The sequence below is a fragment of the Sphingomonas sp. LC-1 genome, assembly GCF_025371035.1.
Lineage (GTDB): Bacteria > Pseudomonadota > Alphaproteobacteria > Sphingomonadales > Sphingomonadaceae > Sphingomonas > Sphingomonas sanguinis_E.
The window spans coordinates 1-55,642 of record NZ_JANZXB010000008.1 but is presented as its reverse complement, the minus strand read 5'-3'; the positions used below and the strand labels follow the sequence as shown (position 1 = coordinate 55,642).

At 66.0% G+C, this 55,642-nt stretch carries 57 protein-coding genes and 3 tRNA genes (1 of these 60 cut by a window edge); 31 read left to right on the top strand and 29 right to left on the bottom strand.

Annotation, left to right across the window (positions count from 1 at the left end):
• The 9 genes from NZL82_RS12440 to NZL82_RS12400 all read right to left on the bottom strand — a co-directional run.
• On the bottom strand, positions 1-38 hold the 5' portion of the coding sequence (locus NZL82_RS12440) for a 2OG-Fe(II) oxygenase (protein WP_261270073.1). The gene continues 655 nt to the left of window position 1, outside the view; the window shows 38 of its 693 coding nt (coding positions 1-38); its start codon is at positions 36-38; its stop codon lies beyond the left edge, outside the window.
• Between the two features lie 80 nt (positions 39-118).
• The gene (locus NZL82_RS12435) at positions 119-1,060 is read right to left on the bottom strand and encodes an RcnB family protein (RefSeq protein ID WP_261270072.1); all 942 of its coding nucleotides are present in this window, start codon (positions 1,058-1,060) and stop codon (positions 119-121) included.
• Positions 1,061-1,177: 117 nt separating this feature from the next.
• Positions 1,178-1,735, bottom strand: a complete 558-nt coding sequence (locus NZL82_RS12430; protein WP_261270071.1) for a (2Fe-2S)-binding protein — start codon at positions 1,733-1,735, stop codon at positions 1,178-1,180.
• Between the two features lie 34 nt (positions 1,736-1,769).
• Positions 1,770-2,924: a CaiB/BaiF CoA-transferase family protein gene (locus tag NZL82_RS12425; RefSeq protein WP_261270070.1), complete on the bottom strand. Its 1,155-nt coding sequence runs from the start codon at positions 2,922-2,924 to the stop codon at positions 1,770-1,772.
• Between the two features lie 48 nt (positions 2,925-2,972).
• On the bottom strand, positions 2,973-4,157 hold the full coding sequence (locus NZL82_RS12420) for an acyl-CoA dehydrogenase (RefSeq protein ID WP_261270069.1): 1,185 nt from the start codon (positions 4,155-4,157) through the stop codon (positions 2,973-2,975).
• Between the two features lie 65 nt (positions 4,158-4,222).
• Positions 4,223-4,774, bottom strand: a complete 552-nt coding sequence (locus NZL82_RS12415) for a YbjN domain-containing protein (RefSeq protein WP_261270068.1) — start codon at positions 4,772-4,774, stop codon at positions 4,223-4,225.
• A 109-nt stretch (positions 4,775-4,883) separates the two neighbouring features.
• The gene (locus tag NZL82_RS12410) at positions 4,884-7,013 is read right to left on the bottom strand and encodes a TonB-dependent receptor (protein WP_261270067.1); all 2,130 of its coding nucleotides are present in this window, start codon (positions 7,011-7,013) and stop codon (positions 4,884-4,886) included.
• A gap of 97 nt (positions 7,014-7,110) precedes the next feature.
• Positions 7,111-7,479, bottom strand: a complete 369-nt coding sequence (locus NZL82_RS12405; protein ID WP_261270066.1) for a hypothetical protein — start codon at positions 7,477-7,479, stop codon at positions 7,111-7,113.
• The gene (locus NZL82_RS12400; RefSeq protein WP_261270065.1) at positions 7,476-7,652 is read right to left on the bottom strand and encodes a hypothetical protein; all 177 of its coding nucleotides are present in this window, start codon (positions 7,650-7,652) and stop codon (positions 7,476-7,478) included. Before NZL82_RS12400 ends, NZL82_RS12405 begins: the two co-directional genes overlap by 4 nt.
• Before the next feature lie 77 nt (positions 7,653-7,729).
• On the opposite strand from NZL82_RS12400, the gene NZL82_RS12395 reads away from it, so the two are divergent.
• Positions 7,730-8,365, top strand: a complete 636-nt coding sequence (locus NZL82_RS12395; RefSeq protein ID WP_261270064.1) for a S24 family peptidase — start codon at positions 7,730-7,732, stop codon at positions 8,363-8,365.
• A gap of 13 nt (positions 8,366-8,378) precedes the next feature.
• On the opposite strand, the gene NZL82_RS12390 is transcribed toward NZL82_RS12395, so the two are convergent.
• Positions 8,379-8,564, bottom strand: a complete 186-nt coding sequence (locus tag NZL82_RS12390) for a hypothetical protein (RefSeq protein ID WP_261270063.1) — start codon at positions 8,562-8,564, stop codon at positions 8,379-8,381.
• Positions 8,565-8,739: 175 nt separating this feature from the next.
• Here NZL82_RS12390 and NZL82_RS12385 point away from each other — a divergent pair, with 175 nt between their 5' ends.
• The 6 genes from NZL82_RS12385 to NZL82_RS12360 all read left to right on the top strand — a co-directional run bounded on the left by NZL82_RS12385 (position 8,740) and on the right by NZL82_RS12360 (position 17,284).
• The gene (locus tag NZL82_RS12385) at positions 8,740-8,949 is read left to right on the top strand and encodes a hypothetical protein (protein ID WP_261270196.1); all 210 of its coding nucleotides are present in this window, start codon (positions 8,740-8,742) and stop codon (positions 8,947-8,949) included.
• Positions 8,950-9,066: 117 nt separating this feature from the next.
• Positions 9,067-11,103: an autotransporter assembly complex family protein gene (locus NZL82_RS12380; RefSeq protein WP_261270062.1), complete on the top strand. Its 2,037-nt coding sequence runs from the start codon at positions 9,067-9,069 to the stop codon at positions 11,101-11,103.
• The gene (locus NZL82_RS12375; protein ID WP_261270061.1) at positions 11,100-15,272 is read left to right on the top strand and encodes a translocation/assembly module TamB; all 4,173 of its coding nucleotides are present in this window, start codon (positions 11,100-11,102) and stop codon (positions 15,270-15,272) included. Before NZL82_RS12380 ends, NZL82_RS12375 begins: the two co-directional genes overlap by 4 nt.
• A 34-nt stretch (positions 15,273-15,306) precedes the next feature.
• The gene (locus tag NZL82_RS12370) at positions 15,307-16,281 is read left to right on the top strand and encodes a quinone oxidoreductase (protein ID WP_261270060.1); all 975 of its coding nucleotides are present in this window, start codon (positions 15,307-15,309) and stop codon (positions 16,279-16,281) included.
• A gap of 80 nt (positions 16,282-16,361) precedes the next feature.
• Positions 16,362-16,979: a peptidylprolyl isomerase gene (locus tag NZL82_RS12365; protein WP_261270059.1), complete on the top strand. Its 618-nt coding sequence runs from the start codon at positions 16,362-16,364 to the stop codon at positions 16,977-16,979.
• Entirely contained in the window at positions 16,976-17,284 is a 309-nt protein-coding gene (locus NZL82_RS12360; protein WP_261270058.1) for a putative quinol monooxygenase, read from the top strand. Before NZL82_RS12365 ends, NZL82_RS12360 begins: the two co-directional genes overlap by 4 nt.
• A 425-nt stretch (positions 17,285-17,709) precedes the next feature.
• Here the strand turns inward: NZL82_RS12360 and NZL82_RS12355 are convergent, their stop codons facing one another.
• The 7 genes from NZL82_RS12355 to aroQ all read right to left on the bottom strand — a co-directional run bounded on the left by NZL82_RS12355 (position 17,710) and on the right by aroQ (position 22,889).
• Positions 17,710-18,033, bottom strand: a complete 324-nt coding sequence (locus NZL82_RS12355; protein ID WP_261270057.1) for a hypothetical protein — start codon at positions 18,031-18,033, stop codon at positions 17,710-17,712.
• Between the two features lie 69 nt (positions 18,034-18,102).
• Positions 18,103-19,515, bottom strand: a complete 1,413-nt coding sequence (gene glnA / locus NZL82_RS12350; RefSeq protein ID WP_219019458.1) for a type I glutamate--ammonia ligase — start codon at positions 19,513-19,515, stop codon at positions 18,103-18,105.
• A gap of 109 nt (positions 19,516-19,624) precedes the next feature.
• Complete coding sequence (locus tag NZL82_RS12345) at positions 19,625-19,963, bottom strand: P-II family nitrogen regulator (protein ID WP_261270056.1); 339 nt, start codon at positions 19,961-19,963, stop codon at positions 19,625-19,627.
• A gap of 160 nt (positions 19,964-20,123) precedes the next feature.
• The gene (locus tag NZL82_RS12340; protein WP_261270055.1) at positions 20,124-20,459 is read right to left on the bottom strand and encodes an arsenate reductase family protein; all 336 of its coding nucleotides are present in this window, start codon (positions 20,457-20,459) and stop codon (positions 20,124-20,126) included.
• A gap of 133 nt (positions 20,460-20,592) precedes the next feature.
• Positions 20,593-21,945, bottom strand: coding sequence for an acetyl-CoA carboxylase biotin carboxylase subunit (gene accC, locus NZL82_RS12335; protein ID WP_261270054.1), 1,353 nt, complete (start codon positions 21,943-21,945; stop codon positions 20,593-20,595).
• 6 nt (positions 21,946-21,951) lie between these two features.
• Positions 21,952-22,440 (bottom strand): acetyl-CoA carboxylase biotin carboxyl carrier protein, encoded by a 489-nt coding sequence (accB, locus tag NZL82_RS12330; RefSeq protein WP_261270053.1) that lies wholly within the window; start codon positions 22,438-22,440, stop codon positions 21,952-21,954.
• A 14-nt stretch (positions 22,441-22,454) separates the two neighbouring features.
• Positions 22,455-22,889, bottom strand: coding sequence for a type II 3-dehydroquinate dehydratase (aroQ, locus tag NZL82_RS12325; RefSeq protein ID WP_261270052.1), 435 nt, complete (start codon positions 22,887-22,889; stop codon positions 22,455-22,457).
• 115 nt (positions 22,890-23,004) lie between these two features.
• On the opposite strand from aroQ, the gene thiS reads away from it, so the two are divergent.
• Both thiS and NZL82_RS12310 read left to right on the top strand, forming a co-directional pair.
• A complete protein-coding gene (thiS, locus tag NZL82_RS12315; protein WP_314732890.1) occupies positions 23,005-24,012 on the top strand; it encodes a sulfur carrier protein ThiS in 1,008 nt (335 codons plus the stop codon).
• Positions 24,013-24,102: 90 nt separating this feature from the next.
• Positions 24,103-24,285 carry a CsbD family protein gene (locus NZL82_RS12310; protein WP_261270051.1) on the top strand — a complete coding sequence of 61 codons (183 nt, stop codon included), beginning with the start codon at positions 24,103-24,105 and terminating at the stop codon, positions 24,283-24,285.
• A gap of 224 nt (positions 24,286-24,509) precedes the next feature.
• Here NZL82_RS12310 and NZL82_RS12305 read toward each other — a convergent pair whose 3' ends face one another.
• Complete coding sequence (locus NZL82_RS12305) at positions 24,510-26,159, bottom strand: thiamine pyrophosphate-binding protein (RefSeq protein WP_261270050.1); 1,650 nt, start codon at positions 26,157-26,159, stop codon at positions 24,510-24,512.
• A gap of 146 nt (positions 26,160-26,305) precedes the next feature.
• On the opposite strand from NZL82_RS12305, the gene NZL82_RS12300 reads away from it, so the two are divergent.
• The 4 genes from NZL82_RS12300 to NZL82_RS12285 are packed head-to-tail and all read left to right on the top strand — an operon-like array spanning position 26,306 to position 29,229.
• Entirely contained in the window at positions 26,306-27,013 is a 708-nt protein-coding gene (locus NZL82_RS12300) for a CoA transferase subunit A (RefSeq protein ID WP_261270049.1), read from the top strand.
• Entirely contained in the window at positions 27,010-27,897 is an 888-nt protein-coding gene (locus NZL82_RS12295) for an HAD family acid phosphatase (protein WP_261270048.1), read from the top strand. Before NZL82_RS12300 ends, NZL82_RS12295 begins: the two co-directional genes overlap by 4 nt.
• Before the next feature lie 2 nt (positions 27,898-27,899).
• Positions 27,900-28,535 (top strand): CoA transferase subunit B, encoded by a 636-nt coding sequence (locus NZL82_RS12290; RefSeq protein ID WP_261270047.1) that lies wholly within the window; start codon positions 27,900-27,902, stop codon positions 28,533-28,535.
• A gap of 4 nt (positions 28,536-28,539) precedes the next feature.
• Positions 28,540-29,229: a glutathione S-transferase family protein gene (locus tag NZL82_RS12285; RefSeq protein ID WP_261270046.1), complete on the top strand. Its 690-nt coding sequence runs from the start codon at positions 28,540-28,542 to the stop codon at positions 29,227-29,229.
• Between the two features lie 25 nt (positions 29,230-29,254).
• On the opposite strand, the gene NZL82_RS12280 is transcribed toward NZL82_RS12285, so the two are convergent.
• Complete coding sequence (locus NZL82_RS12280) at positions 29,255-30,505, bottom strand: MFS transporter (RefSeq protein WP_261270045.1); 1,251 nt, start codon at positions 30,503-30,505, stop codon at positions 29,255-29,257.
• A 154-nt stretch (positions 30,506-30,659) separates the two neighbouring features.
• Here NZL82_RS12280 and leuC point away from each other — a divergent pair, with 154 nt between their 5' ends.
• The 13 genes from leuC to NZL82_RS12215 all read left to right on the top strand — a co-directional run bounded on the left by leuC (position 30,660) and on the right by NZL82_RS12215 (position 40,957).
• The gene (gene leuC / locus NZL82_RS12275; RefSeq protein WP_261270044.1) at positions 30,660-32,114 is read left to right on the top strand and encodes a 3-isopropylmalate dehydratase large subunit; all 1,455 of its coding nucleotides are present in this window, start codon (positions 30,660-30,662) and stop codon (positions 32,112-32,114) included.
• 161 nt (positions 32,115-32,275) lie between these two features.
• Positions 32,276-32,896 (top strand): 3-isopropylmalate dehydratase small subunit, encoded by a 621-nt coding sequence (gene leuD, locus NZL82_RS12270; protein ID WP_261270043.1) that lies wholly within the window; start codon positions 32,276-32,278, stop codon positions 32,894-32,896.
• A 404-nt stretch (positions 32,897-33,300) separates the two neighbouring features.
• Entirely contained in the window at positions 33,301-33,624 is a 324-nt protein-coding gene (locus NZL82_RS12265; protein ID WP_261270042.1) for a DUF1476 domain-containing protein, read from the top strand.
• 2 nt (positions 33,625-33,626) lie between these two features.
• Positions 33,627-33,890: a BolA/IbaG family iron-sulfur metabolism protein gene (locus NZL82_RS12260; protein ID WP_261270041.1), complete on the top strand. Its 264-nt coding sequence runs from the start codon at positions 33,627-33,629 to the stop codon at positions 33,888-33,890.
• An 11-nt stretch (positions 33,891-33,901) separates the two neighbouring features.
• The gene (gene grxD / locus NZL82_RS12255; protein WP_056439494.1) at positions 33,902-34,225 is read left to right on the top strand and encodes a Grx4 family monothiol glutaredoxin; all 324 of its coding nucleotides are present in this window, start codon (positions 33,902-33,904) and stop codon (positions 34,223-34,225) included.
• 120 nt (positions 34,226-34,345) lie between these two features.
• Positions 34,346-34,714 carry a BlaI/MecI/CopY family transcriptional regulator gene (locus NZL82_RS12250; RefSeq protein WP_261270040.1) on the top strand — a complete coding sequence of 123 codons (369 nt, stop codon included), beginning with the start codon at positions 34,346-34,348 and terminating at the stop codon, positions 34,712-34,714.
• Complete coding sequence (locus NZL82_RS12245) at positions 34,711-36,282, top strand: M56 family metallopeptidase (RefSeq protein WP_261270039.1); 1,572 nt, start codon at positions 34,711-34,713, stop codon at positions 36,280-36,282. Before NZL82_RS12250 ends, NZL82_RS12245 begins: the two co-directional genes overlap by 4 nt.
• A gap of 86 nt (positions 36,283-36,368) precedes the next feature.
• Entirely contained in the window at positions 36,369-37,229 is an 861-nt protein-coding gene (locus NZL82_RS12240; protein ID WP_261270038.1) for an MBL fold metallo-hydrolase, read from the top strand.
• Positions 37,211-37,945 carry a DUF4230 domain-containing protein gene (locus NZL82_RS12235; protein ID WP_261270037.1) on the top strand — a complete coding sequence of 245 codons (735 nt, stop codon included), beginning with the start codon at positions 37,211-37,213 and terminating at the stop codon, positions 37,943-37,945. Before NZL82_RS12240 ends, NZL82_RS12235 begins: the two co-directional genes overlap by 19 nt.
• Before the next feature lie 45 nt (positions 37,946-37,990).
• On the top strand, positions 37,991-38,983 hold the full coding sequence (gene nadA / locus NZL82_RS12230) for a quinolinate synthase NadA (RefSeq protein WP_261270036.1): 993 nt from the start codon (positions 37,991-37,993) through the stop codon (positions 38,981-38,983).
• Positions 38,980-39,831: a carboxylating nicotinate-nucleotide diphosphorylase gene (gene nadC / locus NZL82_RS12225; RefSeq protein ID WP_261270035.1), complete on the top strand. Its 852-nt coding sequence runs from the start codon at positions 38,980-38,982 to the stop codon at positions 39,829-39,831. Before nadA ends, nadC begins: the two co-directional genes overlap by 4 nt.
• Positions 39,832-39,860: 29 nt before the next feature.
• The gene (locus NZL82_RS12220; RefSeq protein WP_261270034.1) at positions 39,861-40,253 is read left to right on the top strand and encodes a hypothetical protein; all 393 of its coding nucleotides are present in this window, start codon (positions 39,861-39,863) and stop codon (positions 40,251-40,253) included.
• On the top strand, positions 40,250-40,957 hold the full coding sequence (locus NZL82_RS12215; protein ID WP_261270033.1) for a ribonuclease T2 family protein: 708 nt from the start codon (positions 40,250-40,252) through the stop codon (positions 40,955-40,957). The genes NZL82_RS12220 and NZL82_RS12215 overlap by 4 nt, the downstream gene beginning before the upstream one ends.
• A 5-nt stretch (positions 40,958-40,962) precedes the next feature.
• Here NZL82_RS12215 and NZL82_RS12210 read toward each other — a convergent pair whose 3' ends face one another.
• From NZL82_RS12210 to aroA, 7 genes are all read right to left on the bottom strand, one after another.
• Positions 40,963-41,382 (bottom strand): DUF4112 domain-containing protein, encoded by a 420-nt coding sequence (locus NZL82_RS12210; RefSeq protein WP_261270032.1) that lies wholly within the window; start codon positions 41,380-41,382, stop codon positions 40,963-40,965.
• Positions 41,383-41,387: 5 nt separating this feature from the next.
• Positions 41,388-42,824: an ABC transporter substrate-binding protein gene (locus NZL82_RS12205; RefSeq protein ID WP_261270031.1), complete on the bottom strand. Its 1,437-nt coding sequence runs from the start codon at positions 42,822-42,824 to the stop codon at positions 41,388-41,390.
• A tRNA-Leu gene (locus tag NZL82_RS12200) sits at positions 42,824-42,907 on the bottom strand. Before NZL82_RS12200 ends, NZL82_RS12205 begins: the two co-directional genes overlap by 1 nt.
• Positions 42,908-43,015: 108 nt before the next feature.
• Entirely contained in the window at positions 43,016-43,303 is a 288-nt protein-coding gene (locus NZL82_RS12195; protein WP_261270030.1) for an integration host factor subunit beta, read from the bottom strand.
• Positions 43,304-43,459: 156 nt separating this feature from the next.
• The gene (rpsA, locus tag NZL82_RS12190; protein ID WP_007405816.1) at positions 43,460-45,169 is read right to left on the bottom strand and encodes a 30S ribosomal protein S1; all 1,710 of its coding nucleotides are present in this window, start codon (positions 45,167-45,169) and stop codon (positions 43,460-43,462) included.
• 382 nt (positions 45,170-45,551) lie between these two features.
• The gene (gene cmk / locus NZL82_RS12185) at positions 45,552-46,184 is read right to left on the bottom strand and encodes a (d)CMP kinase (RefSeq protein ID WP_261270029.1); all 633 of its coding nucleotides are present in this window, start codon (positions 46,182-46,184) and stop codon (positions 45,552-45,554) included.
• Entirely contained in the window at positions 46,181-47,512 is a 1,332-nt protein-coding gene (gene aroA / locus NZL82_RS12180; RefSeq protein WP_261270028.1) for a 3-phosphoshikimate 1-carboxyvinyltransferase, read from the bottom strand. The genes cmk and aroA overlap by 4 nt, the downstream gene beginning before the upstream one ends.
• Positions 47,513-47,606: 94 nt before the next feature.
• Here aroA and NZL82_RS12175 point away from each other — a divergent pair, with 94 nt between their 5' ends.
• The 3 genes from NZL82_RS12175 to NZL82_RS12165 all read left to right on the top strand — a co-directional run bounded on the left by NZL82_RS12175 (position 47,607) and on the right by NZL82_RS12165 (position 48,244).
• Positions 47,607-47,930: a TIGR02300 family protein gene (locus NZL82_RS12175; protein WP_058717749.1), complete on the top strand. Its 324-nt coding sequence runs from the start codon at positions 47,607-47,609 to the stop codon at positions 47,928-47,930.
• Between the two features lie 86 nt (positions 47,931-48,016).
• A tRNA-Ala gene (locus NZL82_RS12170) sits at positions 48,017-48,092 on the top strand.
• Between the two features lie 76 nt (positions 48,093-48,168).
• Positions 48,169-48,244 (top strand) — tRNA-Ala (locus NZL82_RS12165).
• A 274-nt stretch (positions 48,245-48,518) separates the two neighbouring features.
• Here NZL82_RS12165 and NZL82_RS12160 read toward each other — a convergent pair.
• The 3 genes from NZL82_RS12160 to NZL82_RS12150 all read right to left on the bottom strand — a co-directional run bounded on the left by NZL82_RS12160 (position 48,519) and on the right by NZL82_RS12150 (position 53,285).
• A complete protein-coding gene (locus tag NZL82_RS12160) occupies positions 48,519-49,979 on the bottom strand; it encodes a globin-coupled sensor protein (RefSeq protein ID WP_261270027.1) in 1,461 nt (486 codons plus the stop codon).
• A gap of 154 nt (positions 49,980-50,133) precedes the next feature.
• A complete protein-coding gene (locus tag NZL82_RS12155) occupies positions 50,134-52,149 on the bottom strand; it encodes a M3 family metallopeptidase (RefSeq protein ID WP_261270026.1) in 2,016 nt (671 codons plus the stop codon).
• Positions 52,146-53,285 carry a PLP-dependent cysteine synthase family protein gene (locus tag NZL82_RS12150; RefSeq protein ID WP_261270025.1) on the bottom strand — a complete coding sequence of 380 codons (1,140 nt, stop codon included), beginning with the start codon at positions 53,283-53,285 and terminating at the stop codon, positions 52,146-52,148. The genes NZL82_RS12155 and NZL82_RS12150 overlap by 4 nt, the downstream gene beginning before the upstream one ends.
• 110 nt (positions 53,286-53,395) lie before the next feature.
• Here NZL82_RS12150 and NZL82_RS12145 point away from each other — a divergent pair, with 110 nt between their 5' ends.
• Both NZL82_RS12145 and NZL82_RS12140 read left to right on the top strand, forming a co-directional pair.
• Positions 53,396-53,863, top strand: a complete 468-nt coding sequence (locus NZL82_RS12145; protein ID WP_261270024.1) for an Lrp/AsnC family transcriptional regulator — start codon at positions 53,396-53,398, stop codon at positions 53,861-53,863.
• A 466-nt stretch (positions 53,864-54,329) separates the two neighbouring features.
• A complete protein-coding gene (locus NZL82_RS12140) occupies positions 54,330-55,319 on the top strand; it encodes a bile acid:sodium symporter family protein (protein WP_261270194.1) in 990 nt (329 codons plus the stop codon).
• Positions 55,320-55,642: the final 323 nt, after the last annotated feature.

The window sequence follows — 55,642 nt, the reverse complement described above, 5'->3', positions numbered from 1 at the left end:
GCGGGATTGCCCTTCGGCTTCCTCGAGAAGAACGACATGGACGGGATGTGTGACGATCCGCGGACAAAGACAAGAGGATAGAGGGGAGGGGGGCAGCCAAGCCCCCCTCCCGCAAGCATCACCAGAAGATGTCGTAGACGACGTCGACGACCAGCCCGCTACGCAGATCGACCAATATCGCGTCGTTATAATAGCGGACCCAGCGATAGGAGCCATAAGCGGGCGGCAGGCGGTAGCTATAGGGATCGTCCAGCCAGTAGCTCTGCCCGAAAAATTCCGGGTCGATGATCACCCCGCTGGAAAAACGCTGGTAACCATAGCCGCCAAAGGGCGCGTAATAGCGGGGCAGGTGATAGGCCCCACGGTTTAGCGAACGCCATTCCAGCCAGTCATAGCGCCGGTCGCGACGCCAGCTGCGATTCCACTGGTTCGCCCAGGCGCGCCGCTCGGCAAAGCCATAGGACTGGTCGGAATGATCGCGCCAGTCATTATAGTTGCGGCCCCACCGGTTGCGATCCTCGCGCTGGCGACGCGCTTCGTCGCGCCAGCGCTGGTCCTGGCCAGGGTCGCGCCAAGCCGGGTCGCGCCAGCCTGGGCCGCGATCGTTGCGCCAGCCGCGATCGACTCGTACGCCGCCGGGCCCGCCGCGATCCGGGCGAATCTGGTCGGGCGCGGGCCCCGGCCGCGGGCCGCGGTCAATATCCCCGCGCGGGCCCCACTCGCCACGGTCGCGGGGTGCGGGAGGGGGGGGCGGTTGCTGAGGACGTGGCGCCTCGGCATGGTCGGGGCGGAAGGCGGGGCGATTCTCGGGAAACGCCGCGCGATCGTTGAAGATCGGCCGGCCTTCGCTACGTTCCAGTCGACCGGCCGGGCCGCCCGGACCGCCCCGACCGCCTGGCCCATCCGGGCCACCGCGCCCCGGACCCCCGCGCCCTGGCCCGCCTTCGGGCCGGGCGCGGGGGCCCTGGTCGATCATCTGCTGAGCGCGCGCGATGGCGGGCATCGCACCCGACACCATCGCGGTCGCCGCCAGCAAAGCCGCCATCCAATGCCTGTTCATCTCGTCCAACCCCATGTGCCGGCGCACGAGCCGACCCCTATGATGCGATGAACTCTGCCCCATGCGCGTTGAGCGGACGCTGAACCTCTTTGTCAGCTATCCGAAAGAATCGATTCCTCATGGCTCGTCGCGCGGGGTGGCTATGGCTGTCAGTGCAGGCACGACGCGCGCCGCATCGGCGGGATCGGTGCCGGGCAGCGGGGCGGCGGGGATCGTCTCCTCACCGCGAGCGGCCCGTGCGGCGCGCTGGATCGCCTCGACCAGCCGGGGGTAGATGCCGCAGCGGCAGATATTGGTGATGCCGGTGCGGATCACCTCCTCCGACGGGTCGGGATTGTGCTGGATCAGCACGGCGGCGGCCATCACCATGCCGGGGATGCAATATCCGCACTGACTGACATTGGCGGCGAAGAACGCCTGTTGTACGGGATGCGAGCGGTCGCGCGACAGCCCCTCGATGGTGGTGACGACACTTCCTTCGATCCGGCCGATCGGAACCTGGCAGCTTCGCACCGCCCGGCCATCGACATCGACCGTGCAGGCCCCGCAATCGCCCGTGCCGCAGCCATATTTGGTGCCGGTCAGGTTGGACGCATCGCGCAGCGCCCAGAGCAGAGGCGTGTCGGCGGGCAGGCGATAGCGAACGGGCTGGTTGTTGACGGTCAGGCTGGTCATCGCGGCTTTGCCCTACGCGATCCGGCCGAGCCCCTCAATCGGACCGCTCATCATGCCGCCCATCCCGGTCATTCAGCATCGGCGCGGCGCGGTCGAGGACCAGGCCCGCATCGGAAAATCGGATCGGGGTCCGCACCCCTGGCACGGTCGAGCCGTCGGGCCGCTGCGGCCGAATGGCGAGGCCGCGCGCCACGATCTGCGGATCGGCAAAGGCTTGCTCGACGCTGTTGATCGGCCCCGCTGGAATGCCTGCGGCCTCCAGCGCGGCGAGCAGGTCGTCGCGGCGCCAGCGGACGGTCGCCGCCTCGATCACCGGGGTCAGTTCGGCGCGGTGTTCGCACCGCAAGGCGTTGGTGGCATAGTGCGGATCGGCGCCGTCGATTTCGACCAGTGCGGCAAAGCGCCGGAACTGCGCATCATTGCCCACCGCCAGGATGAACCACCCATCGCTGGCCGGGAAAGCGGCATAGGGTACGATATTGGGATGCGCATTGCCCAGCCGGGTCGGGGTCACGCCCGAAGCCAGATAGTTCATCGCCTGGTTGGCGAGTACGCCCGTCATCGTGTCGAGGAGGGCCATGTCGATCTGCTGCCCCCGCCCGGTCCGCTCGCGCATGTGAAGCGCAGCCTGGATCGCGATGACGGCATACAGGCCGGTCATGATGTCGGCCAGCGCCACCCCGATCTTCTGCGGCGGGCCCGATGGCTCGCCGGTCAGGTCCATGATCCCGCTCATTCCCTGCACGATGAAGTCGTAGCCTGCGCGCGCCGTATAGGGCCCGTCTTGGCCGAAGCCGGTGATCGAGCAATAGACGAGGCGCGGATTGATCGCGGAGAGGCTGGCATAATCCAGGCCGTAGCGGGTCAGGCCGCCCAGCTTGAAATTCTCGATCACCACATCGGCGTCCGCGATCAGGTCGCGCACCATCTGCTGTCCCTCGGGGGTGGCGAAGTCGGCGACGACCGACGCCTTGCCGCGATTGGCCGCATGGAAATAGGCGGCGTCGCGGCTGCCGTCGGGATTGGTGACGAAGGGCGGTCCCCATCGGCGGGTATCGTCACCCTCGGGACTTTCGACCTTCGTCACCTCCGCACCGAGATCGGCCAGCACCTGACCCGCCCAGGGACCGGCAAGGATGCGAGCGAGTTCGACGACCTTCAACCCGGCGAGGGGGGCGGGTTTCGTCATCTCAATCCTCCCCAGGCTCGGCTGGGGAGGGAAGGATGGCGAAGGACCTCAAAACGCCGCGATCCCCGTGATCGCGCGGCCCAGGATCAGCGCGTGGACGTCGTGCGCACCTTCATAGGTGTTGACGGTCTCCAGGTTCAGCATGTGGCGCATCACCTGATACTCGCCCGAAATGCCGTTGCCGCCATGCATGTCGCGGGCGGCGCGGGCGATGTCCAAGGCCTTGCCGACATTGTTGCGCTTGACGATCGAGATCATCTCGGGCGCGAACCGCCCCTCGTCCATCAGCCGCCCGACGCGCAACGACGCCTGCAACCCCAGCGCGATTTCGGTGTCCATATCCGCCAGCTTCTTCTGGTAAAGCTGTGTCGCCGCCAAAGGCCGTCCGAACTGCTTGCGGTCGAGACCATATTGGCGCGCGGCATGGAAACAGAATTCCGCCGCCCCCATCGCACCCCAGCTGATCCCGTAGCGCGCGCGGTTGAGACAGCCGAACGGCCCCTTCAATCCCTCGACATGCGGCAGCAGCGCGTCTTCGCCGACCGCGACATCGTCCATCATCACCATGCCGGTGATCGAGGCGCGCAGGGACAGCTTGTTGTCGATCTTCGGCGCGCTCAACCCCTTCATGCCTTTTTCCAGCACGAAGCCGCGGATCGCTCCCCCATGCGCCTCCGACTTGGCCCAGACGACGAAAACATCGGCGATCGGCGAATTGGAGATCCAGGTCTTGGCGCCGGACAGGACATAGCCACCGTCGACCTTCTTCGCGGTGGTGCGCATCCCGCCTGGATCGGACCCCGCATCGGGTTCGGTCAGGCCGAAACAGCCAATCCATTCGCCGCTCGCCAATTTCGGCAGATAATGGCGCCTCTGTTCGTCCGAGCCATAGGCATGGATCGGATACATGACGAGGCTTGACTGCACGCTCATCATCGAGCGGTAGCCGCTGTCGATCCGTTCCACCTCGCGCGCGATCAGGCCGTACGCGACATAGGATGCCCCGACCCCGCCGAACTCCTCCGGGATGGTCGGGCCGAGCAGGCCGAGCGCGCCCATCTCGCGGAAGATATCGGGATCGGTATGCTCCTGCGCGAACGCCTCGATAATGCGCGGGGCCAGCCGATCGTCGGCATAGGCGCGCGCGGTATCGCGGATCATGCGCTCGTCATCGGTCAATTGGTCGTCGAGCAGGAACGGATCCGCCCAGTCGAACTTGCCCATTCGGGACATCGGTATCTCTCCTTATGCCCCGCTTCTCCCGAAGGCCGGGGGCTTTGTCCACCCCCGGCAGCGGGTCAGGAGCTTCGCTTCGCCGTCGTGCCAGCGGGAGCCGTGGCATCGGCCGGAGCCGCCGATGGATTGGCGGTCAGGAAGGCGTCGATATTGCCCAACACGCTCGACCACCATTCGACCGTATCGGAGAAATTGGCGTGGGTGACGCCGCCGATCGTCGTCATGTCATGGGTCAGCCGCAGGTCGCCGTCCTTGGTCAGCGCCATCTGGGCAAGGCGCTTCTCGCTGTTCCACTTGTTAACGAACGCCAGGTCGCGCGGCTTGGACGGGGTCACCCGCATCGAGAATTGCAGCGAGGCGCATTGCCTATGCGCTTCGCAGTCGTAGAAGAGGATGTTGAACTTATAGCCCGCGGCGGCGCTGACGATCATCGGATCGCCTTCATTGTCCGTATCGATCAGCCCCTGATAACCGGCACGGATCATCGCGCCGCCGACCGTTTCGGGCGCGCTGGCGCAGATCAGATTCTTGGGACAGGGCTCGCCATCCTTGGCCGACGCGGCGCTTGCGCATCCCACGAGCAACGCCGCACCGATCCATCGCCACCATGCCATTTTCAATCCCCCGATGATAAGGCGGCAAGGCTATCATCGATGCTTCGTGACGCAAGCCGATCGGGCATGTCGGCCCCTTCCCGCCGATGCGGGAAGGGGCGGGCACCGCTTACAGCTTGAAGCTCAGCGTGGCGCGGAGGTCGCGACCCGCCAGCGGGGCGAAGTCCTTCAGCACGCTGGCATGGCGGCGCGCATCGACGTCGAAGATGTTGTTCGCCGACAAAGTGAGCGTGGTCGGGTTCAGCGCGCCCCAGGGCTTCAACTGCACCGAGGCGTTGACCAGGGTGAACCCGTCGGTCGGCGTTTCCAGACCCAGCACGCGGGTCTGCTTGAAGCTGCGCTCCACCTCGACCCGAGCGTTCACGCTGTCCGACTGCGCCTCGAGTCCGCCGAGCAGGCGGAGCGGCGGGATGCGCGGCGCGGGGCCCGTGCCGATGATCTGGGCATGGACGTAATCGCCCAGCAGGTCCGCGTTGATCGCATACGCCCCGATCGTGGCAAGACGGAGCGAACCTTCCGCCTCGATGCCGTAATAGCGTGCGTCGGCCTGGGCATATTGGAAGCAGGGCAGGTCTACCTCGCGACCCGATGGCGCCGCCGCGGCTTCGCACGGCCCCTGGGCGACCAGCGCGTCATAGATATAGTTGGAGAAGCGGTTGTAATAGGCCGAAGCGTCGAAGCTATAACCTTCGCCATGACCATGGACGGTCGCCTCGATGCCCCAGCTCGATTCCTTTTTGAAGTCGGGGTTGCCGAGTTCATAGGCCTCGGTCCCGGCATGGGGGCCGTTGGCGAACAGTTCCTCGGCGGACGGCGCGCGCTCGGTCCGCGACAGGTTCAGGCCGGCGCGCCAGTCGGCCGCGAAGCCATAGCTGGCCCCGATCGAACCCGAAAAGGCGTCGAAGCTGCGCTGGCCCCGGAAGAAGCGGTCGTCGTCCACGGCGGTGCGTGCGGTCAGCGTGGTATGCTCGAACCGGCCGCCCGCCTCCATCTTGACCGCGCCGCGATCCAGCTGTTGCAGAGTGAACAGACCGACCTGCGCCGTGTTGTTGCGCGGCAGGAACGCCTCGTCCCCGCGCACGTCGAAGTCGCGGTTCAGGAACTGGACGCCCGATGCGCCCTGCCATCCGCCGCGCTTGGACTGGACCAGTTCCAGACGGCTTTCGATCCCCTTGTTGTAGAAGGCCGTGCCGACCTCGCCATCTTCTTCCAGCTCGAAGTGGCGATATTGCGCCGCGCCTGCGCGCAAGCGAATGCGATCGAGGAAGCCGCCGCCCGTCTCGATCTCGCCGCGCAGGTCGAGACGATTCTGGACGAGGCTGAGGCGCGGCGCCTCGGGCTCTTCTCCGCCGGGGGTCAGGCTGTAGCGGATCGGCACGCCGTACAGGCTGTCATAATGGCTATAGGCGATGCCCAGTGACCCGGTGTCGGTGATCAGCGATCCGCCGACGCCCGCCGTCCAGGTTTCGCTGGCCGTATTGGGCAGGCGACCGCGCAGATTGGCGACGCTGGCGAAGTCGAGCGGATCGTTGGGGGCCTGCTGCGCCGATGCCTGCGCCTCGGCACGGGCGCGGGGGGACAGGACATAGCCGCCGATCTTCAGATCGTCGGTCTTCAGATAGGAGCCGTCGGCGTGCAGCACGAACTGCTTGCCGACTGCGACATCGGTGGCGCCCGCCACCGAGCGTTCGGTCGCGGCCGAGCCATAGGAGGCGATGCCCGACAGGCGATAGCCCTGCTCCGGCACCGAGCGCGGGATGCGCGTGTCGATCACATTGACCACGCCGCCCACCGCCGATGAGCCGAACAACAGGGCGGAGGGGCCGCGGAGGACCTCGACCCGGTCGGCGAGCAGCGGGTTGATGACGACCGCGTGATCGACACTGGTGTTCGACACGTCGATCGAACCGATGCCGTCGGTCAGCACGCGGATACGCTCACCCTGGAAACCACGCAGCACCGGGCGCGAGGCATTGGGGCCGAACGAGGTCGCGGATACGCCCGGCTGGCGCGCCAGCGTCTCGCCGATGGTTGGACGGATCGACCGCTGCAATTCGTCACCGGTCACGATCGAGGTGCCCGACAACACGTCGGTCTCGGACTGCTGCACCGGCGCGGTCACCACGATCTCGCGACCCCGGTTGGCCGATGACGGCGCGGTCTGCGCGGTGGCGGGGGCGGCGAGCAGGCTGACGAGCGCGGTGGCCGAAAGGCCGGACAACAGAACGGACTTGAACAAGACAGGGCTCCGACATGTGAAGCCCTGTCGAGTACAGTAGTGTTACAACATATCAAGCATTAAATGATATTTGCTTGTCCGCCCACTGACGGTCGCGTCACCCATTGGCCGCGTCCAGGCAGAGCAGGACGCGCAGGCACCATCCACCGTCGACGCGCTCCACCGCTATGTCGGCCACCAGGTCGCGGCCCAGCGGAATGTCGCTTTCCGGCAAATCCCGGAGCCAGGCCGATAGTGCAGGCCCCGGCGCGGCCGCGAGCGAGAGGGCAATTACCGAACCGCTGAACGTCGCCGACGACCAGGGCTCAACCGTAGCGACGGTCAGCAGGACGGTGCATCCCGCCCGCGCTGCGTGCGCCATCAGCGCGCGGGCCAGTCGTTCGCCGCGATCGGTCGGGCGGCGGAGCGGCGGTCGGCCGGGGCGGATAGAATCCGACCGGTCCGCGGCAGGGGCGAGCGCGCTCATGCGGAGCGACCCGCGATGAAGCGGGTGACGCGTCGAATCATCTCCGATCCCGGCTCGCGCCCCTTGCGCAGGTCGCTGACCAGCCGGGGGTCGTTGACCGCCAGCCGCCCGAATTTGGTCTCCGGCATCTGGCTGTCCTTCAGATAGCGTTCGATCACTCCCAACAATTCCATGGACATTCTCCCATTGCCCGATTCTTTGATGGCGTTCATGATCTGTTCTGATTTCCAACTTGTCTAGGAAAAATCCTATGCCTATATTCGACAGCATGTCGGGAACGGAAATCAGGGCGGTTTTGCAGGAGCTTGCGGCAAAGGCCGGGGTCAGTCTCGCGGCGCTGTCGCGGATGCTGGGGCGGAACGACGCCTATCTTCAGCAATTCGTGCAGCGGGGAACGCCGCGCGTTCTGGCCGAGGGAGACCGGCGGCAGCTTGCCGAGTTCTTCGGTGTGCCCGAAACGCAATTGGGTGGTTCGACGGCGACGGGGCCGATGCTGGTCCGGCGGCTGGCGGTGGCGGCATCGGCGGGGCCGGGCGCGACCGTCGATGACGAGGTGATGGTCGGCGTCGAGGCGATCGACCGCCAACTCGCCCGCCGGCTGGGACTGAGCGACGGCGGCGCCTCGGTCATCCGGGTCCGGGGCGACTCGATGGCACCGGGCCTGATGGACGGCGATCATCTGGTGGTCGACCAGAACGACACCCGCCCGACCGCGCGGGGTGGGCTCTATGTCATCCGGGTCGGGGACGCGCTGATGGTCAAGCGTGTCCGTTCAGTCCGGGAGGGGCTGGTCGCGACCAGTGACAATCCCGCTGCACCACCGGTGCCCGACGGGCCGATCACGGTCATCGGGCGCGTCGCATGGCAAATGCGCTTGCCGAACTGACGGGACCGCGGCCCTAGCGCCCGCGCCACCACAGGAGCAGCGCGACGACGATGCCCAGCGCCAGGCCGATCAGGACGCCGACCGTGACTTGTCCCGTCGCCAGGCCAGCGACGATGCCTGCGACCACGCCGAGCGCGATGAAGAATCCGCCTGCGGGAGAGGTGCTGCGCGGCGGGCGGGGTGGCGGGTGGTCGGTCATGCCCCAAGTCCTGCCACGCCGGACGAGGCTAAGCCAGCCGCCGCAAAAACCGGAAAACACACCATATGGTGCATTAACCATTTCGGGGGGTGGCAAATTTCATATCCCGGGCTTAGGGCAGCCGCTCTTTCCGGGGGTAGGGGCCAGGATGTTCATGCGTGATCGCGGCGGCGAAATGGAGGTTGTTCCCTTTGTGAGTGGGACCGACGTCGAGACGGCCGCCGAACTGATCGAGACCTTCGGCGAATCGGCGGGCGACGAAGCCGCCGCGCGGGCGGGGCATAGTCGCGACATGGGCAATCACATTCATTTCTGTCGCTGGCGCCAGATCGAGCGGCTGATCGGCCTGCTCTCCATCGAAGAGGCGTTCGGGACCGTCCACTGACATCCCGGCGATGACGGGCGCAGGGTTTGGGGTTTCGCGACGACCGGCATGGCAAATCTGGTCGGTTGATGGCGCTTTGGGGTGTTGCAAATGCCTGCGCACGGCTAGGGATCAGGCATGATGGTCCGCGTCGGGCGGCCGTGCCGCTCGGTCGCTATCATAGTCTTCGCAATGGGTTTTGGCGGCACGGGCTGGGCTGGCCGTGCGGTGGCGCAGACGCTGGTCCCGTCACCTGCGTCGTCTGCACCCGCGCAGACGACGGTGCAGACGAGCCCGCAGACCGGGACCCAACCCGCGACAGATGCCGACGATCCGACGATGCTCGATCCCACCGCGCCGCTGGCGCCCTTGCCCGAGATCGGCGTCGCCTGGCCCGATCTGGCGCAGGCGCCGGGCGACCCGGCCGGGGCCATGGCGGCGACCGTCGATGCCGCCGCCGAGCGCCGCTATCGCTGGCGGGTCGAGGGGATCGAGGGCGCGGGCGCGCTGGTGCGGCAGCGTTTCGAACAGCTCTCCTCGCTCGACGCCAATGACGGCGAGCCTGCCAATGCGGCCCAGCTCGACCGGCGCGCGCGCGAGGATTCGGCGTTGTTGATCAGCCTGTTGCGCGGGGCGGGCTATTATGACGCGCAGGTCTCTACCCGGATCGAGCCCGGCGACGAGCCGACCATGGTGTTGCAGGCGGTGCCCGGCAATCTCTATCGCTTCGCCGACGTCACGCTGGCGGGCGTTCAGGCGGCGGGGCGCCAGGCCGCGCCGCTGGAAGAGGCGTTCGGGATCAAGCCGGGCGATCCGGTCGACGCCGACACCATCGTGGCGGCCGAGGCGTCGCTGAAAGCCGCGGTGGGCGAGGCGGGGTTCCCCTTTGCCAAGCTGGGCGAGCCACAGATCGTCGTCGACCGCGCGGCACGGACCGCGACGCTGGACATGACCGTCGATCCGGGCTCGGCGCGGCGCTATGGCCGGATCGTCATGGCGAACGATCGGCTGTTCGATGCCAACCATGTCCAGGACATTGCCCGCTTCAAGCCAGGCCAGCCCTATGACTCCGCTGGGCTGGACGATCTCCGCCGCGCGCTGGTGCAGACCGGACTGGTCTCCTCGGTCGAGGTAAAGCCGGTGCCGGGCGACACGCCGGAGACGGTCGACATCGCGGTCGCGCTGGAGCCCGCACCGCCGCATACCATCGCGGGCGAACTGGGTTACGGTACGGGCGAAGGCGCGCGGGCGGCGATCAACTGGACCGATCGCAACCTGTTCCCACCCGAAGGCGCGCTGACACTGCGCAGCGTGCTGGGCACGCGCGAGCAACTGGGCGCGGTCGTCTTCCGCCGCAACAATTTCAATGGCCGCGACCGCATATTGAACGCGCAATTCTCCGCCGCGCACATCCTTCGCGACGCCTATGAGGCCAAGACGCTGTCGCTGTCGGGCAGTCTGGAGCGGCAGACCAATATCTTCTTTCAGAAGACCTGGACCTGGTCGCTGGGGGCCGAGTTGCTGACGTCGGACGAACGCGATGTGATCGAGGCGACGGGCGAACCGCGACGGCGCACCTTCTTCATCGGCGCACTGCCGACGAGCCTGAATTACGATGGGTCGGACGACCTGCTGAACCCGACGCGCGGTTTCCGGCTGGGCGGCCGATTTAGCCCCGAATTGTCGTTGCAGGGCAGCGCCTTCGGCTATGCGCGCACGCAGATCGATGCCAGCCTCTATCACCCGTTCGGCGATCGGGTGGTGCTGGCGGCGCGGACCCGGCTGGGCACCATATTGGGGGCGCCGCGCGACCAGATCGCGCCGTCGCGGCGTTTCTATGCGGGCGGCGGGGCGTCGGTGCGTGGCTATGGTTTCCAGGCGATCGGGCCGCGCGATGCCAATAACGATCCGATCGGCGGGCGCAGTCTGGCGGAATTCTCGATCGAGGCGCGGGTGCGCACGTTCGGCAATTTCGGCGTCGTGCCGTTTCTGGATGCGGGCAATATCTCCACCTCGCCTTTGCCGCGCCTGACCGGACTACGCTTCGGCACCGGGCTGGGCGTGCGTTACTATTCCAATTTCGGGCCGATCCGCCTCGACGTAGGCACGCCGCTCAATCCGCAGCGCGGGGATAGTCGGGTCGCCGTCTATGTCTCGCTGGGACAGGCATTTTGAGCGAGGAAGGACCGATCGCGCCCGAACAGGCGCCGTCCACGCCGCCGCGCCGGGGCATCCGCTGGTGGCGGATCCTGGGGATCGCGCTGGCGTCGCTGGTGGCGATCGTGGCGGCCGCGTTGATGATCGTCGATACCTCGATCGGGCATCGCTGGGTCGCGGACCGGATCGGCGCGATCAGGACCGAGACGGGGTTGCGCTTCTCGGTCGGGCGGATCGACGGATCGGTCTATTCCGACATGCGGCTGGTCGATGTGCGCGTCTATGACCTTGACGGCCTGCTGGTACAGATACCCCGCGCACGGCTAGACTGGCGGCCGCTGAACTGGGCACGCGGAACCCTGGACATTCGCCGGGCCGAGGCCCCGCTGGCGACGCTCTACCATGTGCCGCGCACCCGGAAGACGGGGCGGCAAAGCCCGATCCTGCCCGATTTCGACATCCGGATCGACCGGCTGCATCTTCAGCGTCTGATCCTCGCCAAGCCAGTATTGGGCCAAGTGCGGGTGGCCCGTGTCGATGCACAGGCGGATATTCGCGACGGACACGCGCTGGTGGCCGTGAACGGCGCGGTGGCGGGAAGCGACCGGTTGCGCCTGAAGCTGGATGCGCGGCCCGACCATGACCGGTTCGACCTGGCGGTCGAGGCCCGGGGACGGCGCGATGGCCTTCTTGCCAGGATGGCAGGCGTGAGGGCGCCGGTGTCGCTAAGCGTCGCGGGGGCGGGGCGCTGGTCGCGTTGGGCGGGCCGCGCGCAGGGGGCAATCGGATCGGCGCGGGCAGTCGATCTGTCGCTTTCGGCGCAATCGGGTCGCTATGCCGTGTCGGGGGAGGTCGCACCTTCGCTGGTCCTGCATGGTCGCTTGCAGCGACTGACCAGCCCGCGTGTCGTCGTCGCGGGGCAGGGGGATTTCGCCGACCGGCGGCTGAGCGGCGCGCTGGTGCTGCGCTCCCCGGCCTTGCGCCTGCGCACACGGGGGCTGGTCGATTTGGGCCAGCGCCGGTTCGAGCGGGTGCGCATCGATGCCAGCCTGCTTCGACCCGAAGCGCTGTTCGCCAATATGAGCGGACAGGCGATCGCGCTGACTTTGCGGCTGGACGGCGCGTTCGAGCGGGCGGCGTTCGATTATCGCATGGCGGCGAACCGTTTTGCGTTCGACCGAACCGGCTTCGAGCAGGCGGCGGCGGTCGGCAAGGGGCAGCTTGCCGGGGGCTGGCCGCTGACGCTGCCGGTACGCTTCACGGCACAGCGCGTGACGGGGGTGGGTGAAGCGGCGGGCGGCATCCTTCACCGCCTGTCGGTGGCGGGCAATCTGCGCATCACCAAGCGCGAGATTGTGGGCCAGGGCTTGGCGCTGCGCTCCGACAAGCTGGCGGGGCGGCTGAACCTGCGTATCGACCTGACCAACGGCCGTTACGATCTCGGGCTGGACGGCGCGTTGCAGCGGTACCTGATACCCGGCCTCGGCATCGTCGATGTCCGGTCGCGCCTGACCGCGGTTCCGGGCGCAAATGGTCATGGGACGCGCATCGTCGGGCGGGGAGAAGCGCAGGTTCGGCGGTTCGACAACGCCTTTCTCCGCTCGCTGGCGGGGGGATTGCCGCATCTGACCACCGATCTGGAACGCGGGGCGGATGGGGTGTTCCACTTTCATCGCCTGGTCCTGACCGGACCCGACATCCGCCTGAACGGCGAGGCGATACGACGGAAAGACGGCACCTTCCGCTTCGTCGGCGGTGGTCGGCAGAAAAGCTATGGCCCGGTCCAGCTCGTGCTGGATGGGCATATCGAGCGCCCCGTTTTGGATCTGGTCCTGACCGTGCCCAACGCCGCGCTGGGCCTGCGCGATGTGCGCGCGCATCTGGACCCGACCGATCAGGGATATGCGTTCCGCGCCGCCGGGGGATCGCGCCTTGGGCCGTTCCAGGCGGCGGGCGCGATCCTGTTGCCCAGGGGACAGGATGCGGTCGTCCAGATCAATTCGCTCGACGTCGCGGGTACTCGCGCAACCGGGGCGCTGACCGTCGTGCAGGGCGGCTTTGCCGGTCGCCTGGGCGTGGCAGGCGGCGGCCTGTCGGGCGAGCTGCTGTTCCGGCCGGTGGGGGAGGTGCAGCGGATCGAGACCCACCTCGCCGCGCGCCAGGCACAGATTTCGGGCATCGCCGTTCGCCAGGGGCGGCTGGACCTGATCGCGCTGCTCGATCCCGCCGGGGCCTCGGTCGAGGGGACGGCCAATGCGCAGGGGCTGCGGCACGGCGCCTTCAACATCGCCCAGATGGGCGGGACAGCCAAACTGCGTGGTGGCACCGGCGAGGTTCGTGTCGGTATATCCGGATCGCGCGGTCGTGCCTTCTCGATCCAGACGGTGACCCAGGTCGCGCCGGACCGTTTCGCCGTGACGGCGCAAGGGACACTCGACCGCCGCCCGCTCCAATTCCTGTCGCCCGCCATCGTGACGCGCGACGGCGATGGCTGGGTGCTGGCACCGACCCGGTTGAGCTTCGCGGGCGGCGAGGCGAAGCTGGCGGGGCGGCTGGACCCGGACGGAACGGAGGTACAGGCCAGCCTGACCCGAATGCCGCTGACCGTACTCGACATCGGCTATCCGGGGTTGGGGCTGGGCGGCAGCGCGACGGGGACGCTGGTCGTGCGGCAGGGGGCGGGCGCGCCGACGGGCAAGATCGACCTGACGATCCGGGGACTGACCCGCGCCGGGCTGGTCCTGACCTCGCGTCCGATCGACATGGGCGTGGCAGGGGTCCTGTCCGCCGACCGGCTGGGCGTTCGCGCCGTCATGGCGTCGGGCGGGCGGATCATCGGACGGGCGCAGGCCCTGATCGTCCCGACCGCCGAAGGCGATTGGGTCAGCCGGATGCAGGCGGGGCGGCTGATCGCGCAGCTTCGCTATGCCGGGCCCGCCGATACATTGTGGCGGCTGACCGGCGTGGAGATGTTCGACCTGTCCGGCCCCGTCGCCATCGGCGCGGACGTCAGCGGGTCGCTGAACCAGCCCGTCATTCGCGGCGCGGTGAAAGCGATCGGAGCGCGGATCGAAAGCGGCACCACCGGTACCGTCCTGACCGATGTTCAGGCCAGCGGCCGGTTCGGCGGATCGCGGCTGGTCATCGATCGCTTCGCGGCACAGGCAGGGCGCGACGGCCGGGTCAGCGGGACCGGCCAGTTCGAATTCGCCGCCGCCAACGGCGTCGGCCTCGACCTGTCGCTCCAGGCGAGCAATGCGACGATGATCGCGCGCGACGATATCGGCGCGACGGTGACGGGGCCGTTGACCTTTCATTCGGACGGGGCTGGCGGCACGATCGCGGGCGATGTGGTGCTGAACCGCAGCCGCTATCGCCTGGGTCGCGCCACGGCGGCGACGGCGGTGCCGCAACTCAACATCCGCGAGATCAACATTCCCGGCGGCGGGGAAGAAGACGACACGCCCCGCAAGCCATGGACGCTGGCGATCCGCGCGCGGGCGCCCAATGGACTGATGGTCTCCGGCCTAGGACTGAACAGCGAATGGTCGGCGGAGTTGAAGATCGGCGGCGCGCCCGACAATCCGGCGATCACCGGCCAGGCCACGCTGATCCGCGGCGATTACGACTTTGCCGGACGCGACTTCGATCTGGCGCGCGGCGTGATTCGCTTCGGCGGCGAAGTGCCCGCCAACCCCGCGCTCGACATTGCGGCCAATGCCAATGTCCAAGGCCTGAGCGCTTCGATCCGCGTCACGGGCACCGCGCTGAAACCCGAGATCGGCTTCTCCAGCACGCCCGCCTTGCCCAATGACGAGCTTTTGTCGCGCCTGCTGTTCGGGACGTCGATCGCCAGCCTGTCCGCGCCCGAGGCTCTGCAACTGGCGGCGGCAGTAGCGGCGTTGCAGGATGGTGGCGGCGGGTTGAACCCGATCAACGCGGTGCGACGTGCGGCGGGGCTCGACCGGCTGCGTGTCCTGCCCGCCGATGTGCAACAGGGGCGCGCCACCTCCGTCGCGGCGGGGAAGTATATCACCCGGCGGCTCTATGCGGAGATCATCACCGATGGGCAGGGTTACTCGGCCACTCAGGTCGAGTTCCAGGTGACCCGCTGGCTCTCGCTGCTCTCCAGCATATCGACACTGGGGCGGCAGAGCGTGAACGTTCGGATATCCAAGGACTATTGAGGCGTTGCCGCGCGCAACCGAACAGGAGCATCGCATGGAAAAGACCGCCTTCATCGCCCGGACCGGCGGGCCCGAGGTCATCGAATGGCGTGAGGCCGAACTGCCGCCCCCCGGCGCGGGCGAGGTGCGGATGCGGCATCATGCGGTCGGGCTGAACTATATCGACACCTATCACCGCAGCGGACTCTATCCGATCGATCTGCCCGGCGGGCTGGGGTCCGAGGCGGCGGGCGTGGTCGAGGCGGTGGGCGAAGGTGTCACCGACTTTGCGGTCGGCGACCGGGTCGGCGTGTTCGGCCCGGCGCGGGGTGCCTATGCGACCGCGCGCAATGTCTCCACCGATCTGCTGGTGCCGCTGCCCGATAGCGTCGATGACCGAACGGCTGCGGCGATCCTGCTGAAAGGCGCGACCACCGCCTTCCTGATCGAGGATTGCGCCGAGGTCCAGTCGGGCTGGACCGTGCTGGTCCATGCGGCGGCGGGTGGCGTCGGGCATCTGGCGGTCGGCTGGCTGAAGGCGATCGGCGCGAGCGTGATCGCCACGGTCGGCAGCGAGGCGAAGGCGGCGCGCGCTCGGGAAGCCGGGGCGGACCATGTCATCCTCAACCGGCAGGAGGATGTGGCCGCGCGGGTGCGCGACATCAGCGGCGGGGCGGGCGTGCCGGTCGTACTGGACGGCGTGGGCAAGGCGACGTGGCAGGCCTCGCTCGACAGCGCGGCACGGCGCGGGTTGGTGGTCAGCTTCGGCAATGCCTCTGGCCCGGTCGACGGGGTGAATCTGGGCATATTGGCGTCCAAGGGATCGTTGTTCGTCACGCGCCCGACGCTGTTCGATTATGCCGTGTCGGCGCAGGACAAACGCCGCCTGATCGCGCGTGTCTTCGCGATGCTGGAGAAGGGCGCAATCACGCCGGAGATCGGGCAGAGCTTTGCGCTGACCGATGCGGCGGATGCGCACCGCGCGATCGAGGCAGGGGAAACGGTGGGGAGTACGGTGCTCATTCCGTGACGGCATGGGGAAAGCCCAGGGGATATCCCTGGCCCCCAGACCGCAATAAGCTGACACCCAATTGATGTTCGGAGACCCCCATGATCCCGCTCCTTTCGCTTGTCCTGCTGGCCGCCCAAACCACGGCGGTGTCGCCTCCCGCGCCCGCAACGACCGAGGCTCCCAAGCCCGTCATGGTCCGCGTCGCGATGCAGACCAGCCTGGGCCCGGTCGTCTTGGAACTGGATCGCACCCACGCGCCCATCACCACGGCCAATTTCCTGCGCTATGTCGACCAGCATCGGCTGGACGGCGTGACCTTCTACCGGTCGGTCCGGCCCGCCGCGAATTTCGGCTTCGTCCAGTTCGGTATCCAGAACGAGCCCAAGCGCATCCTGCCCCCGATCGCGCATGAGCCTACGACCAAGACCGGCATCAAGCATCTCGACGGCGCCATCTCGGTCGCACGGCTGGCGCCTGGTTCGGCACGCGGCGACTTCACGATCATGGTGGGCGACCAACCCTCGCTCGACGCCGATCCCTCCAAGTCCGGCGACAATCTGGGCTATGCCGCCTTCGGCCATGTCGTCGAGGGGATGGACGTGATCCACAGAATTCTCGACGCGCCCGCCGACCCGGCCAAGGGGCCGTTCAAGGGCGAGATGCTGGCCGCGCCGGTTAAGATCCTGTCGGCTAAACGGGTGGCGGCGGCTAAGTGAGCAAGACGCTTCTGATCCTCGGAACCGTGCGGATGCCACCCGAGAACCTCGCGGCGGCTCGGCCCATCATGCAGCGCATGGTCGAGGCGAGCAGGGGGGAGGATGGCTGCCTCGAATATGTCTACGCCGAAGATGTGCTGGATCCTGGTCTTATCCATGTGAAGGAAATGTGGGTCGATCAGGCGGCGCTGGACCGACATTTTGAGGCAGATCACCTCACCGAATGGCGGGCGGCATGGCCCGGGCTGCGCATCGGTGACAGACATTTGCGGATCTATGATGTCGGGCAAGCGCGTGACACCTGATCGACCATGGTATTGCCACGCGGTTTGCGCCGCTCACGGTCGTGATGGCCGCAGGATCATGCCGTAGACGGTTTGCTGAGCAGGAATGCGGAAGAACTGCGCGGGACGGGCCAATGGCGGAGGTCGCCCGCTAACCGCGATCAGCTTGCTTCAGACCGGCGCAGCGACGTCGGCTTTCGTCCGCGTCATCAGGATGAACCGATCGGCGACGCTATGGGCTGCGGTCTTGCGCCGGGACGCGTGATGCATAGATCGCCTGGCGATCAAATAGAGGCCGATAGCCCTAAGACCTGGGCTACATGTCCTGTCGTGATCGAAAGTCGAGTCTGGCCACACCATGACAGCGCGCGATATGTTGGCGCAACGCCCCGGTCCATGCCGCAATTGTCGGGCTCGCTCCCGAACCTATAGGCAGTTTTGGCGGTTCAGGCCGCGATAGAGTGTTGGATGCGGGCTCGACGCTGACGGATTTTGATCGGGACGGCAATCGCCACGAAGACGACCATGCCGATAAAGGCGAGGGCGGCGTCGGTCTGCTTTCGGGCAAGCGCCAAGGCGACCGCGCAGGGCATGGCGATGATCGGGGTGATTTTGGTCATCCACCACAACCACGAACCCCAGCCCGGACGATCGCGGGCGTCCTGGCCGAAGAGCAGGAGAGCCATCGCACCCATGGCCTTCGCGCCCAGGCTCATGATGACGATCGCGCTCACCATATCGGTCAAAGTGGCGAAGCCGAAGGTGAACACATGGCGTCTCCCAAAAAGAAAGGGGCCTTGCGGCCCCTTTCCCCGTAGTGACATCGTGCAGGGGCTGGATCAGCCGCTGTAGTACATGTCGTATTCGACCGGGCTGGGGGTCATTTCCCAGCGCATCACTTCGCTCATCTTCAGCTCGATATAGCTCTCGATCTGATCCTTGGTGAACACGTCGCCCTTCAGCAGGAAGTCGTGGTCGGCGGCCAGCGAATCGAGCGCTTCGCGGAGCGAACCGGCGACCGTGGGAACCTGGGCCAGCTCGGCGGGCGGCAGGTCGTACAGGTTCTTGTCCATCGCCTCGCCCGGATGGATCTTGTTCTGGATACCGTCCAGACCCGCCATCAGCAGCGCCGCATAGGCAAGATACGGGTTCGCCAGCGCGTCGGGGAAGCGCACTTCGACGCGCTTCGACTTCGGGCCGGTGCCGTAGGGGATGCGGCACGAAGCCGAACGGTTGCGCGCCGAGTAAGCGAGCAGCACCGGCGCTTCGTAACCCGGCACCAGCCGCTTGTAGCTGTTGGTGGTCGGGTTGGTGAAGGCGTTGATCGCCTTGGCATGCTTGATGATACCGCCGATGAAGTACAGGCAGGTTTCCGAGAGCCCTGCATAGCCGTTGCCGGCGAACAGCGGGGTCTTGCCTTCCCAGATCGAGAAGTGGGTGTGCATGCCCGAGCCGTTATCTTCCTTGATCGGCTTCGGCATGAAGGTCGCGGTCTTGCCATAGGCATGGGCGACCTGGTGCACGACATACTTGTAGATCTGCATGCGGTCGGCGGTCTGGGTCAGCGTGCCGAAGGTCAGGCCCAGTTCGTGCTGCGCGGCGGCGACTTCGTGGTGGTGCTTGTCGCAGGGCAGGCCCATTTCGAGCATGGTGGTGACCATCTCGCCACGGATGTCGACGGCCGAGTCGACCGGAGCGACGGGGAAGTAACCGCCCTTGGCACGCGGACGGTGGCCGAGATTGCCGCCCTCATATTCGCGGCCGGTGTTGGTCGGCAGTTCGATATCGTCGATCTTGAAGTAGGACGACGAATAGGTCGTGTCGAACTGCACGTCGTCGAACATGAAGAATTCGGCTTCCGGGCCGACATAGACGGTGTCGCCGATGCCGGTGGTCTTCACGAACGCCTCGGCGCGCTTGGCGGTCGAGCGCGGATCGCGCGCATAGAGCTCGCCGGTCGACGGCTCGACCACGTCGCAGAACACGATCAGCATCGGGGTGGCCGAGAAGGGATCGGTGTAGACGGCGTCGAGGTCCGGCTTCAGGACCATGTCCGACTCGTTGATCGCCTTCCAGCCCTCGATCGACGAACCGTCGAACATCAGGCCGTCGGTGAACTCGTCCTCGCCCAGGATCGAAGCGACCATGGTCAGATGCTGCCACTTGCCCTTCGGATCGGTGAAACGCAGATCGACCCACTCGATCTCTTCATCCTTGATCTTCTTCAGGATGTCGCTGGCCGTATTCGCCATGTGCCGTTCTCTCTCTGCTTAAGGCCGAGCCCCGGAAACAGACCGGGACCGGTGAAAAGGTTTTAATTATCCCGGGTGTCATCCCGGTGACGATAAGGTGTCGGACGGGTCAGATCGCCGCGTCGTCGCGTTCGCCTGTGCGGATGCGGAGCGCCGTTTCGACCGGGATCACGAAAATCTTGCCGTCGCCGATGCGGCCGGTCTGCGCGGCGGCGGCGATCGCTTCCACCACGCGTTCGGCCAGACTGTCCTCGACGACCACTTCCAGCTTCACCTTGGGAAGGAAGTCGACGACATATTCGGCGCCGCGATAGAGTTCGGTATGACCCTTCTGGCGCCCGAAGCCCTTGGCCTCGGTGACGGTGATACCGGACACGCCGATCTCGTGCAGCGCTTCCTTCACCTCATCGAGCTTGAACGGCTTGATGATCGCCTCAATCTTTTTCACGAGCCTGACTGCCCCCGATGTTGTTCGAACCCTCGCCCGGCCCTGCGCATAGCATGGACCGTGCCAACTGCCTTTCCCTCCTTAGAAGGTAAGAAATCGATAAGATCGGCGCCCGAAAAGCGGGCAGCAATCGGTATGATGCTCAAAATATGAGCACCGATCACAGGATGCTCCGAACGGCTTCGGGCGGACGGCCGATCACGACACCTTTGTCGGTTTCGACCAGAGGGCGCTCGATCAGCATGGGATTGGCAGCCATCGCAGCCAGGATTGCTTCGTCCTCCGCGCTCGAAAGAGCCTTGGCTTCCGCCTCGACCTTGCGCAGACCATCGCGCGGGGACAGGCCGCCCTTGGCATAGAGCCGCGCCAGTTCCTCGGCGTCCAGCGGTGTCTTGAGATATTCGATCACCGTCACATCCGCGCCCGCTTGCGCCAGCAGGGCCAGCGCCTCGCGCGATTTCGAGCAGCGCGGATTGTGGAGGATCGTCGCCTTCATCGCCACTGCTTGTGGCATGGGTGGCGGGCAATGTGGAGGGGTAATCCCGGTTTTCGGGCATATAAAAAGCCCCCTCCCGGATGGGGAGGGGGCCTCAAACCAGTCTTTCCTAGTGATAAGGAAGAAAGATGGCTCAAGCGTCCTGCTTGGCCAGCCATTCCTCCAGCCACTTGATCGTATAGTCGCCGGTCTGGAATTCGGGATCGTCCAGCAGCGACTGGTGGAGCGGAATGGTGGTCTTCATTCCCTCGATCACGAATTCGTTGAGCGCGCGGCGCAGACGGCGCAACGCGCCTTCGCGGGTCGTGCCGTACACGATCAGCTTGGCGATCATGCTGTCGTAATAGGGCGGGACCTTGTAGCCCTGATACAGCCCGCTATCGACGCGGACATGCATGCCGCCCGGTGCGTGATACATCTTCACCGTGCCCGGCGAGGGGGCGAAGGTGCGCGGATCTTCCGCGTTGATGCGGCATTCGATGGCGTGGCCGCGGAACTGCACGTCTTCCTGGCGCAGGGTCAGCGGATGGCCCTCGGCGACACGAATCTGTTCGCGGACCAAGTCCAGCCCGGTGATCATCTCCGTCACGGGATGTTCGACCTGCAGGCGGGTGTTCATTTCGATGAAATAGAACTCGCCGTCTTCCCACAGGAATTCGATCGTGCCCGCGCCGCGATAGCCCATATCGGCCATCGCCTTGGCGACCACGCCGCCCATGCGCGAACGCTCCTCGGCCGTGATGATCGGCGAGGGGGCTTCCTCCAGTACCTTCTGGTGGCGGCGCTGGAGCGAGCAGTCGCGCTCGCCGAGATGGATCGCGTTGCCGTTGCCGTCGCCGAACACCTGGAATTCGATATGCCGGGGGTTGCCCAGATATTTTTCCATGTAGACGGTCGAATCGCCGAACGCGGCCTTCGCCTCCGAGCCCGCCTGCTGCATCAGCGTTTCGAGCTGATCTTCGGAGGGCACGACCTTCATGCCGCGACCGCCGCCGCCGCTGGCCGCCTTGATCAGCACGGGATAGCCGATCTCCGCTGCGAGCGCCTTGGCTTCCTCGACATCCGAGATCGCGCCGTCCGAGCCGGGCACCAGCGGCAGGCCGAGCGCACCCGCCGTCCGCTTGGCTTCGACCTTGTCGCCCATGATCCGGATATGTTCGGGCTTGGGGCCGACGAAGATCAGGCCATGCGCCTCGACGATCTCGGCGAACTTGGCGTTCTCCGAGAGGAAGCCATAGCCTGGGTGGATCGCATCCGCGCCCGAAATCTCGGCGGCCGAGATGATGTTCGGGATGTTGAGATAGCTGTCCGTCGCGGAGGGCGGGCCGATGCACACCGCCTGGTCGGCGAGGCGCACATGCATGGCATCGGCGTCGGCCGTGGAGTGCACGGCGACGGTCTCGATCCCCATCTCGTGACAGGCGCGGTGGATGCGAAGCGCAATCTCACCGCGATTGGCGATCAGGAGTTTCTTGATCTGCGCCAAGGCGGCTTACTCGACGACGACCAGGGGCTGGTCGAACTCGACCGGCTGGCCGTTCTCGACCAGCACGGCGGTGACGGTGCCGGCGGCGGTCGCGGTGATCGGGTTCATCACCTTCATGGCTTCCACGATCAATAGCGTGTCACCGGCGGCGACCTTCTGGCCGACGGCGGCGAAGGGCTTGGCGCCGGGTTCGGCCGACAGATAGACGGTGCCGACCATCGGCGACTTTACCGCATTGGCCGAGACGGTCGGGGCGGCGGCTTCCACCGGAGCAGCAGCGGCCACCGGGGCAGCCGCCGCCGGAGCGGGCGCGGCGGCGATGGGCGCGGGCGCATAGGCGACCTGCGCGGCGGGAGCCGCCTTGCGTGCGACGCGGATCTTGCGGTCGCCATGCTCGACCTCGATCTCGGTCAGGGCGGTGGCGTCGAGCAGCTCGGCGAGCTGACGGACGAGGTCGACATCGACCTTCATCGCTTGTTCAGTCTTTTCGGTCATGGGCAGCGCTCCTGTCAGAACCGGGCCGCGGCTTCAAGCGCGAGCAGATAGGATTGCGCGCCAAAACCCGCGATTGTGCCTTTTGCGGCACGCCCGATGAAGCTCTCATGACGGAATGGCTCCCGTGCATGAGGGTTGGATAGGTGAACCTCGATCACCGGGGTCGTCACCGACTTGATCGCATCATGGATCGCGATCGACGTATGGGTGAAGCCCCCGGCATTGAGCAGCACGGCCTTGGCCTCATAGGCCTGGGCCTCGTGCAGCCAGTCGATCAGATGGCCTTCATGGTTGGACTGGCGCATGTCGATCTCGAGGTCGAGCTCGCGCGCCCGATCCTCCAGCAGTCCCGCAATATCGTCCAGCGTGTCATGGCCATAGATATGCGGCTCGCGCAGGCCGAGCAGGTTCAGGTTCGGCCCGTTGAGGACATAGACGGTCGCGGACATCCGCACTCCCATGGTTGCGGCTCGGGGTGGCCGGGCCTAGATCGAAGGCCTTCCTTAACCGCATGCCCTATCCCACGTCGAGCGGGCAGCGACTTGCATGGTAAGTGACACTGATATGCCCCATACCGACGGAACCGTGACGATCACCGTGAATGGCGAGCACAAGCGCGTCGCCGCCGGCCTGTCGCTCGCCGATCTGGCGAGCCAGTTGGGGCTGGTGCCCGAAAAGGTAGCGGTGGAGCGCAATCTGGAGGTGGTGCCGCGCTCGACGCTGGCGCAGGTCGAGGTCGAGGATGGCGACGAGATCGAGATCGTCCATTTTGTCGGCGGCGGCGATCATGGCGCGGCGATCGATGACGATTCATGGGAAGTCGCGGGGCAGCGTTTCCGCTCACGCCTGATCGTCGGGACTGGCAAATACAAGGACTTCGCGCAGAACGCGGCTGCGGTCGAGGCGGCGGGGGCCGAGATCGTCACCGTCGCGGTCCGCCGCGTCAACGTGTCGGACCGCAATGCGCCGATGCTGACCGACTATATCGATCCGAAGAAGATCACCTATCTGCCCAACACGGCGGGCTGCTTCACCGCCGAGGATGCGATCCGCACGCTGCGTCTGGCGCGCGAGGCGGGTGGCTGGGAACTGGTCAAGCTGGAGGTGCTGGGCGAGGCCCGGACGCTCTATCCTGACATGGTCGAGACGCTGCGCGCCACCGAGATCCTGGCCAAGGAAGGCTTCAAGCCCATGGTCTATTGCGTCGACGACCCCATCGCGGCCAAGCGGCTGGAGGATGTGGGCGCGGTCGCGATCATGCCGCTGGGCGCGCCGATCGGGTCGGGGCTGGGCATCCAGAACAAGGTGACGATCCGCCTGATCGTCGAGGGGGCAAAGGTCCCGGTGCTGGTCGATGCGGGCGTGGGCACCGCGTCCGAGGCGACGGTGGCGATGGAACTGGGCTGCGACGGCGTGCTGATGAACACCGCGATCGCGGAGGCGAAGGACCCGGTGCTGATGGCGCGCGCGATGCGGTCCGGGGTGGAGGCCGGGCGCATGGCGTACCGTGCGGGACGCATGGGAATGCGGCGCTATGCCGACCCGTCGAGTCCGCTGGCCGGCCTTATCTGACGTTAATTTCAGGGAACTTGCCGCGTAACGAAGTGTTTTGTCTCCGAGTGTTCAACGGGATCGATCGATCCCCAGTAAATGGAGGCCGCGATGGGTGAGCTCACCGACAAGATCAAGGGCAACGTCAACGAACTGGTTGGCAAGGCCAAGGAAGCGATCGGCGATCACAATCACGACGCCGACCTGAAGGCAGAAGGCGAAGCCCAGCAGCTGAAGGGCAAGGGCCAGGAAATGAAGGGTTCGGTGAAGGGCGCTCTTGGCGACAACATCTGAACCTGCTAACAGTTTCTGACTAAAGCGATCAGCAACGAACTCGCCGCTCCGGTTATGCCGGGGCGGCTTTCTTTTGTGGTTCAGCTGATAATCGTTAGTAAATCGATTGCATGATAGCGTTATCTTGAGTTCCAAAGTCTTGCAGGTCCCCAATCGTTCTTTGCTGTGTGCGATTGCAGAGCAGCAGATGAGGGCTCGAAACTCCTGCTTCTGAGCCGTCCAAGTCAGCGTTGCGCGATCCGGGAGAGGGTCGTGGCGGGCGTAATGACTTCGATGTCGGTTTTCAGGTGGAGCAGCCGCACACCGGTTCCTGTCATGGCGCGGAGCAGGGCAGGGACGAAATCCTCGGTTCGGGTCACCGTTTCGCTCCAGCACCCATAGGCACGCGCCAGCGCCGCGAAGTCGGGATTGGCCAGCGTCGTTGCCGCCACCCGACCGGGATATTCGCGTTCCTGGTGCATTCGGATCGTGCCATAGCCGCTATTGTCGACGACGATCACCAGCATCGATACGCCATGCTGCACGGCGGTCGCCAGCTCTTGGCCGTTCATCAGGAAACACCCGTCGCCCGCCAGCGCGACGACGGTTCGCCCGGGATGGCGCAGCGCGGCGGCGGTGGCGGCGGGAACTCCATATCCCATCGCGCCACAGGTCGGGGCAAGCTGGCACCCCGGTTCATACCGCCAATAACGATGCCACCAGCCGGAGTAATTGCCGGCGCCATTGCAGATGATCGAGTCGGCGGGCAGCGCCTTTCGCATCGCGGCGACGCATTGGCCCAGGTCCAAGGTGACGCCGTCCCGCGCGGCCGGGTGGGACCAGGCCAGATAGTCGGCATGGGCTTCCGCGCCAGAGGGATGCGGCTTGCTCGCCTCGCTCGCCTGCAATTCGAGCAGGCCGACCGCCCGGTGAATGTCGCAGCATAAGGCGAGATCGGTGCGGTAGACGCTGTGCAGTTCCTCCGGGTCCGGGTGGATATGGACCAGCGTCTGTCCCGGATGATCGGGCGTAATGATGGCATAGCCATCGGTCGTCGCCTCTCCCAGACGCGCGCCCAGCACGATCAACAGGTCGGCCTCTCGCACCCGCTTCACCAGGGCCAGGTTGGGGCCATAGCCCAGATTGCCCGCATAGACCGGGCAGGTGGCCGACACCGCATCCTGACGCCGAAACGCCGCGACCAGAGGCACGCCCGCCGCTTCGCCCCATTGCTCGATCAGCGCGACCGTTTCGCTGTTCCAATACGCGCCGCCGATGATGGCGACGGGGCGCTGCGCCTTGGCGATCAGGTCGTGCACCGCGAGTACATCCTCGATCATCACGTCCTGCGACGGCCGTTCGATCCGGGGGCGGGGTGTAGCCTGTACCGGATCGCACAGCATGTCCTCGGGCAGCGCGAGGACGACCGGCCCAGGCCGCCCGTTCATCGCGGTGGCATAGGCACGGGCGACATATTCCGGAATGCGCGCGGCATCGTCGATACGAGCCGCCCATTTGGCGAGCGGCGCGAACATCGCCTGAAAATCCACCTCCTGAAAGGCTTCGCGGTCGCGTGTGCCTCGGTCGACATCGCCGATGAACAGGATCATCGGCTGCGAATCCTGTCGCGCGACATGCACGCCGATCGCCGCGTTGGTCGCACCCGGACCGCGCGTGACGAAGGCGACGCCCGGCCGCCCGGTCAGCGTCCCGTCGGCGCAGGCCATGAAGGTCACGCCGCCTTCCTGCCGGCACGTGACGAGGTCGATGGCGGGTGTGTCGTGCAGCGCGTCGAGCACCGCCAGGAAGCTCTCGCCCGGCACGGTGAAGATACGGTCGCACCCCTGTTCGAGAAGCGCATCGACAAGCAGGCGTCCGCCGGTTCTGGTGGTCATGGGGCAAGCCTAGACCCGCTTCTTTCCAAAGCGCAAACGCTGGCCCCGCGCAAAGCGCAAACGCTGGCCCGCGCAAAGCGCAAGCGCTGGGTTGACCCGGCTCCACGCCTCCGCCTAACGCAACGGCAACCTTAGGGAGGACGCCCATGCAGAAGCTTTATCCCGACGCCGCCGCCGCGCTCGACGGCCTGCTCCATGACGGCATGACGATCTGCGCAGGGGGCTTTGGCCTGTGCGGTATCCCCGAACGGCTGATCGATGCGATCGAGGCGGCGGGGGTCAAGGACCTGACCATCGCCAGCAACAATGCCGGGATCGACGGCGTGGGGTTGGGCAAGCTGCTCCGCTCGCACCAGGTGAAGAAGATGATCTCCTCCTATGTCGGCGAGAATAAGGAGTTTGAGCGGCAATATCTGAGCGGCGAGCTGGAGGTCGAGTTCTGCCCGCAGGGCACGTTGGCGGAACGCTGCCGGGCGGGGGGCGCGGGCATCCCCGGTTTCTATACGAAGACCGGTGTCGGCACCAAGGTGGCCGAGGGCAAGGAAGTGAAGAGCTTCGATGGAGAGGACTATATCCTCGAACGTGGCATTCGCGCCGACCTGTCGATCATCAAGGGGTGGAAGGCCGACGAGGCCGGGAACCTGATCTTTCGCAAGACCGCGCGCAACTTCAACCAGCCCATGGCGACCGCCGGACGCATCTGCGTCGCCGAGGTGGAGGAGGTGGTGCCGGTCGGCAGCCTCGATCCCGACCAGATCCATCTGCCCGGCATCTATGTGAAGCGGATGATCGTCGGTGCGCCGTACGAGAAGAAGATTGAATTCCGCACGGTGCGCGAGCGGGCTTCGGCATGAGGAGGGCCCGTTTCGGCGCGGGCTTCGCCACGCTCGCGGCTGCCCTGACCCTGTCGGGTTGTGTCGTGGCGGTCGGCAACAACAGCCCGGCTTCACCACCCGTTGCCGCCGTCAATCCGAAGCTGGCGGGCATGCAGTATCTCTATGGCTCGGCGGAGGCGGACGCGATCTCGCGCCAGGCGTGGAACGCGCTCGTCACCTATGCGGCCGACAGGGTGCGTCGTCCGCCACGCGACAGCGTCGTACTGGAGCAAGGCGCAAACCTCGATAATCCCCGCTTCGCATCCTGCGCGGGCAAGCGCCCGGCGGCGGTGTTCGACGTGGACGAAACCGTCCTGCTCAATCTCGGTTTCGAGCAGGACGATCTGACCGGTCGCGCCGACCGCGCCTTCGCAGGCCGCTGGCGCTCATGGGAGCAGGGCGATGGCCGGGCGGTGCTGCCGGTGCCCGGTGCGGCGGCGGCGATCGCCGATCTGCGCACCATGGGCGTGACGGTCATTTTCAACACCAATCGCGACGATGCGGGCGGGGCCGCGCGGGCGATCGAGGCAGCGGGGCTAGGCCCGGCGGTCCATGGCGACACGCTGTTCGTCCGCACCGACACCAACACCGGCGACGGCAAGGATGCGCGCCGCTGGCGGATCGCCGAGCGCTATTGCGTCATCGCGATGGGCGGGGATCAATTGGGTGATTTCAGCGACCTGTTCAACGTGCCCGGCACGGTTTCCCAACGTCGCGCCCTTGCCGATGGCCCGCGTGTCGCGGCGCTTTGGGGGCGCGGCTGGTTCGTCTTCCCGAACCCCGTCTATGGCAAGGCGCTGAAGGGCACCCCCGACGACATCTTTCCCGCCGGCCGGCGGTGGCATCCGACAGGAGAGCAGTGACGATGGCCTGGACTCGTGACGAGATGGCCGCGCGCGCGGCCAAGGAATTGAAGGACGGCTTCTACGTCAATCTGGGCATCGGCATTCCGACCCTGGTGGCCAACCATATCCCGCAAGGGGTCGAGGTTACGCTGCAATCCGAAAACGGGATGCTGGGCATCGGGCCGTTCCCCTATGAGGATGAGGTCGATCCCGACCTGATCAACGCCGGCAAGCAGACGATCAGCGAACTGCCGCACTCGGTCTATTTCTCCTCCGCCGACAGCTTCGCGATGATCCGGGGCGGGCATATCGACCTGACCGTGCTGGGTGCGATGGAGGTGTCCGAAGGCGGCGACATCGCCAACTGGATGATCCCCGGCAAGATGATCAAGGGCATGGGCGGCGCGATGGATCTGGTCGCGGGCGTCAAGAAGATCATCGTCGTCATGGAGCATAACGCCAAGGATGGCAGCCCCAAGTTCATTCCCGAATGCACGCTGCCGCTGACCGGGCGAAATGTGGTGGACATGATCGTCACCGATCTGGCGGTGTTCCAGCGCCCCGATCACGACAGCCCCTTCCGCCTGATCGAGTGCGCGCCCGGCGTGACGGCGGACGAGATCGCCGCCAAGACCACGGCCAGCTTCGAGCGCTGACACCATGGCCTATACCCTCATCACCGCGAACCGGAATTATTCGAGCTGGTCGCTGCGCCCCTGGCTGCTGATGAAGGCGCTGGGGATCGGCTTTGCCGACCGGATCGAACCGTTCGCCGTGACGGAGAATTACGAGGCGTTCCGCGCCTTTTCGCCGACCGGACAGGTGCCGGTGCTGCTGGATGGGGAGCGGGTGATATGGGATTCGCTGGGTATCGCGCTCTATTTGGCCGAGCGGCATCCGGGGGTCTGGCCGGAGGATGACGCCGCGCGCGCCTGGGCGATGTGCGCGGTGACGGAAATGCATGGCGGCTTCGCCGCGCTCAGGGCGGAGCGGACCATGAATGTCGGGGTGCGGGTCGATGCCCGGCCCGCCTCCCCACGCCTGGAACGCGACGTGGCGCGGCTTGCCGAGCTATGGGGCGAGGGGCTGACGCGGTTCGGTGGGCCTTGGTTGGCGGGAGAGGTGTTTTCGGCGGTCGACGCCTTTTACGCCCCGGTCGCCTTTCGCGTGCGGACCTATGGCATCGACGTCGGCGCGGCGGGCGCGGCCTGGGTCGAGACGCTGCTGGCGCATCCTGCGGTTCGCGACTGGGAAGCGCAGGCCCTGGCGGAGACGTGGCGGGAGGACGGCCATGAAGCGGAATTGCTGGAGTGCGGTAGCGTGCGGGAGGATTTCCGCGCCAAGGCCTGAGCGCCGTCGAGGGCTCAGCGGATTCCTATAACCGCGCCGTCTCCGGCATCACCAGCCGGTAGAGCACCAGCCCGCTACCTGCGATCGCCGCGAGCAACCAGAAGGCGGCGTGATAACCCGCGCCGACGATCACCACCCCGGCCAGCGAGGTGCTGAGCGCGCCGCCGATCCCCTGGATCGTGGTCACCGCGCCCTGGGCGACATTGAACCGTCCGGAACCGCGCATGATCGCCGCGACGATCACCGGACCCAGCGCCCCCAATATCCCCGCGCCCACGCCGTCGAGCAACTGGATGGCCAGCAACCAGCCGGGCGCGTCCGACAGGGTATAGAGCAAGCCACGCGCCGCCAGCACGGCAAAGGCAACCAGCATGATGGGTCGGTGCCCCCAGTCCTCTGCCTTTCGTCCGACGATCATCGCCACCGGCACCATGACGAGTTGCGCCCCGACGATGCAGGCGGAGGTCAGCGAGGTTGCCTTGTCCCCGCCTACCTCACGCGCCAGCAACTGCCCCACCGAGGGAAGCATCGCGGCGTTGGAGAGGTGGAACAGAAATCCCGTCACGGCGAACCAGGCCAGTGTCGGCGCGCCCTTCAAGGTCTGCCATAGGGAAGGGGGATCGCAATCCTCCTGCTCCTCTTCCTCTTCGGTACAGCCGCGCGCCATGGCATGATCGATCCGATCGGCATCGAGCGACAGGGTCGCGCCGATACTCAGCGCCGCCAGTCCCGCCATCAGCCAGAAGACCACCACGGGGCCGAATTTCCAGGCCAGCAGACCCGCCAGCGCGGCGGACACGGCGTTCCCGGCATGGTTGAACGCCTCGTTCCGCCCGATCCGCGCGGTGAAGGCCTTGGGCCCGACGATACCCAGCGAGATGGCGGCGATCCCCGGCGCGAAGACCGAGGCCGCGACGGCGGCCAGCGACTGTCCGGCAGCCACCGCCCAGAATCCCTCGACGAACGGTAACGACAGGGACGCCAGCGTCACCGCGACCGCCGCGGCGACCAGGACCGCCCGCTTGGCATGGACCCGGTCGATCAGCGCACCGGCAGGGGCGTTGGCAATCAGCCCCGCGATCCCGGCGATGGTCATGACGACCCCCGCGCTTGCTTCGTTCCAGCCGTGGCTCGGCCCGCGCACCGCGACCAGATAGATGGCGAGATACGGGCCAAGGCCGTCGCGGACATCGGCCAGGAAGAAGTTCATGGCATCCAGCGCGGGCAGGCGTTCGCGCCGCGCAAGGGGAGGCCGGTGCAGCGCGGCATTGGCCATGATGTCATATACCTGGGTTAAGGAAGAGGGACCGCGGGAACGCGGGATTCCGCCCACGGGTTCATGACAAATTTGACATGCGAACCGCAACAACGAAATAACATTGCGTCCGGCCTTTGCCTTGCGCATGTTTTCGGATAACAGCGCCCCCATCATGGCCCAACGACCCCAGACTCTGTACGAGAAGATCTGGGCCGCCCACGTTGTCGAACGGCGGCCCGATGGCACCTGCCTCATCTATATTGACCGTCACCTCGTCCATGAGGTGACGAGCCCACAGGCGTTCGAAGGGCTTAGGGTCGCAGGGCGCAAGGTACGGCGTCCCGAACTGACGCTCGCGGTCCCCGACCATAATCTGCCGACCACGCCGCGTGTCGGCGCGGATGGCCGGTTGCTGCCCATCGCCGACCCGGAAAGCGCACAGCAGTTGGAGGCGCTCCGCCGCAACACCGCCGAGTTCGGCATCGACTATATCGATGCGACGGCGGCGGCGCAGGGCATCGTCCATGTCGTCGGCCCCGAACAGGGCTTCACGCTGCCGGGCACGACGCTGGTCTGCGGTGACAGCCATACCTCCGCGCATGGCGCGCTGGGTGCGCTGGCCTTTGGCATCGGCACGTCGGAGGTCGAGCATGTGCTGGCGACCCAGACGCTGCTGCTTTCGCCGTCCAAGACGATGGAGGTCCGCGTCGACGGCACGCTGGGTTACGGCGTTTCGGCCAAGGACGTGGTGCTGGCGATCATTGGCAAGATCGGCGCGGCGGGCGGGACCGGCCATGTCATCGAGTTTACCGGCAGCGTGATCCGCAACCTGTCGGTGGAGGGGCGCCTGACCATCGCCAACATGTCGATCGAGGGTGGCGCGCGCGCCGGCCTGATCGCGCCCGACGAGACGACCTTCGCCTATCTGAAGGGGCGTCCCATGGCGCCGCAGGGCGCGGAATGGGACAAGGCGGTGGCCTGGTGGCGGACGCTGCCCAGCGATCCGGGCGCGGTCTACGACAAGGTCGTGACGCTCGACGCCGCCGATATCGCACCCAACCTGACCTGGGGCACCAGCCCGGAGGATGTGGTGCCGATCACCGGCATCGTCCCCGATCCCGACAGCTTCGCCGATCCGTCCAAGCGCGAAGCGGCGCGCAAGTCGCTGGATTATATGGGTCTGGCGCCGGGCACCGCGATGCGGGACGTGGCGATCCAGCATGTCTTCATCGGCAGTTGCACCAACAGCCGGATCGAAGACCTCCGCGCCGCCGCCGCCGTGGCGCGCGATCGCAAGGTGGCCGAGGGCGTCCGTGCGCTCGTCGTCCCCGGCTCCGGCCTGGTCAAGCGCCAGGCCGAGGCGGAGGGGCTGGACCGCGTCTTCGTGCAGGCGGGCTTCGAATGGCGCGAGCCGGGCTGTTCCATGTGCCTGGCCATGAACCCGGACAAGGTGCCTGCCGGCGAGCGTTGTGCCTCGACCTCCAACCGCAATTTCGTCGGGCGGCAGGGACCGGGCGCCCGCACCCATCTGCTTTCTCCCGCCATGGCGGCCGCGGCGGCGGTGACCGGGCGCCTTTCCGATGTTAGAGAGTTGATGCATCACGATTATGATCGTGAAGGCGTTTGATCGGCAAGGCAGGGGAGACATTCTATGAAGCACGTATTGGTCATGCTCGTCACCGGCGCGGTTCTGTGCGGCGCCGCCGCCTATGCCGCGGGCATCGCATCGCGCCCCGCCACGGCGGAGCAGCGCCGCTGACGCGGACGCTTTGAAGACAGGATAATCGCATGAATCCGGTTACGACCGTTTCCGGCACCGCCTATCCCTGGGGTGCCAAGAATATCGACACCGACGTCATCATTCCGGCGCATTGGTTGAAGACCATCACGCGCGCCGGGCTGGGACGCGGCGCGTTCGAGACGGTGCGGGCGCAACCGGGCAATATCTTCGACGATCCCGCCTATGCTGGCGCACCGATCCTGATCGCGGGCGACAATTTCGGATGCGGGTCCAGTCGCGAGCATGCCGCATGGGCGCTGGCCGATATGGGCATACAGGCGGTGATCGCACCGAGCTTTTCGGACATCTTCTCGGGCAACGCCTTTAAGAACGGCATTGTGCCCGTGGTTCTGCCGCAGGAGGCGGTGGACCGGTTGCTGGACGTGGCCAAGGATCAACCGATCACGGTCGACCTGGAAACGATGAGCGTGACCACGCCGTTCCAGGATCGGTTTGCGTTCGAACTCGACCCTTTTCGTCGCGAGTGCCTGATGAACGGGCTCGACGAGGTGGGGCTGACCCTGGCCCGCGACGAAGCGATCGGTGCGTTCGAAGGACAGATGGCGACGGGCCGTCCGTGGATCGAGGGTCGCGCACGGCTTTCGGCGGACGCTGCCCAAGGCGCTTGAGCGGGGCTCGATAGCCCGTGCGCGTGGCCGTTGCGGCGTCCCGTTAAGACGCAGCGATCACCATCGCCGCGATGACGGCCCAGATCGCCAGCGATCCGATGATGCCATTGATGATGCCGATCATCGGGCCGCCATCATGGGGCGCGGGAAAGGTGTTGGGCATGGCTCTCTCCTAACCGGGAGACGAGGTCTTCACGGCTGTCGGGGCCGGGCGCTTCGTCTCGTTTCGCTAGTGATTACAATACGATCAGGGTGCCGCCCTGGTTCCCGTCGTTGCAGCTTCGTAACGACAATTGACCTGCTGTATCGATGCCGCGCGGAGCATCGGTTGCGCGGGGCGGCGGTGCGCCCTATCTCGGGCGCATGATTATATTGCCCTTGGCGGGCAGGGGGATGGCGGATCGATGGACAGTTTTGACGAACGCAGGCGAGGGTATGAGGCCAAGTTCGTGGCGGATCAGGATATGATGTTCCGCATCACGGCGCGGCGCAACCGACTGGTCGCGCAATGGGCCGCCGAGCGCATGAAGCTGACCCCCGCCGAAACCGATGCCTATGCCAAGGCGGTCGTCCAGGCCGATTTCGAAGAAGCCGGTGACGAGGATGTGATCCGAAAGCTGCTGGGTGACCTGACCGCTGCCGGGATCGATGTGGACGAGGCCGAGGTCCGTCGCGCGCTGGATGAGCAACTGGTCGAGGCGCGCCGCCAACTGATGGAGAGCCGCTGACCATGCCGATGGCTGCCGACGATATTGCCGCGATGATCCGCGCTGCCATTCCCGATGCCCAGGTCGACATCACCGATCTGGCCGGCGACGGGGATCATTATGCCGCGCATGTGACCGCCGCCAGTTTCGCGGGCATGAGCCGGGTGGCCCGCACCCGTGCCGTCTATGCCGCGCTGGGCGGGCGCATGGGGGGCGAACTCCATGCGCTTCAACTGACGACCGCCGTGCCTGCCGGGGCTGAGCCTGCGGCGCCGACCATTTCCTGAGGACGAATGATATGACCGACGATACGAATGCGCGCATCGATGCGCTGGTGAAGGACAATGCGGTCCTGCTGTTCATGAAGGGCACCCCGCTTTTCCCGCAATGCGGCTTTTCCAGTCGCGCGGTCGCGATCCTGAACCATCTGGACGTGCCGTTCGAAAGCGTCGACGTGCTGCAGGATCAGGGCATCCGCCAGGGGATCAAGGCCTATTCGGACTGGCCGACCATTCCGCAGCTTTATGTGAAGGGCGAATTCGTCGGTGGATCGGACATCATGATGGAGATGTACGAAAGCGGCGAACTGGCCGAACTGGTCCAGGATGTGAAGACCGCATGATGCGATAGGGCCGGGTTTCGATCCGGCCCTTTCTTTTTGCGGTCGCGACATGATCGTCGCCCATTGACTACGTCTGTAATCGCATTAGGATTACGTCTGTAGTCATGAGGAGGCGAGTCGATGGCCGAGCGTATCAGCGATGCCGAGCATGCGGTGATGGAGGTGCTTTGGGATGAAGCGCCGCTGACCGCGCAGGACGTGGCGGAGCGGGTCGATCCCGAACGTGGCTGGAGCACCAACACGGTCAAGACCCTGCTTGGCCGGTTGCTCTCCAAGGAAGCCATCGCGCATGAGGAACAGGGGCGGCGCTACCTCTATCGCCCGCTGGTCGCGCGCGACGATTATGTCGTCGGCGAATCCCGCCGTCTGATCGACCGGCTGTTCGGTGGGCGTCTGACCCCGCTGGTCGCGCATCTGGCAGAGCGTGACGAACTGACCGCGCAGGATATTTCCGAGATCGAGGCGCTGCTCAAGGAACTGAAGGCGTGAGCGGCGAGACCCTGGGCTGGATGGTGGAGGCGATGGTCGCTTCGACCCTCCTCATGGTGCTGGTCCTGCTGGCCCGTCGCCATGTCCGCGCTGCCTTTGGCCCGCAGATCGCCTATGCGCTCTGGGCACTGCCGCTGCTCCGCCTGCTATTGCCGCGTATGCCGCATCAGGTCGCCGAACAGGCGACCCCGCCGCTGTCGGCGATGGGCGAGACGCTGAATACCTATGTCGTCCTGCCCGTGACGACCCAGCTCCCCGAACCCATCGCCGGGTCGAGCCTTTGGCCCAGCCTAGGGCAGGGGGTTGCGCTGTTCTGGATCGTCGGGGCCGCCGGTTTCCTGGCGTTCCAGTTGCTGCGGCACTGGCGGTTCCGCACGCGGTTGCTCGCCACGGCCGAGCCGCTGGAGGCCGTGGACGGCGTGCGCGTGGTCGCCAGCGACGGTGCACCGGGACCGCTCGCCTTCGGCATCTGGCATCGTTACGTCGCCTTTCCCCGCGATTTCGCGGAACGCTACGATGCCGATGAGCGCGACCTGGCGCTGGCGCATGAGCTGGGCCACCATGCCCGGGGCGATCTGATCGCCAATTGGATCGCGCTGGGCGTGCTGGCGCTGCACTGGTTCAACCCGGTGGCGTGGCGGGCCTTCCATGCCTTTCGCAGCGACCAGGAACTGGCGAACGACGCCCGTGTCCTGAAAGGGCGCAGCCGGGCCGACCGGCATGTCTATGCCTGCGCCATTGTCAAGGCCGCGCATGGCCGTGCCCTGTCGGGTGCATGCCATCTCCACACCATCGATGATCTGAAAGGGAGGCTGAAGATGTTGACCACTTCTCCGAAATCGCGTCGTCAGCTGGCGCTGGGCGGGGCGACGGTGTCGCTGCTGGTGCTGGGAGGTCTGGGGGCGACCGCATCGGGCACTCCGGCGGCGGCCGCATTGACCAAGAAGGTCGAACGCACGATCGGCGTAGACCTGACTACGCCGGCCGCGCCCGAGCAGATCGAAGCGCTGGAAACGCGTGAGACGCTCGAAGCGCCGGAGGCTCCCGAAACCGTCGCCGCCGTCCCGCCAGCCGCTCCGGTCGCTCTCCGTGCGCAAGCCGCATCGCCAGCCATGGCGGAACCCCCCGCCGTACCCGCGGTCCCGGCCAAGCCGCATGCCTATGTCATTCGCAGCACAGGTTCGAAGACGTTGCGTATGGTCATGCCCGATGGCGACGAGAAGGTGATGACGGTGCGTATCCCCGACATCCGTTCGCAGAAGTGCGGCGTCGGGGGCAGCGATAGCCCAACCAGCTTCACGACCAGCGGATCCAATGGCGGCACGGTCACGATCATCTGTACCGACCGGATCGAGGCGTCGGCCAAGGCTGCTTCCTTCTCGGTCCAGATGGCGCAGCGGATGGTGCGTGGCAATGTGGCCATGGCGTTGGCGAACATCGATATGGCGCGTCGGAATATCGAGCAGAACCGCACCCTGTCCGACGAAGCGCGCACCGAGGCGCTGGCCGGACTGAACAAGGCGATGACGGAACTAAAGGCTCAAATGGCCACGTCCGAGCGCGACTGATCGAACCCTTTACCCCAACTCGACCCCCGTACCCGTCAGCGGTACGGGGGTTGCCCTTTGTCCGCAGCTTGCCCACATGATTAATAATGGCTGAGCATCCGACCGGCATTCCGATCCTGCTTGAGCCGCTGGTTTCCCGCGTGCTCGCTCCCAATCCCTCGCCCTTCACCCATACGGGGACGCAGACCCATATCGTCGGCGACCGAGACGTGGCGGTGATCGATCCGGGGCCCGACGATCCCGTCCATCTCGATGCACTGCTCCGCGTGATCGCCGGGCGAAGGGTGGCGGCGATCGTCATCACCCATCATCACCGCGACCATAGCCCGGCCAGCCGTCCGCTGGCGCGGGTGACCGGTGCGCCGATCGTCGGGGCCGCTCCCTTTGCACCCGACTATGAGGGCGGACGCTCCGATGCGGCATTCGATCGCGACTATGCCCCCGACCTGATCCTGGCCGAGGGGGAGGGCGTTAACGGTGATGGCTGGACGCTGACTGCGCTGGCGACGCCGGGGCATACGTCCAACCATCTGGCCTTCGCGTTGCCCGAGACCAAGGCGCTTTTTTCCGGCGATCACGTCATGGGCTGGTCGACTAGCATCGTCTCGCCGCCCGACGGCGATATGGGCGACTATATGGCCAGTCTGGAAAAGCTGATGGAGCGCGACGATCGCATCTATTACCCTGGGCATGGCGAAGCGGTGGAGAATCCGCAGCGGCTGGTGCGCGGGATGCTGGGCCATCGCAAGCAGCGGGAGGGCCAGATATTGCGGTTGCTGGCAAGCGGCGAGGGGATGGCCGTCGCGGCGATGACCGCGCGAATGTATGTCGGGCTGAACCCCAAATTGCTTCCGGCAGCGGAACGATCGGTCCTGGCGCATCTTTACGACCTGCGATCGCGCGGGCTGGTCCGCGAGGAAGGAGTATCATGGACGAGCACGGCGTAACTCCACCGACCATGGCGGCGCGATCGCGCGGCGGCGTCGGCCTGTTCCTGACCAAGGTCGCGGGTGCGCTGATCCTGCTGGTCCTGGCGGGCCTGATCGCGGTGTGGGGCGTGCAGCGTTATGTGGCCGACCGGCTGACCCCCGATCCCACGACGATCGCTCGTGCGAGCCTGGATGGGCTTCGCGAGCAGAACCGGCTTTCCGCCTTTGCCGCGCGCTATGTCGCGGTCGTCACCTCGCGCCAGTCGCAGCTCGGCTTTTCGACCGAGCGGACGCTCATCATGCCGGGCATGGTCCGCTACGAGGTTGATCTGGGCAAGCTGCGGCAACAGGATGTCCGCTGGGACGCCGGGACGCGGACGCTCGCGGTCACGCTGCCCCCGGTGGAGATCGATGGTCCGCAGGTCGATCTGTCGGCCATCCGCGAATATGGATCGGGCGGGGTGCTGACCACCTTTACCGATGCCGAACAGCGGCTGGACGTGGCCAATCGGACCGCCGGGCAGGTGGAGTTGATGCGCCAGGCGCGCGCGCCCTCGCCGATGAAACTGGCCCGCGACGCAACCCGACGCGCGGTGGAGCGCAGCTTCGCCATGCCGCTCCGCGCCGCCGGAGTGGACGCGACCGTCAAGGTCCGCTTTTCCGACGAGCCGTCCAATGACGAACATTGGGACACCAGCCGGTCGATCCAGGAGGTTCTGGGCAACGCCGGATAATGTCGATGATTGTCGGCGCATCGCCTTGCGCCTAGGGGAGGTATCATGACCATCCAGACGAATCTGACGGGCCTCGACTTGCGCGCCGAGATCGATCGCCTCCGCAAGGAGCGCAACGCCGTCATCCTCGCCCATTATTACCAGAAGCCTGAGATTCAGGACCTCGCCGATTTTGTCGGCGACAGCCTGGACCTCAGCCGCAAGGCGCAGGCGACCGATGCGGACGTGATCGCGTTTTGCGGCGTGCGCTTCATGGCGGAGACGGCCAAGATCCTGTCGCCCGACAAGATCGTCGTGCTGCCCGACATGGCCGCCGGATGTAGCCTGGAGGACAGCTGCCCGCCCGAGCAGTTCGCCGAGTTCCGCGCGCAGCACCCCGACCATATCGCGCTGACCTATATCAACTGCTCGACCGAGGTGAAGGCGCTGTCCGACATCATCGTGACCTCGTCTTCGGCCGAACAGATTCTGGCGCAGATCGACCCCGGCCAGAAGATCATCTTCGGCCCCGACCGCAATCTGGGCGGCTATCTGGCGCGCAAGACGGGCCGTGACATGCTGCTCTGGCCGGGCGTGTGCATCGTGCACGAGGCGTTCAGCGAGACCGAGTTGCTCAAGCTGCGCGCCGAGCATCCCGATGCACCGATCGCCGCGCATCCCGAATGTCCGGCGGTAATCCTGGATCATGCCGATTATGTCGGATCGACGCGGGGCATCCTGGAATTCGCGCAAAGCATTTCCGGTGACACGCTGATCGTCGCAACCGAACCGCACATCATCCACCAGATGCAAAAGGCGATGCCGGGCAAGACCTTCATCGGTGCGCCGGGCGCGGACGGCAACTGCAACTGCAACATCTGCCCCTATATGGCGCTCAACACGATGGAGAAGCTGTATCTGGCGCTCCGCGACCTGACCCCGCGGGTCGAGATCGAGGAAGGGCTGCGGCTTCAGGCGAAGAAGAGCCTGGATGCGATGCTGACGCTGGCCAGCGCTTCGGTCGGGCAGGGTGATCTGGGCCCGGTCCGCGCGGGATGATTGCCCCTTTCCACCTCGAGGGCTTTGATCTGGAGGCGTTCGTCACCGCAACGCTGGCGGAGGATTTGGGGCCGGGCGGCGATATCACCTCCGCTGCCGTGATCCCGGCCGATGCCCGCTTCGTCGGGACCATGGCCAGCCGGGATGCGATCACCGTGGCAGGCTTGCCGATCGCCGAAGCGTTCTTCCAGCGGCTCGACCCCGATGTCACGATCGAACCTTTGGTCGAGGATGGTGCGGCGGTGGCAGCGGGCACGGCCTTGATGCGGCTTTCGGGAAGTGCCCGCGCGATGCTGACCGCCGAACGCTCGGCGCTGAACACCGTGCAGCATCTGTCGGGCATCGCAACCATGACGGCGGCCTATGTCGCGGCGATGGCGGGAAGCGGCGCGACGCTGCTCGACACGCGCAAGACGATCCCCGGCCTTCGCCTGATCGAGAAATATGCCACCCGCATGGGCGGTGCGCAGAACCATCGCATGGGTCTGTGGGATGCGGCGATGATCAAGGACAATCACGTCGCGGTCGCGGGCGGCATCGGTCCGGCCGTTGCGGCGGCCAAGGCGGCGGGGATCGCGCGGATCATCGTCGAGGTCGATGAACTCGACCAGATCGAACCGGCGCTCGCGGCGGGTGCGACCCATCTGCTGCTCGACAATATGGGGCCGGACAGACTTGCCGAGGGCGTACGGATCGTCGCTGGTCGCGTCCCGACCGAGGCGTCGGGCGGCGTCCGCCTCGATACGATCCGTGCGCTGGCCGAAACCGGGGTCACCTATGTCAGTGTCGGCCGCTTGACCCAGTCGGCCCCGGCGGCGGATATCGGGCTGGATTTCGCGACCGCCTGAGACTGGCGGGTGGGAAAAGGGGAATGGGCGTGCGACCGAAATCGGTGATATTGGGCGAGCGATTGTCGTTCCTCGCCATCCTGTTGCTGCTGGTCCTGGCGGTGCTCGGCTGGTCCGATACGGTGGCGCAGGTCGGGATGGCGATCGCGGTGATCGCCAATGGGCTGTTGATCGGCCTGTTTCTGCTGGCGACGTGGCTCGTCACGCGGATGGCGAGCCGGGGCGGCTTGGTGTTTCTGATCGTCCTGACCGTGCTCAACCTGCTCGGTTTCCTCAATCAGGTGTCCGAAGGCGTCCTGGCCCAGGGGCTATTTGGGGTGCTGACCACGATACAGGCGGCGGCTTCGCTCGTTGCCGTCGTGATGCTGATGCGGCCCAATGCAATGGCCTGGTATCGAACGATGGCGGAGGTGGGAGCATGAAGAAGACCTTGATCGCGCTGGCAATGCTGGCTGCGCCCCAGTTGGCGGGCGCGCAGACACTGCAATGCGCCGCGCCATCGGGCACACAGAGCATTCGCCCCGATCTCGCGACCGACAGCCAACCGATGCGTGTCCTGCCCATCGGCGGCTATACGCTGGCGATCACCTGGAGCCCGCAATATTGCCGCGATCCCAAGGGGGACAGCCGCTTCCAGTGCGGATCGGGCAACCGCTTCGGCTTTACCCTCCATGGCTTGTGGCCTGACGGGGAGGGCAAGGAGTGGCCGCAATATTGCCGCTCGACCGCGATCCTCCCGCAGGCGGTGGTCCGCCGCCATATCTGCGCCACGCCCTCGGCGCAGTTGATGCAGCATGAATGGGCCAAGCACGGCACCTGCATGGCGGGATACAGCCCGTCGCGGTATTTTCAGCAGTCCAATGCGCTGTATTACCGGCTGCGCTTCCCTGACATGAATGCCCTGTCGCGGCGGGACTCTCTGACGGCGGGCGATCTGGCGGCGGCGGTCGCGGCGGCGAACCGTGGAATGACGGCGGACATGATGCGCGTCACCGCCACGCGCGATGGCTGGCTCGATGAAATCTGGATCTGCCTGAACAAGGCATTCCGCTACAGCCGTTGCCCGGCACACCAGGGTGGGCTGTCCCCCAATGCGCCGATCAAGGTCTGGCGCAGCGGTCGCTAATCCCCTTACCCCTCCACCGTCACGGTGGAGGGGTGATGCTTGTCGAGATGCTTGCGGATGATCCGCAAGTTGCGCGTGTTGGAACGGAACAGCACATCCGCCGCGTCACCGACCAGCGGCACGAAGCCCAGCACCGCGTCGAACCCGACATTGCCCATCATCCGCAGCATCTGGAATTTCGACAGGCCCAGGTTGCGCGCTTCCCAGGTGATATAGCTGCCCAGCGCGGCGGCGGCGATGTCACCAACGACGGGGACCAGCCCCAACACCACGTCTAGCCCGACCGGGCGATTGATCCCGGGGATCCGAACGACGCGTTCGAGCAGCTTTTCCATCGCCTCGATCCGGCGACGGCTGGCGGCGATTCCCTTGTCGAGGGAAAGCGCGTCGAAGGCGATCGGGTCGATACGGGATGCGTTGGCCATGACTGTCAGTTGGGGGCACCCCTGAGATGGTTCAATGGATGCCATGCCCGGATATTGGGCTGATATTGCCGCAGCCGGTTGGTGACGAGCGACCAGCGCAAGGGGCGGGCCAGCGGAATGAACGGCGTATCAGCATTCAACGCCGCATCGGCCAGCGCGATGGCGCGGCTCCGTTCTGCTAGGGTCGGGGCGAGCCGTGCCCGCTCGATCGCGGCCTGTGCCGCTTCGCCGCACGGCGCGCAGGCGGTGGCCAGATACCAGCGCGCGCTGTCGAAGGCCGCGACCGCATCGATCAGGCGCAGATCGGCCTGGGCATCATCGGCCACCCGTTGCGGCGTGATCCCGATCCCCCGCAAGGTCGCGCCGATCTGCCCATATAGCAGATTGGCACCGGGGCCTTGGGGGAGCGCGATACGAAGGCTGACCGGCCGCCCCCAAGCCGCCACCCGAGCCCGAGCCGAGGCCCGCCGCTCGTCCAGCGTCAAAAGCGCCCAGCCCGGAATCTGCGGCGGTCCATCCGAATCCAACGCGTCGGGCAGAAGGCGATCGGTGGCCTCCCAATTGGGCGCCACGGCCGCGAGCAGGCTCGCCCGGTCGAAGGCAGAGGACAGGGCCTGACGATTGGCGTGATCGCCCAGAAATCCGTCGCGACTGGCGATCGCCAGCCCAAATAGTCCGGCGGCGGGATCGACGCGAACGGCGGCGGGGTTGATCTGAACCGCGTCCAGGAAAGGCCAGTCGGCAAACCGCCCGCCCAGCATCAGGTCCGATCGGCCCTTGGCAAAGCGCAAGATCGCCCGAGCGGGGCTTTCGGCGATCAGGCGGACATCGTCCTCGGGCGCCGGGGTCGCATCGTCATCGGGCTCGACACGCCTTGGATCGGGTATGGGACGGAGCAGGGGCGGGGGACCCGCGCGTACGATATGAAACGGGCCCGTGCCATGGCGCGATCGGTCGATGATCGCCATTTCGGGCTGGGCGAACAGCTTGAGGAGATCGGGACGGGGGCGCGAGAGCCGCACCTCGATCACTTGCGGCGTCATCACCACGATCTCGTCGATCGCGGTCAGAAAGGGGGTCAGCGGGTTGCCCGAGCGCGGCGACGCCAGGCGGCGCAGGATCGCCACGACCTGTTCGGCGGTAACGGGGCTGCCGTCATTCCACTTGGCCTCACGCAACCGGAAGATGAAGCTGCCACCGTCATCGATGACGATCCAGCGCTCGGCCAGCCCCGGTTCGATCTGTCCATTGGCATCGAAGCGCACCAAGCCCTGCGCCAATGAGTCGCGCAGCAGGCGATGCGCCGTGTTGCCCTCGGTCGATGCCAATGCGACATGGCCCGGTCCGGCATCCTGTCGCTGAATCGCGCTGACGACGACGGCACCCGTATCGGCATGGCGGTCACAGGCACTGACGGCCAGCAGGGCGGCACCCAAAGCCATGGTGCGGACGGCGGGACTCGAACCCGCACTCCATAGGAAGCCGATTTTAAGTCGGCAGCGTCTACCGGTTTCGCCACGTCCGCGCACTTCGACAGGAAGAGACGAGGTCGCCGCAAAGGTCAAGTCGCGAGCGACCCTTCGTCACCAGGACACGGTCCTGCCGCGTCGAAATGCCGTTTGGGCAGGAGCGATCAACCCGCCTCGACGTTCAGGCGGGCACGCATTTCCTTGCCGGGCTTAAAATAGGGAACGCGCTTGGCGATCACCGCGACGGTCTCTCCGGTCCGAGGATTGCGACCGGTCCGTGCGCCGCGCGAGCGGGTCGAAAAGGCACCGAAACCCCGCAATTCGACACGGCCGTCATCCGCGAGACGCTTGGTGATCTCGTCGAAGAAAATGGTCACAATCAATTCGACTTCGCGCGGGTTAAGCCCCGGATTGTGGTGGCTGATTTTTTGCACAAGTTCCGAACGGATCATCGTCTAGTCCCAAGATACAGACGAGGCGTTCTTAACCTGTGTTTCTCGCTGCTGAAAGTTTTTTTATTATACGATTAAGCCACTGAACAGGCTAATTAAGTTCCTGTCCAGGCAAAACCGGGACACGTTGTGAGAAACGTGTCCCGGTCCAGTAGCTTACTTCTGGGTGCGCGCCTTCAGCGCTTCGCCCAGAATGTCGCCCAGCGACGCGCCCGAGTCGGACGAACCGTACTGAGCCACCGCCTGCTTCTCTTCGGCGATCTGCATCGCCTTGACCGAGAAGGTCGGCTTCTTCGAACGATCGAAGCCGGTGACCATCGCGTCGAACTTCTGGCCGACCTGGAAGCGCTCGGGGCGCTGCTCGTCACGGTCGCGACCCAGATCGGTGCGCTTGATGAAGCCGGTCGCACCATCGTCGCCCGCCTGGACTTCGAGGCCCGCGTCGCGGACTTCGAGAACCGTCACGGTGACGACCTGGTTCTTGTTCAGGCGATCGCCAGCCGCAGCCACGCCGCCGGCGACGGGGCCGCCGCGCTCGAGCTGCTTCATGCCGAGCGAGATACGCTCCTTCTCGGGGTCGATGTCCAGGACCACGGCCTGAACGACTTCGCCCTTGCGGTGCAGGTTGAGGGCATCCTCACCCGACACGCCCCAGGCGATGTCCGACATGTGGACCATGCCGTCGACATCGTTGTCCAGGCCGATGAACAGGCCGAACTCGGTCGCGTTCTTGACTTCGCCCTCGACGGTCGAGCCGATCGGATGAGCGGCGGCGAACGCCTCCCACGGATTGGCCTGAGCCTGCTTGAGGCCGAGGCTGATGCGGCGCTTTTCCTGATCGACCTCGAGGACGACCACATCGACTTCCTGCGAGGTCGACACGATCTTGCCCGGATGGACGTTCTTCTTGGTCCAGGACATTTCCGACACGTGGACCAGGCCTTCGATGCCCGGTTCCAGCTCGACGAACGCACCGTACTCGGTGATGTTCGTGACGCGGCCCGACAGCTTCGCGCCGACCGGGTACTTGGCGCCGGCGCCATCCCACGGATCGCTCTCCAGCTGCTTCATGCCGAGCGAGATGCGCTGCGTGTCCTTGTTGATGCGGATGATCTGGACGCGCACGGTGTCGCCGATCGCGATCATCTCCGACGGATGATTGACGCGCTTGTACGACAGGTCGGTGACGTGCAGCAGGCCGTCGATGCCGCCCAGGTCAACGAACGCACCGTAATCGGTGATGTTCTTGACGACGCCGTCGATGATCTGACCCTCGGCCAGGCTCTGGATGAGGCCCGAACGCTGCTCGGCGCGGGTCTCTTCCAGGACCGCGCGACGCGACACGACGATGTTGCCGCGCTTGCGGTCCATCTTCAGGATCTGGAACGGCTGCGGGATGTCCATCAGCGGGGTGACGTCGCGGACGGGGCGGATATCGACCTGCGAACCGGGCAGGAACGCCACGGCGCCGTTCAGGTCGACGGTGAAGCCACCCTTCACGCGGCCGAAGATCACGCCTTCGACGCGGGCCGACTTCGAGAATTCAAGCTCCAGCTTGTCCCAGGCGGCCTCGCGGCGCGCGCGGTCGCGGCTGAGCATCGCTTCGCCGTGCATGTTCTCGACGCGGTCGACATAGACCTCGACCTCGTCACCGACCTTTAGGTCGGCCTTCTGGCCGGGGGCAGCGAATTCGCGGAGGGGCACACGGCCTTCCGACTTCAGACCGACGTCGATGACGGCCATGTCGTTTTCGATCGCGGTGACGGTGCCATGCACGACGCGACCCTCGAAGCTGTCGGCACCGCCGAACATGTCATCGAGCATCGCCGCGAAATCGTCGCGCGTGGGCTGGGGGTTGGTTGCCATAAAAGGGTTAGGTTCCTGATAGTTTTCCGCCTCTGGCCGGGGCATGCCCCAAGCCTTCGACGATGGCCGCGCCGACCCCATGCCGACGCCACCAGGCCCGAAGATTGTGCTGAAACACGGAAAAGCGGCGGTCCGCGAAAAATGCGGAAAGGACGCTGAGGACAGGGCCTCGCGTCAGCCTCTCCGCGGAACAGGGTCCGCGAGCGGGGCGCCTATAGCCGAAAACGGGTTTCGGCGCAAGGTAAGGGCTATCCTCCCCGGCACGGGGAGGGGGGCAGGCGCAGCATGGTGGAGGGGGCGTGCCGATAGGGGCGTCCTGTGCGGCTGGCCCCCTCCGTCAGCGCTGGCGCGCTGCCACCTCCCCATGCTGGGGAGGATTAGATCAGCGGACCTTGGCGGCCACTTGCGCGTCGACGAACTGGATGGCGCGGGCGACGGCCGCGTCGATCGTCAGGCTGGACGTATCGAGCGCCGCCGCATCCGCCGCCTGGGTGAGGGGGGCCGTCGCCCGGCCGCTGTCGCGCTCGTCGCGGGCGCGGATGTCGGCCAGCACCTGCTCGAAGCTCGCGGTCGAGCCGTTGGCGGCCAGCTCGTTATGCCGCCGCCGCGCGCGGACCTGCGGGCTGGCCTTCACGAACAGCTTGGCGTCGGCGTCGGGGGCGATGACCGTGCCGATGTCGCGTCCGTCGAGGATCGCGCCGCCCGGCTGGTTGGCGAACCGCTTCTGCCGCTGGAGAAGCGCCGCGCGAACCAGGGGATGCGCCGACACGACCGAGGCGAGCTTGCCCGTCTCGTCGTCGCGAAGGATCGGATTGGCGAGCAGGCCATCATCGAAACTGCAGGCGGCGACGGCATCGGCTTCCTTGGTGGGGTCGAGGCCCATCGCGCGCACCGTCGCTGCCACCGCGCGATAGAGCAGCCCGGTATCCAGATGCGGCAGCCCATAATGCCGGGCGAGCGCGCGGGCGATGGTGCCCTTGCCGCTGGCCGCCGGACCGTCGACCGCAATGATCATGCGAAGGCCCCCAGCGTCTCCAGCGTATCGAAGAACACGGGATAGCTGGTCGCGACCGGGGCGGCATCGTCCAGCGTGATGGGCTCGCGGGCGTTGAGCGCGGCGATCGTCATGCTCATCGCGATGCGGTGGTCGAGCAGGGTGGCGATGGTGGCGCCGCCGGGAATGGGCTCCCCGCCGGTGCCGGTCACGGCCATGCCGTCCTCAAATTCCTCGCAGGCCACGCCGCACGCGCCGAGCGCATCGGCCATCGCGGTGATGCGGTCCGACTCCTTGACGCGCAATTCCTCGGCACCTCGCGCGATGGTCGTGCCGTTGGCATAGGCCGCCGCGACGAACAGCACGGGATATTCGTCGATCATGCTCGGCGTCAGTTCGGGCGGGACTTCGATCGCCGAGAGGGGGGCGTGACGGACTCGCAGATCGGCGACCGGCTCGCCACCGACGATGCGCGCGTCGAGCTCGGTGATGTCGGCGCCCATCATCTTGAGCGCGGCGATGATACCGGTGCGGGTCGGGTTCATGCCGACATTGGTGATCGTCACGTCCGCGCCCGGCACGATCGAGCCCGCGACCAGCCAGAAGGCTGCCGACGACGGATCGCCCGGCACGACGATATTCTGGGGCTTCAGCTCCGCCTCGCCGCGAATCGTGATGATCCGGCCCTCGGGGGAGGGGGTAACGGTCAGGTCCGCGCCGAATCCGGCCAGCATGCGCTCGCTATGGTCGCGAGTCGCGATCGGTTCGATCACCACCGTCTCGCCCGGCGTGTTGAGCCCGGCGAGCAGGATCGCCGACTTCACCTGCGCCGAGGCGACGGGCAGAGTGTAGCGGATCGGCACGGCGGGGCTGATCCCGCGGACCATCAGGGGCAGGCGGCCGCCCGGCGTATCCTGGAACTGCGCGCCCATTTGCGACAGCGGTTCGATGACGCGGCCCATGGGGCGCTTGGAAAGCGAGGCGTCGCCGATGAAGGTCGCGGTGATCGGGTGGCTGGCGACCAGACCCATCAAAAGACGCGTGGACGTGCCGGAATTGCCCATGTCGAGTGCCGTCTGCGGCTGGAGCAGGCCACCGACCCCGACACCGTGGATCACCCACACCCCGTCATCCTGACGGACGATGTCGGCACCCATCGCACGCATCGCGGCGGCGGTGGCGAGCACGTCCTCGCCCTCCAACAGTCCTTGCACCCGGCTTTCACCGACCGCCAGCGCGGAGAGCATCAGCGAGCGGTGGCTGATCGATTTGTCGCCCGGAACGGCGATGGTGCCGCGAAGGGCGGCGGCGGCTCGCACGGTGCGAGGCTGGGGAAGGTTATGCGCCATGATGGCGCGGGCTTTTGACAGGGGCCTTGCGCTGTGGCAAGGCGCGCCCACTTTTCGCTCCGGCGGAAAACCCAATCCGAAAGGTATGAACGGCATGATCAAGCCGGAATGGGGCACGAAGCGTACGTGCCCGAAATGCGCGACGCGCTTTTACGACCTCGAAAAGGACGACCCCGTCACCTGCATCAATTGCGGGACGCAGTGGGAGCCTGAGCCCATCCTGAAGTCGAAGCAGCCTCTGCCCTTCGAGCAGAACAAGCCCGAGAACAAGGAAGCCGACAGCGATCTGGCGGGCGGCGACGACGAAGATCTGGACATCACCGGTGAGGACGAAGAGCCCTCGCCCGACGATGAAGTCGATCTGGGCGGCGACGACGATCTGGGCGTGGAAACGTCCAGCGAGGACGACGAACACTAAGTTGTCCGATGGGCTCGGCGGGCGCTCGAAAAAAGTGCTTGCCGAGCCCCGGCGGCCCCGCTAGTGGGCTGCCTCCACAGCGGGATGGGGCCGTAGCTCAGCTGGGAGAGCGTCGCAATGGCATTGCGAAGGTCAGGGGTTCGATCCCCCTCGGCTCCACCATTCCGCCGGAACGCCAGCGTTTAGCAGAAGCGCTGACAGGCAAGCCCGCTTCCCGCCGGGACTTCGCCAAATCGATGGGGCCGTAGCTCAGCTGGGAGAGCGTCGCAATGGCATTGCGAAGGTCAGGGGTTCGATCCCCCTCGGCTCCACCACTTTTCCGACATCGCTAAAGTGATCCCGTCGCCTGGGTGATTCCTGGGTGGTGGTTTCCTGTGTTCGGGCATCGACGGCGCGTCGAGCAGGACCGATCGGCATCCTGCCCTGCAAGCCGATCTCCTTACCCATCGCTCCGGCGAAGACTGGGGCCGGGGCCCCGTCACGACCGGACTGGTGCGACGTGCCAGCGTCTACCCGACCGGATACTTGCCTTCGCTGGGACGGAGTGCCGGACTCGCAGTGATTGGCCGCAAGGGGAGGCCCGTAGCGCTATACCAGCGCCAGCCGCCGGTGCATCTGATGGACCGGGTTCTGAATGTCGCCGGTCATGTCGCCCAAGCGAAAGCGGGCGACCTCGCGCGCCAGCGTCTCGGCTTCCTGCGCCAGGGCCCGCGCGGAGTCGGTGGCTTGCTCAACCATCGCGGCATTGCGCTGGGTGACGCCGTCCATCTCCGCAACGGCGCAGTTGACCTGTTGCAAACCGACCGACTGCTGACTGGCCGAAGCCGCGATCTGCGAGACCAGTTCGCTGATCTCGCCGATCCGGCTGATGATCCGTTGCAGTGCTTCGCCCGCCTCGTTGACCAGCGCCACGCCAGCCCCGACCTGATCGGATGAGGTCAGGATGCGGGTCTTCACGTCCTTGGCCGCGTCGGCCGAGCGCTGCGCAAGCGCGCGGACTTCGCTCGCCACCACCGCGAAACCCTTGCCCGCTTCCCCGGCGCGGGCCGCCTCGACCCCTGCATTCAGCGCGAGGAGATTGGTCTGGAAGGAGATGCCGTCGATGACGCTGATGATCTCGCTGATTTCGGAGGAGGATCGTTCGATCCCGCCCATCGCCTCGACCGCGCGGCGGACGATCTGACCCGATTCCTCGGCCTCCTGTCGCGCCTCGCCGACGATCTGGTTGGCGCGGGATGCGCCTTCGGCGGTCTGGCGGACGGTGCTGGTGATCTGCTGCATCGCGGCGGCGGTTTCCTCGAGCGAGGCGGCCTGTTGCTTGGTGCGATCGGACAGGTCGTCCGATGCCTGGCGAATGTCGCCCGATCCGACCCGGATATGCTCGCCCGACTGGGTCACCACGCCGAGCGTCGCGCGCATCTGCGCGCGCATCGCCTCGAAACTGTCGGCTAGCGCCTGATATTCCTTGGGTAGACCGACGAGCGAGGCGGTCAGGTCACCCTTGGCCATCCGGTCGAAGACGTCCCCGCATCGCTCGATCACGGCGCGGCGTCCGGCCTGCTCGGCCTCGAAATAGGCGGCCAGCGCGATGTCCATGTCGATCAGCGACGCCTTGACCAATGCCGTCGCCGCACGGGCGCGCCGCCGCGCGCCGAACGGCCAGAACAGGCGGCCGAGGATCAGCTTGGGCAGGACATATTCGAGCATCCGGGCATAGCCGCTGATATACCATGTCGGCGCCAGCCCGATCCGCGCATGGACCTGCCCGATATGGGTCGAGGCGGCGGCATAGTCGCGGTCGAGCGGGCGGGAGAACAGCTTGCGCCAATGCTCCATCTGCTTGTCGCGGGCGTGATCCATATGCGCCTGCGACGCGAAGAGGTCGCGAATCTGCGAGGTCCCCGCGATATGCTGGTACAGCCTGGTCAGCGCGGCCGGTGCATGACGCTCGATCGCGCGCTTGATCGTCGGAAACGTCGCGTAGCTTCGCCCGTCATAATCGAAGGCGGCCAGCCGCTGGTCGAAATTGATCTGCTCCGCTCCGCTCATAACCCGCTCATTCCACTCCTGATTTGCAGCGTTACGCTAAGGCGGGGATGGTTAAGGAGCGGTGGGCGACTTCGGGGCTGGAAACGGGTTTCTTACTGATTTAGGTCAAATGCGCGAACGGGCCGGGGCGGTTTGCACGCCCCGGCTCTTATGCTCAGGCTGCCAGGCCATGATGGCGAAGCAGCGCGTCCGGCTCCGGCGCACGTCCCCGGAAGGCACGGAAATTGTCGGCCGTCGGACGGCTCGCCCCGCGCGCCAGCACCTCGCGGCGGAAACGGTCGCCCGCCGCCTGACCTTCCTCGGCAAAGGTGGCAAAGGCATCCGCCGACAGCAGCTCGGCCCAGAGATAGCTGTAATAGCCCGCCGCATAACCGCCCGCGAAGATATGGCTGAAGCTGTGCGGGAAGCGATTCCATTCGGGCGGGCGGATCACCGCCACCTCGTCGCGTACCGCGTTCAGAACCTGTAGCACCCGGCCACCCTGAACGGGGTCATAGTCCCGGTGCAAGCGCAGGTCGAAGGTCGCGAACTCAACCTGGCGCAACAGGAACAGCCCCGCCTGGAAGCGCCGCGCCGCCAGCATCTTGGCGAACAAGGCATCGGGTAAGGGCTCGCCTGTTTCGACATGCGCCGACAGGTCGGTCAGCGTCGCGCGGTCCCAGGCGAAATTCTCCATGAACTGGCTGGGCAGTTCGACCGCATCCCATTCGACGCCCGAAATCCCGCCGATCGAGGGCAGGTCGACCTCGGTCAGCAGATGGTGCAGCACATGACCGAACTCGTGCAGCAGCGTGACGACATCGCCATGCGCCAGCAGGGCAGGGGTGTCCCCCGTCGCGGGCGGAAAGTTGCAGGTCAGATAGGCGATCGGCCGATGGAACCGATCGGCATCGCGGAAGCGCGGGCGGCACACGTCCATCCAGGCTCCGCCCCGCTTGCCCGCGCGCGCATGGAAGTCGCAATAGACGCCCGCGACGATCTCGCCGCTCGCATCCTGCACGTCATAATAGCGGACATCGGCATTCCACACCGACACGCCCGGCCGCTCGACCAGGCGGATGCCGTAAAGCCGCTTGATCAGGGCGATCGTGCCTTCCATCACGCGGGGCAGCGGGAAATAGGCGCGGATCGCCTCACGATCGACGCCGAACCGCTCGCGGCGGATATGCTCGGCGATATAACCCGTGTCCCAGGGCTCCAGCTTGGCGATGCCGAATTTCTCGGCGGCATAGGCGGTCGCTTCCGCCAGCTCGCGTTCGGCCAGCGGCCGGGCGCGGGTGGCCAGGTCGGACAGGAAGGCCAGCGCCTCGTCCGCGGACTGCGCCATCTTGGTCTCGACAGACCGCGCGGCGGCATTCTCGAACCCGAGCAGCTTTGCCGCCTCGTGTCGAAGCGCCAGGATGCGATCGATCCGTGCGCTATTGTCATGGGCCGGATCGGCCGCCTGATCCGAGGCGCGGGTGGCATAAGCCTTGGCCACGCGCGCGCGCAGATCGCGATTGTCGGCCTGGGTCAGGATCGCCTGTACGCTCGGTTCGCGCAACGTCACCAGCCAGCCGTCCAGTCCCTTTTCGGCGGCATAGGCGGCCAGGATCGCCTTGGCATTGTCGGTCAGGCCCGACAGCAGCGCCTCGTCGGTGACGTGCTCACCCCACGCCTCGCTCGAATCGAGCACGGCATTGCCGAATTCGGTGGTCAGCTTGTTCAACTCGACCCCGATCTCGCGGAACCGCGCCTTGGCATCATCGTCCAGCCCGACGCCCGACAGTGTGAAATCCCGCCGTGCCAGCGTGACGGCGCGCGCCTCGGCTTCGGTCAGTGGCGCCAGATCGACCCGGTTGAACGCGGCGAACAGACGCGGATCCTGTCCCGCCTCCAGCCCGTATTCGGCCAGCTTGGCCTGCGCCTCTGCAAAGGCGGCACGCAATTCGGGGGTGTCGGCGACCGAATGCAGATGCCCCGCGGGCGACCAGCCGCGCGAGATGGCAAAGCCCGCGCGCTCGCTGGCCAGCACGACATCGCCGAAGTCGCTTGCGTTGGACCCACCGATGCGGTCGGCGGCGGCACGGGCATCGGCAATCATCTGGTCCACTGCGGGCACCAGATGCTCGGGCCGGATCGCGGCGAAGTCAGGAAGGTCGGTATCGGCGAGAAGCGGATTCATGGTCATTCGGCATCCTTGAGCAACATGGTGCGCAACGCCATCTCGGCAGCGTCGACGCTTTCGGCAAGTCCCTGCGTCGCCAGCCAGTGCCGATCATGATGACAATCGGCATAGCGGGCGCCGTGGTCGCAGATCAAAGTCGCGATCGATCCGCACTGCCCCGCCGCCGTCATTTCCAGCGCCAGCATCGCCGCGGCCACGAAGTTGCTCCCCGTCGACGGACCCACCGGCCGACCGAGCATCTCGCTCGCAATCCGCATCCCGGCGATGGAAACCGCATCGGGCAGCTTCATCATCCGGTCGATCGTGCCGGGCAGGAAGGACGGCTCGACTCGGGGGCGGCCGACCCCTTCGATCCGCGAAGGACGAGTGCAGAGCGCGGCAGGGTCCCGATCGCGATAGCCCGCGAAAAAGGCGCTATGTTCGACATCGGCGACGCATAACCGGGTGGGCAGGCCGCGATGGCGGCAGTGGCGGCCGATGGTCGCGGCCGTCCCTCCCGTTCCCGCGCCGACGACGATCCAATCGGGGACCATATGCGGCTCCCCCGCCATCTGGGTCAGGATCGCCGAGCCGATATTGTCGCACCGCCAGTCGGTGGCCGGCGCGGCATTGGTAAACTGGTCGAGATAGACGCCGCCCAGCGCGTCGGCCAGATCGCGCGCTTCGTCATAAAGGTTGTGCGGCTCGACCAGATGGCACTGGCCACCATGCGCGGTGATCGCGCGGATCTTGGCGGGGGCGGTGCTGGCGGGCATGACCGCGTGGAAAGGCAGGTCGAGCAACCGGGCGAAATAGGCCTCCGACACGGCGGTCGAGCCCGAGGACGCCTCGATCAGCGGCCGCCCCTCACGGATGACGCCCGCGACCACGCCGCTGGTGAACAGCGAACGCGCCAGCCGGTGCTTTAGGCTGCCGGTGGGGTGGGCCGACTCGTCCTTCATGTACAGGTCTATGGATGGTGCCGCCGGAAGGCCGACGGCCAGCAACGGCGTTTCGGGACAACGCCGACGATCGCGATCGAGCACCCCCAGGGCCTTGGCGACGAACGCCCGGTCCACCGCTCGTTCGGCGGTTTCGATCCCCAGCATCTCGGCAATCGAAAGATCAGGGGCAGGGCGGTTCTCGGCGGTCATCAACATGGCATTCCCCTTTGCTTGCGATAAGGATATGCCGTTCGGCGTGCCAAATCATACCAAAGTTTCCGGCTTATGGCTGATTATGGTGTGAGAATTTTGCGGATAGATGCGACATGATCGATAAAATTGATACCGCCATCCTTGCCGAGCTACAGTCTGATGCCAGTCTCTCCGTCGCGGAAATCGCGGCGCGCGTGAACCTGTCGCAAAATGCCTGCTGGCGGCGCATTCGGCGGTTGGAGGAAGAGGGATATATCCTGCGGCGCGTCGCGCTGCTCGATCCGGAGAAGCTGGAGGCGGGGATGGCTGTCTTCGTCAGTGTCCGCACGGCCGAGCACTCCGCCGCATGGCTGGACGAATTCGCCCGCGCCGTCAGCGATATGCCCGAGGTGGTGGAATTCTATCGCATGGCGGGGGAGGTCGATTATCTGCTGAAAATTCGGGTCGCGGATATCAAGGCCTATGACCGCGTCTATAAGCGCTTGATCGAGCGTGTCCGCCTCATCGATGTCAGCGCCGCCTTCGCCATGGAAGAGATCAAGCACAGCACGGCGATCCCGTTGCCGGGCATGGGGCGATAGCCCAATTCAGCACCAATTGCATTTCATGCAATTCCGTTTGCTAATGTTGCAATTGCGTCAACCGTCGCTGCGGTGCACAAGGAACACGCCTTTCAGGCATCCTCTCCTAAAAACTTTTCGGCCGGTCGCTTGACCGGCCTTTTTTTTGGTCCGCATTTCCCCTAGGGAAGCTTTGCATCGTCGGCCAAACACACAAAAGAATCGACAATCGGGAGCGGAAGCCGCCGGGAAGACCGGCACCGGCAGGACGATCGGGGCGGGGGTTGAGCGATTCGGGCATCGCTCCCCCCTCTTCAGCCAAAAAGCGATGAAACGGCGACGGTGAAACGCCCGTCCGGCTTTTCGCGCGATGGCGGGTGATCCAAAGATGACTTTACCGGCCATCAGGGCCTATCGGTTGGATTTGACGGCGCTTTCAAGGTGGCAAAGCCCCTGCGCCTTATGACCTTGCCGAGGAGCGCCCGTGATCCAGCGCCTGTTTTCCGTCTTCGAGCCGTTCATCCTCAGCCTGTTGGCCACGGTCCTGCTCGCATCCCTTCTGCCCGCAAGGGGAGGCTATGCGACGTTCGCGAGCTATCTGGCGGATGCGGGAATCGTCCTGCTCTTCTTTCTGCATGGTGCGAAACTGTCGCGAGAGGCGATCTGGGGCGGCTTGCGCAACTGGCCGCTGCATTTGGCGGTGCTGGCGACGACGTTCCTGTTCTTTCCGCTGGTCGGGCTGGGGTTGTCGCATGTGCCGGGCATTGATTCGTCCCTGGCGACAGGAATTCTCTTCCTGACGCTGCTTCCCTCGACGGTGCAGTCCTCGATCGCCTTCACCGCCATCGCGCGCGGCAATGTCGCGGCGGCGATCTGCAGCGCCTCCTTCTCGAATTTGCTGGGCATCGTCGTCACGCCGGCGCTCGTCGCGTTGACGATGCAGGCAGAGGGAGGGGCGGGGGTATCGCTCGCATCGGTCGAAGGCATCCTGCTGCAACTGCTTGCGCCGTTCGTGGCGGGGCATCTCCTCCGGCCGTGGATCGGGGGCTTTGTTGGGCGGCATAAGGCCATGCTGACCATCGTCGATCGCGGTTCGATCCTGCTCGTCGTTTATACGGCGTTCGGGGCGGCGGTGGTCGAGGGGCTCTGGACGCGCGTCTCGCCGGGCGATCTGGGGCGGCTCGCGCTCCTATGTCTGTTGCTGCTCGGGATCGTATTGACCACGACCTACATCATTGCACGCCTCATGCGGCTTTCGCCGGAGGATGCGATCGTCCTTCAGTTCTGCGGTTCGAAAAAGAGCCTGGCGTCGGGCGTGCCCATGGCGGGCGTCCTGTTCCCTGCCGCGCAAGTCGGGATCGTCCTTCTGCCGGTGATGCTCTTTCACCAGATCCAACTAATCGCCTGTGCCATGCTGGCCCGTCACTATGCCGAGAGGATGGAGGAGGGGGGTGAGCAGCCGAGTCCGATACCGTGACGCCGGCATGTGACGCTGCGATGCAAGAAAAAAGGCTTTGGTGTGAAAATAGGTGTTGACCGTATGAGAGGGTAGGCCTAGAGGGGTTTCACCGCGACGGAGCGGGCCGCTACGGCGGCTTCGGGGTCTGCGGTACTGGCATTGAGATGCTGGCGCTCTGTGTTTCTAGACCGAAAGGTTTAGGGACGGAAGACGCGCCGGTATTTGTTGTCGGCTCTTTGACATTGTTGATTGATGAAGGGACATGCGGGCGGCGGCTTGGCGGTTGTTCTGGGCATACAAGGTGCTCGGAGATCGTTAAAGCATATAAGCCAGTTCGTATG

Bases quoted from the DNA above. Each gene is read 5' to 3' on its own strand.
- NZL82_RS12365 (WP_261270059.1), top strand. From the start codon at position 16,362: ATGATCCCGCTCCTTTCGCTTGTCCTGCTGGCCGCCCAAACCACGGCG.
- NZL82_RS12405 (WP_261270066.1), bottom strand. From the start codon at position 7,479: ATGAGCGCGCTCGCCCCTGCCGCGGACCGGTCGGATTCTATCCGCCCC.
- NZL82_RS12310 (WP_261270051.1), top strand. From the start codon at position 24,103: ATGGGTGAGCTCACCGACAAGATCAAGGGCAACGTCAACGAACTGGTT.
- NZL82_RS12370 (WP_261270060.1), top strand. From the start codon at position 15,307: ATGGAAAAGACCGCCTTCATCGCCCGGACCGGCGGGCCCGAGGTCATC.
- rpsA (WP_007405816.1), bottom strand. From the start codon at position 45,169: ATGGCAACCAACCCCCAGCCCACGCGCGACGATTTCGCGGCGATGCTC.
- NZL82_RS12340 (WP_261270055.1), bottom strand. From the start codon at position 20,459: ATGAAGGCGACGATCCTCCACAATCCGCGCTGCTCGAAATCGCGCGAG.
- NZL82_RS12380 (WP_261270062.1), top strand. From the start codon at position 9,067: ATGATGGTCCGCGTCGGGCGGCCGTGCCGCTCGGTCGCTATCATAGTC.
- NZL82_RS12160 (WP_261270027.1), bottom strand. From the start codon at position 49,979: ATGAGCGGAGCGGAGCAGATCAATTTCGACCAGCGGCTGGCCGCCTTC.
- aroA (WP_261270028.1), bottom strand. From the start codon at position 47,512: ATGGCGCATAACCTTCCCCAGCCTCGCACCGTGCGAGCCGCCGCCGCC.
- glnA (WP_219019458.1), bottom strand. From the start codon at position 19,515: ATGGCGAATACGGCCAGCGACATCCTGAAGAAGATCAAGGATGAAGAG.
- NZL82_RS12425 (WP_261270070.1), bottom strand. From the start codon at position 2,924: ATGACGAAACCCGCCCCCCTCGCCGGGTTGAAGGTCGTCGAACTCGCT.
- NZL82_RS12435 (WP_261270072.1), bottom strand. From the start codon at position 1,060: ATGAACAGGCATTGGATGGCGGCTTTGCTGGCGGCGACCGCGATGGTG.
- NZL82_RS12415 (WP_261270068.1), bottom strand. From the start codon at position 4,774: ATGGCATGGTGGCGATGGATCGGTGCGGCGTTGCTCGTGGGATGCGCA.
- NZL82_RS12395 (WP_261270064.1), top strand. From the start codon at position 7,730: ATGCCTATATTCGACAGCATGTCGGGAACGGAAATCAGGGCGGTTTTG.
- NZL82_RS12400 (WP_261270065.1), bottom strand. From the start codon at position 7,652: ATGGAATTGTTGGGAGTGATCGAACGCTATCTGAAGGACAGCCAGATG.
- aroQ (WP_261270052.1), bottom strand. From the start codon at position 22,889: ATGTCCGCGACCGTCTATGTCCTCAACGGGCCGAACCTGAACCTGCTC.
- NZL82_RS12240 (WP_261270038.1), top strand. From the start codon at position 36,369: ATGGCTGAGCATCCGACCGGCATTCCGATCCTGCTTGAGCCGCTGGTT.
- NZL82_RS12295 (WP_261270048.1), top strand. From the start codon at position 27,010: ATGAGGAGGGCCCGTTTCGGCGCGGGCTTCGCCACGCTCGCGGCTGCC.
- NZL82_RS12285 (WP_261270046.1), top strand. From the start codon at position 28,540: ATGGCCTATACCCTCATCACCGCGAACCGGAATTATTCGAGCTGGTCG.
- NZL82_RS12430 (WP_261270071.1), bottom strand. From the start codon at position 1,735: ATGACCAGCCTGACCGTCAACAACCAGCCCGTTCGCTATCGCCTGCCC.
- NZL82_RS12420 (WP_261270069.1), bottom strand. From the start codon at position 4,157: ATGTCCCGAATGGGCAAGTTCGACTGGGCGGATCCGTTCCTGCTCGAC.
- NZL82_RS12250 (WP_261270040.1), top strand. From the start codon at position 34,346: ATGGCCGAGCGTATCAGCGATGCCGAGCATGCGGTGATGGAGGTGCTT.
- nadA (WP_261270036.1), top strand. From the start codon at position 37,991: ATGACCATCCAGACGAATCTGACGGGCCTCGACTTGCGCGCCGAGATC.
- accB (WP_261270053.1), bottom strand. From the start codon at position 22,440: ATGACCGAAAAGACTGAACAAGCGATGAAGGTCGATGTCGACCTCGTC.
- NZL82_RS12210 (WP_261270032.1), bottom strand. From the start codon at position 41,382: ATGGCCAACGCATCCCGTATCGACCCGATCGCCTTCGACGCGCTTTCC.
- cmk (WP_261270029.1), bottom strand. From the start codon at position 46,184: ATGATCATTGCGGTCGACGGTCCGGCGGCCAGCGGCAAGGGCACCATC.
- thiS (WP_314732890.1), top strand. From the start codon at position 23,005: ATGCCCCATACCGACGGAACCGTGACGATCACCGTGAATGGCGAGCAC.
- NZL82_RS12260 (WP_261270041.1), top strand. From the start codon at position 33,627: ATGCCGATGGCTGCCGACGATATTGCCGCGATGATCCGCGCTGCCATT.
- NZL82_RS12215 (WP_261270033.1), top strand. From the start codon at position 40,250: ATGAAGAAGACCTTGATCGCGCTGGCAATGCTGGCTGCGCCCCAGTTG.
- grxD (WP_056439494.1), top strand. From the start codon at position 33,902: ATGACCGACGATACGAATGCGCGCATCGATGCGCTGGTGAAGGACAAT.
- NZL82_RS12265 (WP_261270042.1), top strand. From the start codon at position 33,301: ATGGACAGTTTTGACGAACGCAGGCGAGGGTATGAGGCCAAGTTCGTG.
- NZL82_RS12280 (WP_261270045.1), bottom strand. From the start codon at position 30,505: ATGGCCAATGCCGCGCTGCACCGGCCTCCCCTTGCGCGGCGCGAACGC.
- NZL82_RS12390 (WP_261270063.1), bottom strand. From the start codon at position 8,564: ATGACCGACCACCCGCCACCCCGCCCGCCGCGCAGCACCTCTCCCGCA.
- leuD (WP_261270043.1), top strand. From the start codon at position 32,276: ATGAATCCGGTTACGACCGTTTCCGGCACCGCCTATCCCTGGGGTGCC.
- NZL82_RS12290 (WP_261270047.1), top strand. From the start codon at position 27,900: ATGGCCTGGACTCGTGACGAGATGGCCGCGCGCGCGGCCAAGGAATTG.
- NZL82_RS12150 (WP_261270025.1), bottom strand. From the start codon at position 53,285: ATGTTGATGACCGCCGAGAACCGCCCTGCCCCTGATCTTTCGATTGCC.
- leuC (WP_261270044.1), top strand. From the start codon at position 30,660: ATGGCCCAACGACCCCAGACTCTGTACGAGAAGATCTGGGCCGCCCAC.
- NZL82_RS12195 (WP_261270030.1), bottom strand. From the start codon at position 43,303: ATGATCCGTTCGGAACTTGTGCAAAAAATCAGCCACCACAATCCGGGG.
- NZL82_RS12155 (WP_261270026.1), bottom strand. From the start codon at position 52,149: ATGACCATGAATCCGCTTCTCGCCGATACCGACCTTCCTGACTTCGCC.
- NZL82_RS12235 (WP_261270037.1), top strand. From the start codon at position 37,211: ATGGACGAGCACGGCGTAACTCCACCGACCATGGCGGCGCGATCGCGC.
- NZL82_RS12205 (WP_261270031.1), bottom strand. From the start codon at position 42,824: ATGGCTTTGGGTGCCGCCCTGCTGGCCGTCAGTGCCTGTGACCGCCAT.
- NZL82_RS12385 (WP_261270196.1), top strand. From the start codon at position 8,740: ATGGAGGTTGTTCCCTTTGTGAGTGGGACCGACGTCGAGACGGCCGCC.
- NZL82_RS12305 (WP_261270050.1), bottom strand. From the start codon at position 26,159: ATGACCACCAGAACCGGCGGACGCCTGCTTGTCGATGCGCTTCTCGAA.
- nadC (WP_261270035.1), top strand. From the start codon at position 38,980: ATGATTGCCCCTTTCCACCTCGAGGGCTTTGATCTGGAGGCGTTCGTC.
- NZL82_RS12145 (WP_261270024.1), top strand. From the start codon at position 53,396: ATGATCGATAAAATTGATACCGCCATCCTTGCCGAGCTACAGTCTGAT.
- NZL82_RS12175 (WP_058717749.1), top strand. From the start codon at position 47,607: ATGATCAAGCCGGAATGGGGCACGAAGCGTACGTGCCCGAAATGCGCG.
- NZL82_RS12300 (WP_261270049.1), top strand. From the start codon at position 26,306: ATGCAGAAGCTTTATCCCGACGCCGCCGCCGCGCTCGACGGCCTGCTC.